59 protein-coding genes and 1 riboswitch (2 of these 60 only partly in view) are annotated in these 57,251 nt (G+C 74.6%); of the genes, 48 read left to right on the forward strand and 11 right to left on the reverse strand.

Translation table 11 applies throughout. The annotated features are described in order from the left end of the window. The 12 genes from ruvX to Q0858_RS19815 all read left to right on the forward strand — a co-directional run. Positions 1-147, forward strand: the 3' end of a protein-coding gene (ruvX, locus tag Q0858_RS19760) for a Holliday junction resolvase RuvX (protein ID WP_299058074.1). Its footprint begins 387 nt before the window's first position; 147 of the gene's 534 nt are visible here — the last part of the coding sequence; the start codon falls outside the window, past its left edge; it ends in the stop codon at positions 145-147. Next, the gene (gene mltG / locus Q0858_RS19765) at positions 144-1,460 is read left to right on the forward strand and encodes an endolytic transglycosylase MltG (RefSeq protein WP_299058075.1); all 1,317 of its coding nucleotides are present in this window, start codon (positions 144-146) and stop codon (positions 1,458-1,460) included. Before ruvX ends, mltG begins: the two co-directional genes overlap by 4 nt. Positions 1,461-1,470: 10 nt before the next feature. Beyond that, on the forward strand, positions 1,471-2,307 hold the full coding sequence (locus tag Q0858_RS19770) for a shikimate dehydrogenase (protein WP_299058076.1): 837 nt from the start codon (positions 1,471-1,473) through the stop codon (positions 2,305-2,307). 1 nt (position 2,308) lies between these two features. Then, positions 2,309-3,031 carry an A24 family peptidase gene (locus Q0858_RS19775; RefSeq protein ID WP_299058077.1) on the forward strand — a complete coding sequence of 241 codons (723 nt, stop codon included), beginning with the start codon at positions 2,309-2,311 and terminating at the stop codon, positions 3,029-3,031. A gap of 13 nt (positions 3,032-3,044) precedes the next feature. Further along, complete coding sequence (gene aroC, locus Q0858_RS19780) at positions 3,045-4,232, forward strand: chorismate synthase (protein WP_299058078.1); 1,188 nt, start codon at positions 3,045-3,047, stop codon at positions 4,230-4,232. Continuing rightward, entirely contained in the window at positions 4,229-4,744 is a 516-nt protein-coding gene (locus Q0858_RS19785; protein ID WP_366916029.1) for a shikimate kinase, read from the forward strand. Before aroC ends, Q0858_RS19785 begins: the two co-directional genes overlap by 4 nt. Beyond that, a complete protein-coding gene (aroB, locus tag Q0858_RS19790; RefSeq protein WP_299058079.1) occupies positions 4,741-5,844 on the forward strand; it encodes a 3-dehydroquinate synthase in 1,104 nt (367 codons plus the stop codon). The genes Q0858_RS19785 and aroB overlap by 4 nt, the downstream gene beginning before the upstream one ends. After that, entirely contained in the window at positions 5,841-6,266 is a 426-nt protein-coding gene (locus Q0858_RS19795; RefSeq protein ID WP_299058080.1) for a type II 3-dehydroquinate dehydratase, read from the forward strand. Before aroB ends, Q0858_RS19795 begins: the two co-directional genes overlap by 4 nt. Positions 6,267-6,342: 76 nt before the next feature. Continuing rightward, complete coding sequence (locus Q0858_RS19800; protein WP_299058081.1) at positions 6,343-6,516, forward strand: CsbD family protein; 174 nt, start codon at positions 6,343-6,345, stop codon at positions 6,514-6,516. 54 nt (positions 6,517-6,570) lie between these two features. Further along, entirely contained in the window at positions 6,571-7,134 is a 564-nt protein-coding gene (gene efp, locus Q0858_RS19805) for an elongation factor P (protein WP_240236690.1), read from the forward strand. Between the two features lie 3 nt (positions 7,135-7,137). Next, positions 7,138-7,662: a transcription antitermination factor NusB gene (gene nusB, locus Q0858_RS19810; RefSeq protein WP_366916030.1), complete on the forward strand. Its 525-nt coding sequence runs from the start codon at positions 7,138-7,140 to the stop codon at positions 7,660-7,662. A gap of 30 nt (positions 7,663-7,692) precedes the next feature. Next, the gene (locus Q0858_RS19815) at positions 7,693-9,240 is read left to right on the forward strand and encodes a hypothetical protein (RefSeq protein WP_299058082.1); all 1,548 of its coding nucleotides are present in this window, start codon (positions 7,693-7,695) and stop codon (positions 9,238-9,240) included. A 561-nt stretch (positions 9,241-9,801) separates the two neighbouring features. Here Q0858_RS19815 and Q0858_RS19820 read toward each other — a convergent pair. Further along, positions 9,802-10,602, reverse strand: coding sequence for a tryptophan 2,3-dioxygenase family protein (locus Q0858_RS19820; protein ID WP_299058083.1), 801 nt, complete (start codon positions 10,600-10,602; stop codon positions 9,802-9,804). A 56-nt stretch (positions 10,603-10,658) separates the two neighbouring features. On the opposite strand from Q0858_RS19820, the gene Q0858_RS19825 reads away from it, so the two are divergent. The 5 genes from Q0858_RS19825 to Q0858_RS19845 all read left to right on the forward strand — a co-directional run bounded on the left by Q0858_RS19825 (position 10,659) and on the right by Q0858_RS19845 (position 15,721). After that, the gene (locus tag Q0858_RS19825) at positions 10,659-12,056 is read left to right on the forward strand and encodes an NAD(P)/FAD-dependent oxidoreductase (RefSeq protein WP_299058084.1); all 1,398 of its coding nucleotides are present in this window, start codon (positions 10,659-10,661) and stop codon (positions 12,054-12,056) included. Next, positions 12,053-12,874 (forward strand): DUF1206 domain-containing protein, encoded by an 822-nt coding sequence (locus Q0858_RS19830; protein WP_299058085.1) that lies wholly within the window; start codon positions 12,053-12,055, stop codon positions 12,872-12,874. Before Q0858_RS19825 ends, Q0858_RS19830 begins: the two co-directional genes overlap by 4 nt. A gap of 62 nt (positions 12,875-12,936) precedes the next feature. Continuing rightward, a complete protein-coding gene (pyrR, locus tag Q0858_RS19835; protein WP_299058086.1) occupies positions 12,937-13,503 on the forward strand; it encodes a bifunctional pyr operon transcriptional regulator/uracil phosphoribosyltransferase PyrR in 567 nt (188 codons plus the stop codon). Next, a complete protein-coding gene (locus tag Q0858_RS19840; RefSeq protein WP_299058087.1) occupies positions 13,500-14,429 on the forward strand; it encodes an aspartate carbamoyltransferase catalytic subunit in 930 nt (309 codons plus the stop codon). The genes pyrR and Q0858_RS19840 overlap by 4 nt, the downstream gene beginning before the upstream one ends. After that, complete coding sequence (locus Q0858_RS19845; RefSeq protein ID WP_299058088.1) at positions 14,426-15,721, forward strand: dihydroorotase; 1,296 nt, start codon at positions 14,426-14,428, stop codon at positions 15,719-15,721. The genes Q0858_RS19840 and Q0858_RS19845 overlap by 4 nt, the downstream gene beginning before the upstream one ends. 34 nt (positions 15,722-15,755) lie before the next feature. On the opposite strand, the gene Q0858_RS19850 is transcribed toward Q0858_RS19845, so the two are convergent. Next, positions 15,756-16,763 (reverse strand): metallophosphoesterase, encoded by a 1,008-nt coding sequence (locus Q0858_RS19850; protein ID WP_299058089.1) that lies wholly within the window; start codon positions 16,761-16,763, stop codon positions 15,756-15,758. A gap of 434 nt (positions 16,764-17,197) precedes the next feature. Here Q0858_RS19850 and Q0858_RS19855 point away from each other — a divergent pair, with 434 nt between their 5' ends. Continuing rightward, positions 17,198-18,181: a sulfotransferase gene (locus Q0858_RS19855; protein WP_299058090.1), complete on the forward strand. Its 984-nt coding sequence runs from the start codon at positions 17,198-17,200 to the stop codon at positions 18,179-18,181. On the opposite strand, the gene Q0858_RS19860 is transcribed toward Q0858_RS19855, so the two are convergent. Beyond that, positions 18,168-19,079 carry a hypothetical protein gene (locus Q0858_RS19860; protein WP_299058091.1) on the reverse strand — a complete coding sequence of 304 codons (912 nt, stop codon included), beginning with the start codon at positions 19,077-19,079 and terminating at the stop codon, positions 18,168-18,170. The two genes, Q0858_RS19855 and Q0858_RS19860, sit on opposite strands and share 14 nt — an antisense overlap. A 111-nt stretch (positions 19,080-19,190) precedes the next feature. On the opposite strand from Q0858_RS19860, the gene carA reads away from it, so the two are divergent. Beyond that, positions 19,191-20,312: a glutamine-hydrolyzing carbamoyl-phosphate synthase small subunit gene (gene carA / locus Q0858_RS19865; RefSeq protein WP_299058092.1), complete on the forward strand. Its 1,122-nt coding sequence runs from the start codon at positions 19,191-19,193 to the stop codon at positions 20,310-20,312. Then, positions 20,312-23,674, forward strand: a complete 3,363-nt coding sequence (gene carB / locus Q0858_RS19870) for a carbamoyl-phosphate synthase large subunit (RefSeq protein WP_299058093.1) — start codon at positions 20,312-20,314, stop codon at positions 23,672-23,674. The genes carA and carB overlap by 1 nt, the downstream gene beginning before the upstream one ends. A gap of 97 nt (positions 23,675-23,771) precedes the next feature. On the opposite strand, the gene Q0858_RS19875 is transcribed toward carB, so the two are convergent. Beyond that, positions 23,772-24,743: a hypothetical protein gene (locus Q0858_RS19875; protein ID WP_299058094.1), complete on the reverse strand. Its 972-nt coding sequence runs from the start codon at positions 24,741-24,743 to the stop codon at positions 23,772-23,774. 247 nt (positions 24,744-24,990) lie between these two features. Beyond that, positions 24,991-26,154 (reverse strand): MFS transporter, encoded by a 1,164-nt coding sequence (locus tag Q0858_RS19880; protein WP_299058095.1) that lies wholly within the window; start codon positions 26,152-26,154, stop codon positions 24,991-24,993. A 94-nt stretch (positions 26,155-26,248) separates the two neighbouring features. Between Q0858_RS19880 and Q0858_RS19885 the strand changes: the two genes are divergently transcribed. The 10 genes from Q0858_RS19885 (at position 26,249) to metK (ending at position 34,381) form a co-directional block, all read left to right on the forward strand. Further along, a complete protein-coding gene (locus tag Q0858_RS19885) occupies positions 26,249-27,310 on the forward strand; it encodes a quinone-dependent dihydroorotate dehydrogenase (RefSeq protein ID WP_299058096.1) in 1,062 nt (353 codons plus the stop codon). Then, positions 27,307-28,191: a hypothetical protein gene (locus Q0858_RS19890; protein WP_299058097.1), complete on the forward strand. Its 885-nt coding sequence runs from the start codon at positions 27,307-27,309 to the stop codon at positions 28,189-28,191. Before Q0858_RS19885 ends, Q0858_RS19890 begins: the two co-directional genes overlap by 4 nt. Continuing rightward, on the forward strand, positions 28,191-29,090 hold the full coding sequence (locus Q0858_RS19895; protein WP_299058098.1) for a nitronate monooxygenase: 900 nt from the start codon (positions 28,191-28,193) through the stop codon (positions 29,088-29,090). Before Q0858_RS19890 ends, Q0858_RS19895 begins: the two co-directional genes overlap by 1 nt. Next, complete coding sequence (gene pyrF, locus Q0858_RS19900; RefSeq protein ID WP_299058099.1) at positions 29,087-29,935, forward strand: orotidine-5'-phosphate decarboxylase; 849 nt, start codon at positions 29,087-29,089, stop codon at positions 29,933-29,935. The genes Q0858_RS19895 and pyrF overlap by 4 nt, the downstream gene beginning before the upstream one ends. Next, the gene (locus Q0858_RS19905; protein ID WP_299058100.1) at positions 29,932-30,375 is read left to right on the forward strand and encodes a hypothetical protein; all 444 of its coding nucleotides are present in this window, start codon (positions 29,932-29,934) and stop codon (positions 30,373-30,375) included. Before pyrF ends, Q0858_RS19905 begins: the two co-directional genes overlap by 4 nt. A gap of 110 nt (positions 30,376-30,485) precedes the next feature. After that, positions 30,486-30,812, forward strand: coding sequence for an integration host factor, actinobacterial type (gene mihF / locus Q0858_RS19910; RefSeq protein WP_299058101.1), 327 nt, complete (start codon positions 30,486-30,488; stop codon positions 30,810-30,812). Beyond that, entirely contained in the window at positions 30,809-31,426 is a 618-nt protein-coding gene (gene gmk / locus Q0858_RS19915) for a guanylate kinase (protein ID WP_299058102.1), read from the forward strand. Before mihF ends, gmk begins: the two co-directional genes overlap by 4 nt. Before the next feature lie 52 nt (positions 31,427-31,478). Further along, complete coding sequence (gene rpoZ / locus Q0858_RS19920; protein ID WP_299058103.1) at positions 31,479-31,808, forward strand: DNA-directed RNA polymerase subunit omega; 330 nt, start codon at positions 31,479-31,481, stop codon at positions 31,806-31,808. After that, complete coding sequence (gene coaBC / locus Q0858_RS19925) at positions 31,805-33,067, forward strand: bifunctional phosphopantothenoylcysteine decarboxylase/phosphopantothenate--cysteine ligase CoaBC (RefSeq protein WP_299058104.1); 1,263 nt, start codon at positions 31,805-31,807, stop codon at positions 33,065-33,067. The genes rpoZ and coaBC overlap by 4 nt, the downstream gene beginning before the upstream one ends. Positions 33,068-33,190: 123 nt before the next feature. After that, positions 33,191-34,381: a methionine adenosyltransferase gene (metK, locus tag Q0858_RS19930; RefSeq protein ID WP_299058105.1), complete on the forward strand. Its 1,191-nt coding sequence runs from the start codon at positions 33,191-33,193 to the stop codon at positions 34,379-34,381. Between the two features lie 34 nt (positions 34,382-34,415). Here the strand turns inward: metK and Q0858_RS19935 are convergent, their stop codons facing one another. Beyond that, positions 34,416-35,744, reverse strand: a complete 1,329-nt coding sequence (locus Q0858_RS19935; RefSeq protein WP_366916031.1) for a HEPN domain-containing protein — start codon at positions 35,742-35,744, stop codon at positions 34,416-34,418. Positions 35,745-35,830: 86 nt separating this feature from the next. Here Q0858_RS19935 and Q0858_RS19940 point away from each other — a divergent pair, with 86 nt between their 5' ends. The 4 genes from Q0858_RS19940 to Q0858_RS19955 all read left to right on the forward strand — a co-directional run bounded on the left by Q0858_RS19940 (position 35,831) and on the right by Q0858_RS19955 (position 40,781). Then, on the forward strand, positions 35,831-37,939 hold the full coding sequence (locus Q0858_RS19940; RefSeq protein WP_299058107.1) for a primosomal protein N': 2,109 nt from the start codon (positions 35,831-35,833) through the stop codon (positions 37,937-37,939). 63 nt (positions 37,940-38,002) lie between these two features. After that, entirely contained in the window at positions 38,003-38,548 is a 546-nt protein-coding gene (gene def, locus Q0858_RS19945) for a peptide deformylase (RefSeq protein WP_299058108.1), read from the forward strand. Beyond that, positions 38,545-39,477, forward strand: coding sequence for a methionyl-tRNA formyltransferase (gene fmt, locus Q0858_RS19950; RefSeq protein WP_299058109.1), 933 nt, complete (start codon positions 38,545-38,547; stop codon positions 39,475-39,477). The genes def and fmt overlap by 4 nt, the downstream gene beginning before the upstream one ends. Further along, complete coding sequence (locus Q0858_RS19955) at positions 39,474-40,781, forward strand: transcription antitermination factor NusB (RefSeq protein ID WP_299058110.1); 1,308 nt, start codon at positions 39,474-39,476, stop codon at positions 40,779-40,781. The genes fmt and Q0858_RS19955 overlap by 4 nt, the downstream gene beginning before the upstream one ends. Positions 40,782-41,142: 361 nt before the next feature. Here Q0858_RS19955 and Q0858_RS19960 read toward each other — a convergent pair whose 3' ends face one another. After that, complete coding sequence (locus Q0858_RS19960) at positions 41,143-41,883, reverse strand: AAA family ATPase (RefSeq protein WP_299058111.1); 741 nt, start codon at positions 41,881-41,883, stop codon at positions 41,143-41,145. Between the two features lie 32 nt (positions 41,884-41,915). Between Q0858_RS19960 and ligD the strand changes: the two genes are divergently transcribed. From ligD to Q0858_RS20030, 14 genes are all read left to right on the forward strand, one after another. Next, positions 41,916-42,875: a non-homologous end-joining DNA ligase gene (gene ligD / locus Q0858_RS19965; RefSeq protein WP_299058112.1), complete on the forward strand. Its 960-nt coding sequence runs from the start codon at positions 41,916-41,918 to the stop codon at positions 42,873-42,875. Between the two features lie 13 nt (positions 42,876-42,888). Beyond that, positions 42,889-43,320, forward strand: coding sequence for a hypothetical protein (locus Q0858_RS19970; RefSeq protein WP_299058113.1), 432 nt, complete (start codon positions 42,889-42,891; stop codon positions 43,318-43,320). A gap of 10 nt (positions 43,321-43,330) precedes the next feature. After that, on the forward strand, positions 43,331-44,347 hold the full coding sequence (locus Q0858_RS19975; RefSeq protein ID WP_299058114.1) for a zinc-binding dehydrogenase: 1,017 nt from the start codon (positions 43,331-43,333) through the stop codon (positions 44,345-44,347). Positions 44,348-44,367: 20 nt separating this feature from the next. Beyond that, positions 44,368-45,045, forward strand: a complete 678-nt coding sequence (rpe, locus tag Q0858_RS19980) for a ribulose-phosphate 3-epimerase (protein WP_299058115.1) — start codon at positions 44,368-44,370, stop codon at positions 45,043-45,045. Continuing rightward, positions 45,042-47,897, forward strand: a complete 2,856-nt coding sequence (locus tag Q0858_RS19985; protein WP_299058116.1) for a DEAD/DEAH box helicase family protein — start codon at positions 45,042-45,044, stop codon at positions 47,895-47,897. Before rpe ends, Q0858_RS19985 begins: the two co-directional genes overlap by 4 nt. Positions 47,898-48,000: 103 nt before the next feature. After that, a riboswitch (FMN riboswitch) is annotated at positions 48,001-48,130 on the forward strand. A gap of 85 nt (positions 48,131-48,215) precedes the next feature. Continuing rightward, the gene (locus tag Q0858_RS19990) at positions 48,216-48,827 is read left to right on the forward strand and encodes a riboflavin synthase (protein WP_299058117.1); all 612 of its coding nucleotides are present in this window, start codon (positions 48,216-48,218) and stop codon (positions 48,825-48,827) included. Continuing rightward, a complete protein-coding gene (locus Q0858_RS19995) occupies positions 48,824-49,534 on the forward strand; it encodes a nicotinamide mononucleotide transporter family protein (RefSeq protein ID WP_299058118.1) in 711 nt (236 codons plus the stop codon). Before Q0858_RS19990 ends, Q0858_RS19995 begins: the two co-directional genes overlap by 4 nt. Further along, complete coding sequence (locus Q0858_RS20000; protein ID WP_299058119.1) at positions 49,531-50,793, forward strand: bifunctional 3,4-dihydroxy-2-butanone-4-phosphate synthase/GTP cyclohydrolase II; 1,263 nt, start codon at positions 49,531-49,533, stop codon at positions 50,791-50,793. Before Q0858_RS19995 ends, Q0858_RS20000 begins: the two co-directional genes overlap by 4 nt. Beyond that, positions 50,790-51,257 carry a 6,7-dimethyl-8-ribityllumazine synthase gene (gene ribH / locus Q0858_RS20005; RefSeq protein ID WP_299058120.1) on the forward strand — a complete coding sequence of 156 codons (468 nt, stop codon included), beginning with the start codon at positions 50,790-50,792 and terminating at the stop codon, positions 51,255-51,257. Before Q0858_RS20000 ends, ribH begins: the two co-directional genes overlap by 4 nt. 156 nt (positions 51,258-51,413) lie before the next feature. After that, positions 51,414-51,890, forward strand: a complete 477-nt coding sequence (locus Q0858_RS20010) for a hypothetical protein (protein WP_299058121.1) — start codon at positions 51,414-51,416, stop codon at positions 51,888-51,890. After that, positions 51,887-52,219: a transcriptional regulator gene (locus tag Q0858_RS20015; protein ID WP_299058122.1), complete on the forward strand. Its 333-nt coding sequence runs from the start codon at positions 51,887-51,889 to the stop codon at positions 52,217-52,219. The genes Q0858_RS20010 and Q0858_RS20015 overlap by 4 nt, the downstream gene beginning before the upstream one ends. Before the next feature lie 487 nt (positions 52,220-52,706). Continuing rightward, entirely contained in the window at positions 52,707-52,970 is a 264-nt protein-coding gene (locus Q0858_RS20020) for a phosphoribosyl-ATP diphosphatase (protein WP_299058123.1), read from the forward strand. Positions 52,971-52,978: 8 nt separating this feature from the next. After that, on the forward strand, positions 52,979-53,836 hold the full coding sequence (gene hisG, locus Q0858_RS20025) for an ATP phosphoribosyltransferase (protein WP_299058124.1): 858 nt from the start codon (positions 52,979-52,981) through the stop codon (positions 53,834-53,836). Further along, entirely contained in the window at positions 53,820-54,272 is a 453-nt protein-coding gene (locus Q0858_RS20030) for a PH domain-containing protein (RefSeq protein WP_299058125.1), read from the forward strand. Before hisG ends, Q0858_RS20030 begins: the two co-directional genes overlap by 17 nt. A gap of 22 nt (positions 54,273-54,294) precedes the next feature. On the opposite strand, the gene Q0858_RS20035 is transcribed toward Q0858_RS20030, so the two are convergent. The 4 genes from Q0858_RS20035 to Q0858_RS20050 form a co-directional block, all read right to left on the reverse strand. Beyond that, the gene (locus Q0858_RS20035; RefSeq protein ID WP_299058126.1) at positions 54,295-54,816 is read right to left on the reverse strand and encodes a 4-amino-4-deoxy-L-arabinose transferase; all 522 of its coding nucleotides are present in this window, start codon (positions 54,814-54,816) and stop codon (positions 54,295-54,297) included. 20 nt (positions 54,817-54,836) lie between these two features. Further along, positions 54,837-56,057 carry an alanine racemase gene (locus Q0858_RS20040; RefSeq protein WP_299058127.1) on the reverse strand — a complete coding sequence of 407 codons (1,221 nt, stop codon included), beginning with the start codon at positions 56,055-56,057 and terminating at the stop codon, positions 54,837-54,839. Between the two features lie 6 nt (positions 56,058-56,063). Continuing rightward, the gene (locus Q0858_RS20045) at positions 56,064-56,555 is read right to left on the reverse strand and encodes a hypothetical protein (RefSeq protein WP_299058128.1); all 492 of its coding nucleotides are present in this window, start codon (positions 56,553-56,555) and stop codon (positions 56,064-56,066) included. Between the two features lie 61 nt (positions 56,556-56,616). Further along, on the reverse strand, positions 56,617-57,251 hold the 3' portion of the coding sequence (locus Q0858_RS20050; protein ID WP_299058129.1) for an ABC transporter substrate-binding protein. Its footprint extends 421 nt past the window's final position; only the last 635 of its 1,056 coding nucleotides appear in the window; its start codon lies beyond the right edge, outside the window; it ends in the stop codon at positions 56,617-56,619.

Raw genomic sequence — 57,251 nt, forward strand, 5'->3', positions numbered from 1 at the left:
CTGCAGCACGCCCTGGACACCGAGCGCAGCACGGGGGCTGCGCCCGGAGAGGTCGTCAGGGCGGGCCGATCCACGACCCAGCCCGAGACACCGCCCGAGACACACCCCGCGACGGACCACCGTCCGTCCGCAGGAGGAGAGGCATGAGCGAACCGGGGAACCCCCGCCCCCACGGCGAGCCGTCGTACGACGACCAGTCGTCCGACCAGCACGCGTACGACGAGGTCCACGACCCTGCGTACGACGACGCGGCGTACGACGAGCACGCGTACGAGGAGCACCCGTACGAGGAGCACGCGTACGACGAGGTCCACGACGACCACGACTCCGACGTGCTCACCGCGGTCCGCCGCCCCGGCAGCCGGCGCGCCAAGCGCAAGCGGCCCCCCGGTGTCGGCTGCCTGGTCGCGGTGGTCGTGCTGGCGCTGGTGGTCGGTGGCCTCTACCTGGCCGTGTCCCGCGGGATCGGCGCCCTGGAGTCGCGGTTCGGCGACGGACCCGACGACTACCCCGGCCCGGGCTCGGGTCGCGTCGCCTTCGAGGTGCAGCAGGGCGACAGCGCCACCGACATCGCCGCCGGGCTGGTGGCCGAGGACGTCGTGGCCTCCGCCGAGGCGTTCACGAACGCCGCCGCCGCGGACGACCGGTCCACCGCCATCCAGGTCGGCATGTACGACCTGCGCCGCGAGATGAGCGCGCAGGACGCGCTCGAGGTCCTCGTCGACCCCGCCAACCTGGTCAGCGGTGGGGGGGTGACCGTGCCGGAGGGCCTGCGGGTCGAGGAGATCGTCGACGTCCTCAGCGAGGGCACCGGGGTCCCCGTGCGTCGCTTCGAGCAGGCGCTGGCGGACCCCGACGCACTCGGGCTGCCGTCGTACGCCGACGGCGACCCGGAGGGCTACCTCTTCCCGGCGACCTACGACTTCGGCAAGGGCGACTCGCCGCGCAGCATGCTGCGCGCGATGGTCGCCCGGTGGCAGCAGTCCGCGGACTCCGCGGACCTCGAGGGCCGTGCCGCCCAGCTCGGCTACACGCCGGGCGAGGTGATGACGGTGGCGAGCCTCGTCGAGGCCGAGGCCAGCCGACCCGAGGACCGGGCCCGCGTCGCGCGGGTCATCTACAACCGCCTCGAGGGCGACGAGACCGACGGGCTGCTGCAGCTCGACGCGACCGTCAACTACGCCTCCGGGGAGGACCTCGGTGCCCGCACGAGCTCCGAGGACCGCCAGATCCAGTCGCCTTACAACACCTACCTGGTGCCCGGCCTGCCGCCGACCCCGATCGAGGCCCCCGGCGACGCCGCCATCGAGGCGGCCGCGAACCCCTCGGACGGCGACTGGTTCTACTACGTGACGGTCGACCTGGCGACGGGGGAGACGAAGTTCGCCGAGACGTTCGCCGAGCACGAGCAGAACGTCGCGGAGCTGAACGAGTACTGCACCACCTCCGACGCGTGCTGAGCGACGTGCCGTGAGTCGCGAGCCGGTCCGCTGCGGGGTCGTCGGCGACCCCGTGGCGCACTCGCTGTCGCCGGTGCTGCACGCCGCGGCGTACGACGTCCTGGGCCTGGACGGCCGCTACACCGCCCACCGGGTCCCCGCGGGCGGGCTGGCGGACTTCGTGGCCGGCCTCGACGCCGGGTGGCGCGGCCTGTCCGTCACGATGCCGCTGAAGCGGGAGGCCCTCGCGCTGGCGGACGACGTGGACGACGCCGCCCGGCGCGCGGGCGGTGCGAACACGCTCGTCCTCGACACGGGTGGAGCGGTGCACGGCCACAACACCGACGTCCCCGGCGCCGTCGCGGCGCTCGCGGAGCGCGACGTGCTCCCCCGGGAGGTCACGGTGCTCGGGGGTGGCGCCACCGCTGCGTCGCTCGCCCTCGCCGCCGTGGACCGGGGGGCCACCTCGGTCCGGTTCTGCGTGCGCGACCCCGCCCGCGCGGAGGAGGCCGCGGCCGCCGTCCGTGCCCACCCCGCCGCGCCGCAGGTCGGGATCGACCTCCTCGAGCCCGCCACCGTGGCCGGCGACCTCGTCGTGTCGACCGTGCCGGCCGCCGCGCAGACCGAGGAGCTCGTCGCCGCCTGCGTCACCGCAGCCGGGCCCGACGGCGCGGTCTTCGAGGCCCTCTACGACCCCTGGCCGACCCCGCTGGCGCGCGCCGCCGAGGCCACCGGCACCCCCCTGGTGGGTGGCCTCGACCTGCTGGTGCACCAGGCGGCCCTGCAGCTCGCCCTGTTCACGGGCCACCCCGGCCCGCTGGCCGCGATGCGTGAGGCGGGGCGGGCAGCCCTGGCGGCACGGACCTGACGTGGACGCCGGCCTCGTCGTGCTCGTCGTCGGCTGTGCCGCGCTGTGCGGCCTCGCGACGCTGCCGGCGGCGTCCGTCGTCGCCCGCCTGCCCGAGCCCGCGGGGCCGCCCGCTCGGCGTGAGGACGAGGCTGCCAAGCCGACGTACGCCGAGATCGGCTCCGCCCGCGGCCTGAGGCTGGGCGCGGTGGTCGTGGCGGCGGCGCTCGGGGCGCTCTTCGCCGCCGTCGTCGGCGCGAGCTGGTCGCTGGTCCTGCTCCTGGTGCTCGTGCCGCCCGGCGTCGTCCTCGCGTACGTCGACCTGCGCACCCGGATGCTGCCCAACCGCCTCGTCTTCCCGGCGTACGCCGTCCTGGTGCCGCTCGCCCTGCTGTCCCGCCCGGTCACCGGGGACTGGGACGGCGTCGTCGGCGCGGCGCTGGGCTGGGGCGTCGGGGGCGGGTTCTTCCTGCTCGTCTGGCTGCTCTCCCCGGCCTCGATGGGGTACGGCGACGTGCGGCTCGCCGGCCTGATCGGCATCGTCCTGGGCCACCTGGGGTGGGCGAGCGCCCTGGTCGGGCTGTGGTCCGGCCTCGTCCTCGGGGGCGTCGGCGGCCTCCTGCTCCGGTCGCTCGACCGTCGGCGCAGCCGCGCCTACCCGCTGGGACCCTTCCTGCTGCTGGGCGTCGTCGTCGGCGTCCTGCTCGGCCCGGCAGCGGGGTCCTGGGCCCTGATGCGCCCGTGACAGACTCGCCCCCATGCTGCGCTGGCTCACCGCGGGGGAGTCCCACGGCCCGTCCCTGGTCGCGATCCTGGAGGGACTGCCCGCCGGCGTCCCCGTGACCACCGCCGACGTCGCGTCGGCGCTGGCCCGTCGCCGCCTCGGGTACGGCCGCGGTGCCCGGATGAAGTTCGAGGCCGACGAGGTCACCCTCGTGGGCGGCGTCCGCCACGGGCTGACCCAGGGCGGCCCCGTCGCGATCGGGGTCGGCAACACCGAGTGGCCCAAGTGGGAGCGGGTGATGTCGGCCGACCCGGTCGACGCCGACGAGCTCGCCGCCCTGGCCCGCAACGCCCCGCTGACCCGCCCCCGGCCCGGCCACGCCGACCTGGTGGGCATGCAGAAGTACGACTTCGACGAGGCCCGCCCCGTCCTCGAGCGCGCCTCGGCGCGGGAGACCGCGGCCCGCGTCGCGCTCGGCCAGGTGGCCGCCAGCTTCCTCGAGCACGCGCTCGGCGCCCACGTCCTCTCCCACGTCGTCGAGCTCGGCGGCGTCGGCGCCCCGGCGGGCGTCGTCCCGCAGCCCGGCGACGTCGAGCGCCTGGACGCCGACCCGGTGCGCTGCCTCGACCCCGAGGCCTCGGCCGCGATGGTCGCCCGCGTCGACGAGGCCCACAAGGACGGCGACACCCTCGGCGGTGTCGTCGAGGTCGTCGTCCACGGCCTCCCGCCGGGCCTCGGCTCCCACGTCCACTGGGACCGGCGCCTCGACTCCCGCCTCGCGGGCGCGCTCATGGGCATCCAGGCGATCAAGGGCGTCGAGGTCGGCGACGGCTTCGCGCTCGCCGCGACCCCCGGCTCGCTGGCCCACGACGAGATCGTCCACGCCGACGGCCCCGACGGACCCCTGGCCCGCGCCACCGGCCGCGCCGGCGGCACCGAGGGCGGCATGACCACCGGCGAGGTGCTGCGCGTCCGCGCCGCGATGAAGCCGATCGCCACCGTGCCCCGCGCCCTGCGCACCGTCGACGTCGCCACCGGCGAGGAGACCGTCGCCCACCACCAGCGCTCCGACGTCTGCGCGGTCCCGGCCGCCGGGATCGTCGCCGAGGCCATGGTCGCGCTCGTGGTCGCCGACGCGGCGCTGGAGAAGTTCGGCGGTGACTCCCTCGGCGAGACCCGCCGCAACGCCGAGTCCTACCTGGCCGCGCTGAGGTACCGGTGAGCCGCCCGCGCGTCGTCCTCGTCGGCCCGATGGGCGCCGGCAAGAGCACCGTCGGCCCCCTGCTCGCCGAGGGCTGGGGCGTCGGCTTCCGCGACACCGACGCCGACGTCGAGGCGACGGCCGGGACGACGGTCGCCGAGCTGTTCGTCGACTCCGGCGAGGCCCACTTCCGCGCGCTCGAGCAGGAGGCGGTCGCGACCGCCCTCGCCGAGCACGACGGCGTCCTCGCCCTCGGGGGCGGCGCGGTGATGGACCCGCTCACCCGGGAGCGGCTCGCCGGGCACACCGTGGTGTTCCTCCGGGTCGGGCTGTCGCAGGCGTCCTCACGCGTGGGCCTGAACTCGTCCCGGCCCCTGCTGCTCGGCAACGTGCGCAGCCGCCTCAAGACGATCCTCGACGAGCGCGCCACGGTGTACACCGAGGTCTCCTCCGTCGTCGTCGACACCGACGACCTCGAGCCCGCTGCCGTCGCCGAGGCGGTGCGCGCCGCCGTCGAGGACGTCCGCGCGTGAGCCCCGAGCGGGTCCGCGTCGCCACCGCCGCGCCGTACGACGTCCTGGTCGGCCGTGACCTGCTCGGCGACGTGCCGGCGCTGCTGGCCGACGTCGTGCCCGGCGTACGACGGGTGGCGCTGGTCCACCCCCAGCCGCTGGCCGCGCACGCCGAGCGCCTCGCCGCGTCGCTGACGGGCCCCGAGGTCCTGCTGCTGGCGATCCCGGACGGCGAGACCGCGAAGACCGTCGCCACCGCGGAATGGTGCTGGGAGCGGCTGGGAGCGGCCGGCTTCACCCGCAGCGACGCCGTCCTGACGCTCGGCGGGGGAGCCACCACCGACCTCGGCGGCTTCGTCGCCGCCTGCTGGTTGCGCGGGGTCGCCGTCGTCCACGTGCCGACCACGCTGCTCGGCATGGTCGACGCCGCCGTCGGCGGCAAGACCGGGGTGAACACCGGGGCCGGGAAGAACCTCGTCGGGGCCTTCCACGAGCCGGCCGCCGTGGTCTGCGACCTCGACCTGCTGACCACCCTGCCGCGCGCGGAGCTCGTCGCCGGGATGGCCGAGGTGCTCAAGTGCGGCTTCGTCGCCGACCCGGGCGTGCTCGACCTCGCCGAGGCCGACCCGGGTGCGGCGCTCGACCCCGCCGGCGACGTGATCGCCGAGCTCGTCCTGCGCGCCGTGCGGGTCAAGGCCCACGTCGTCGCCGGCGACCTCCGCGAGACCGGCGGAACCGGCGGACACCCCGGCCGGGAGGCCCTCAACTACGGCCACACCCTCGCCCACGCCGTCGAGCGCACCTCCGACTACGCGGTCCGCCACGGCGAGGCCGTCGCGCTCGGCTCGGTGTGGGTCGCGGAGGTCGCCCGGCGCTCCGGCGTGCTCGCCGACGACGTCGCCGACCGCCACGCCGCGGTGTTCTCGGCGCTCGGCCTGCCCACGACGTACGACGCCGCCGCGTTCGACGACCTGCTCGCCGTGATGCGCGTCGACAAGAAGGCCCGGGGCGCGAGCCTGCGGCTGGTGGTCCTCGACGCCCTCGGGTCGCCCCGGATCCTCACCGACCCCGACCCGGCCGTCATGGCCGACGCCTACGCCGCCCTGGGAGGCCCCCGATGAAGGTGCTCGTGCTGAACGGACCCAACCTCGGTCGCCTCGGTCGACGACAGCCGGAGATCTACGGCTCCACGACCCACGACGAGCTCGCCGCCCAGTGCGTCGCCTGGGGCCGCGAGCACGGCCAGGAGGTCGAGGTCCGGCAGACCAACCACGAGGGCCAGATGCTCGACTGGCTGAACGCCGCCGCGGACGAGGCGACCCCCGTCGTCCTCAACGCGGCTGCGTGGACGCACTACTCCTACGCGCTCTACGACGCGTGCGCCCAGCTCGAGGCGCCCCTCGTCGAGGTGCACATCTCGGAGCCCAAGGACCGTCCGGAGGAGTTCCGGCACACCTCGCTGGTGACGCCGTACGCCGCCACGGTCATCGCCGGCCGCGGCGTCGACGGCTACCGCGACGCCCTCGCCTTCCTCGCGGGCTGACGCACGCGCCGCGCGTCGCTAGGTTCGTCGCACCCGCGGGGCCCCGCGGGAGCGACCGAACCGCAGGGAGACGCACGTGGGTGACGAGCAGAAGGCCGAGAACACCAAGGACAAGCTGGCCGGCAAGGCCAAGGAGGCCGTGGGGAAGGTGACCGGTGACGAGTCGCTGGAGCGCCAGGGCAAGAACGACCAGTCGAAGGCCAACCTGAAGGACGCCGGCGAGAAGGTCAAGGACGCCTTCAAGCGCTGAGCCGGCCCAGGGCCGATTCCGTCGCCGTGCCCCGGCCTACCTAGACTCCGGGGCATGGCGACGACGAACGACCTCAAGAACGGCATGGTCCTGCGGCTCGACGGTCAGCTCTGGCAGGTCATGTGGTTCCAGCACCACAAGCCCGGCAAGGGCGGCGCCGTGGTGCGCTCGAAGATCCGCAACATCGAGTCCGGCAAGACGGTGGACCGCACCTTCAACGCCGACGTCAAGGTCGAGGTCGCGAACGTCGACAAGCGGACGATGCAGTACCTCTACAACGACGGCACGTCGTACGTCTTCATGGACACCGGCACCTACGAGCAGCTCGAGGTCTCGCCGGAGATCGTCGGCGACGCGAAGAACTTCCTGCTCGAGAACGGCGAGGCCATCGTCGCCACCAACGACGGACGCGTGCTCTACATCGAGCTGCCCGCCTCGGTCGAGCTCGAGATCACCTACACCGAGCCGGGCCTGCAGGGCGACCGCTCGACCGGCGGCACCAAGCCCGCGACGCTCGAGACCGGTCACTCCATCAACGTGCCGCTGTTCATCTCGGCCGGGGAGCGGGTCAAGGTCGACACCCGTGACTCCTCCTACCTCGGCCGCGTGAGCTCCTAGTCGATGGCGACCCGGACCACCGCGCGCTCCAAGGCGCGCAAGAGGGCGCTCGACGTCCTGTTCGCCGCGGAGCTGCGCAGCGAGACCCCGCTCGAGACCCTCGGTCACTTCGTCACCGACGGCAATGCGCCGACGAACCCCTACAGCGAGACCCTCGTCCGCGGCGTCGTGGAGATGCAGGCCCGCATCGACGAGCTCCTCACCCGGCACAGCCGCGGCTGGTCGCTCGCGCGGATGCCCGCGGTCGACCGCAACGTCCTGCGCCTCGCGGTCTACGAGCTGATCGCCGTGGACGACGTCCCCGACGCGGTCGCCCTCTCCGAGGCGGTCGCCCTGGTGCGCGACCTCTCCACCGACGAGTCGCCGCCGTTCGTGAACGGCGTGCTCGCGTCGGTCGCGGAGGAGCTGGCGGCCGTGGGCGGGACGTCGGCGGGGACGACCGACGACGAGCCCGGCGACGCTCCCGGTGACGCTCCCGGTGACACGGACTCGCCGGTTGTGCCCGAGGCCGGGGCGCCGAACGACTAGCGTGCACCCGGCGGACGAACGAGACGGTACGTGAGCACGAGGGGGACCCCGATGTCGCAGGACGAGCCCGGTGGGCCGACGGGTGCGCCGGCCCACGACCCGGCACACGAGCCCGACACCAGCGAGCGCCTCTACACGACCGGCGAGCTGGCCGAGTACGGCGCGCGCCTCGACAGCGCCGCCCCGGAGTCGGCCCGGCCGGTGACGGGCGACCCCCTGACCGACCCGATGGTCGGCGGCTCCCCGACGCCCGACCGCTCCGCGCCCGTCCCTGACCCCGCGGCGCCCGTGGTTCCCGCCGTCCCCCCGGTCGCCGACGACCACACCCGTCCCGCCGGCCGGCCGGTCCCCACCCAGGAGACCCAGCCGGCGCAGCGCGACCAGCCGTGGCCGTCGCAGCAGGCGCCGAGCCAGCCGCAGCAGGCCCCGCAGCAGCAGGCCCCGCAGCAGCAGGGCTCACAGCAGCAGCAGCAGGCCCAGCAGGACCGGCCGGCCTGGGGGCCGCCGCAGGGCCAGCGGCAGGCGCCGTACCAGCAGCAGCACCCCCAGCAGCAGCATCCGCAGCAGCAGGGGTGGGACCCGCGGCAGGGTCAGCAGCAGGGCCAGCCCGGTGAGCAGGGCGAGGAGGGGGAGCCGCGGCGGTTCATGACCGCCACCGACTTCCTCGACCGGCGGGCCGACGTCGTCGAGTACGGACCCGCGACCTGGGGCTGGCGCGGTCGTGTCGCCCGCTGGACCGGCGGCATGATCACGCCGCAGATGAGCGCGGCCGAGATGGTCCACGAGGACTACCGGCGCGTCATCCAGAAGGACTTCGACGGCCCGCGCACGATCGCGTTCCTCAACCCGAAGGGCGGCGCCGCGAAGACGACCGGCGTCCTCGCCGCCGGGTTCACGTTCGGCACCGTGCGCGGTGGCGCCGTGGTCGCCTGGGACAACAACGAGACCCGCGGCACCCTCGGCATCCGCGCGATGCGCAGCACGCACCGCAACACCACCCGCGAGCTGCTCGAGGACCTGGAGAAGTTCAGCGACGTCTACCAGTCCCGGATCGGCGACCTCGGCGCGTTCGTCCGCGCCCAGGGCGACGCGCACTTCGACGTCCTCGCCTCCGACGAGCGCCCGGACGTCACGGGCACCATCCGCGCGAAGGACTTCACCGCGGTCCACCAGCTGCTGGAGCGCTTCTACCGGATCATCCTGGTCGACACCGGCAACAACATGCGGGCCGAGAACTGGTTGGCGGCCGCCGAGGCCGCCGACCTGCTCGTGGTGACCAGCACGGTCCGCGAGGACACCGGCTACAGCGGCCTGTGGATGCTCGACGCCCTGCAGGACGCCGGCTACCAGGACCTGAAGCACCGCACGATCACGGTGCTCTCGGACCCGAGCCCCAACGTCGACACCACCCTCGCCCACGACCTGATGCAGGTCTACGAGCAGCGCACCCGCGAGGTCTTCCGCGTGCCGTACGACGCCTCGCTGGTGTCGGGCTCCGAGGTCCCCTACGCCCAGCTCTCCCGTGGCACCCGCGACTCCTGGCTCCGCGCCTGCGCCGGGATGGCCTCCGCCCTCTGAGGTCGGCCCGCCCGCCTCGAACGTGTGGTCTCCGACTCACCTCGTGAGTCGGAGACGACACGCTGCTGCTCGGAGCACCTCGACCTCCGGTGGGCCCGGAGATCGAGGTGCGAGTGTCGCGCAGCGCCCTTCGACAGGCTCAGGAACCGGCCACGAGACCCGGTGAGGCGCACGGGAGCGTCGGCCCCGGGTGGTCGGGCCCGCCGTGACTCTGCCTTGTGCCGTGGATCGGACCGTGATGGTGCGTGCGATCCGCGGCACAAGGCGACGCCCGGCCGGTGGGTCGGCTTGGTCTCGACGGCCGCTCCCTCGCCAGGGCTCGGTCGCTGCTCGACCTCCGGGTGGTGGCGGTCGCTCGTCGCCCGTCGGAGCCGGTGGGCCCGGAGATCGAGGTGCGAGCGTCGCGCAGCGACCGAGCCACGAGATCCGGTGGGACGTAGGCGGTCGGGTGGAGGGGTCTCGTGGCTCCTCGCCAGGGCTCGGAGCACCTCGACCTCCGGTGGCGGTCAAGGCTCGGAGCACCTCGACCTCCGGTGGTGGCGGTCGGGACCGCCGCGCGCCTCACAGGGTGCTGCGGACCTCCCAGAGGAGGGGGTAGTAGCGGAGGTCGAGGCGGCCGCGGAGGTACGCCGCGCCGCTGGAGCCGCCGGTGCCGGACTTGGCGCCGATCATCCGCTCGACCATGACGACGTGGCGGGCGCGCCAGCTGGCGGCGAGCTCGTCGTGCTGCAGCAGCGCCTCGGAGAGCGCCCAGGCGGCGGCGTACCGGCTGCGGTCGTGGGCCAGGGTGCGGATCGAGGCCAGGACGGACTCGTCGTCGTCCGCCGGCAGGTCGGCCGCGCGGAGGACGTCGAGGAACGCGTCCCACAGGGTGGGCTCCGTCAGGCGCCGCTCGAGGCGCGCCTCCTCCTCGGCGGTCAGGCCGCGGAACCGGCGGAGGTAGCCGGGGTCCTGGGCGCCGGAGAGGAACTCGAGCTCGCGGAACTGCACCGACTGGAAGCCGCTGGCCGGGGCCAGGCGCTGGCGGAACGTCGCGAAGTCCTGCGGGGTCATCGTCTCCAGGACGTCGACCTGCTGCACCAGCACCCGCTCGATGACGTGCGCCCGGCCCAGGAGGTGCTGGGCCCGCCAGAGCTCGCCCGACGTCATCGCGGTCCGCACGGCCTCCAGCTCGTGGAGCAGCTGCTGGAACCAGAGCTCGTAGACCTGGTGGATCGTGATGAACAGCAGCTCGTCGTGGGCCGGCGGGTCCGACTCGAGGTGCTGGGCGTCGAGGAGGTCGGTCAGGCGCAGGTAGCTGCCGTACGTCAGCTGCGCGCCCTGCTCGCCGAAGGAGACGAACGAATCGGTCACCGGGTCCACGGGCACCACCCAACCAGAGGGCGGCATGCTGAGCCCATGACGCAGGAGGAGACCCGATGACGCAGCAGGACCCGCAGGACGTGACCCAGGTGGACCTGGTGGTGCTCGGCGCCGGACCCGGCGGTGAGTCGCTCGCCTCCGGCGCCGCGGCGGCCGGTCTCGCGGTGGTCGTCGTCGACCGTCACCTCGTGGGTGGCGAGTGCCCGTACTACGGCTGCATCCCCTCCAAGATGATGATCCGCGCCGGCGACGCGCTGGCGGAGGCCGGGCGTGTGTCGCAGCTCGCGGGCGAGGTCTCGGTGAGCCCGTCCTGGGCGCCCGTGCACGCGCGGATCCGCGACGAGGCGACCACGAACTGGGACGACACCGTCGCCGTCGACCGCCTGAAGGACGCCGGCGTGACGGTGCACCACGGCATCGGCCGGCTCACCGGGACGGGCACCGTCTCGGTCGAGCTGCCCGACGGCTCCGCCGGCCCCGTGTACGACGCCCGCCGCGGCGTCGTCCTCAACGTCGGGACCCGTCCCGCAGCCCCACCCGTCGACGGCCTCGCGGACACGCCGTACTGGACCAACCGGGACGCCGTCCGCACCGACTCCGTGCCCGGCAGCCTCGTCGTCCTCGGCGGCGGCCCGATCGGCTGCGAGCTCGCGCAGACCTTCGCGCGCTTCGGCAGCCGCGTGACCGTCGTCCAGCACGGCGACCGGCTCCTCGGCGGCGACGAGCCGGAGGCCGGCGCGCTGCTGGAGGAGGTCTTCGTCGCCGAGGGCATCCGGGTGATGACCGGCGCCGAGCTGACCCGGGCGTCGTACGCCGACGGCACCTTCACCCTGACCCTGGACGACGGCGAGGAGCTGGTCGCCGACCAGCTGCTCGTGGCCGCCGGTCGCACCCCGAACCTCGACGACGTCGGCCTCGAGACCGTCGGGCTCGACCCGTCGGCCCGGACCGTCGAGACCGACCAGCGCCTGCGGGCCGGGGAGCGGCTCTGGGCGATCGGCGACATCACCGGCAGGGGCGCGTTCACGCACATGTCGATGTACCAGGCCGCCGTCGCCCTCGCGGACATCACGGGCACCGAGCACCACCCGGCCGAGTACCACGCCGTGCCGCACACGACCTTCACCGACCCGGAGGTCGGCGGGGTGGGCCTCACCGAGCAGGCCGCTCGCGACGCGGGGCTGTCCGTCCGCGTCGGCAGCACCCCGCTCGAGGCGTCGTCCCGCGGTTTCACGCACGGGCCGGGCGCGAAGGGCGTCATCAAGCTCGTCGAGGACGCCGACCGCGGCGTGCTCGTCGGCGCGACCGCCGCCGGCCCGGCCGGGGGCGAGATCCTCGGCCTGCTGGCCCTCGCGGTGCACGCCCAGGTGCCCACGGCGACGCTGCGCTCGATGATCTACGCCTACCCGACCTTCCACCGCGCCATCGAGACCGCCCTGTCCGAGCTCGCATGACCGACGCCGCCGAGACCGCGCGGGCGACGGCACGCCAGGCCCACGACAGCGCCTGGATGGACCGTGCCGCGCGACTCGGACTCGTCCTGTACGGCGTCGTCCACCTCGTCATCGCGACCCTCGCCGTCCAGCTCGCCCTGGGCGACCGGTCCGAGGCGCCCAGCGGGTCCGGCGCGATGGCGGCCGTCGCCGAGCAGCCCTTCGGCAAGGCGGCCCTGTGGTTCATCGCCTTCGGCATGCTGCTGCTGGTGGTGTGGGCCGCCGCCGACCTGGTCGCCGGCCACCGGGGTGAGGACGGCTTCGAGCTGGCCAAGCACCGACTCATCGACGTGGGCAAGGCGTCGGGGTGGGTCGTCCTCGGGATCGCGGCGGTCAGCAAGGCGACCGGGACCGCCGGCGGCGGGGGAGGCGAGGAGGCCCTGACAGCGCGCCTGATGAACCTCCCGGGCGGCCAGCTGCTCGTCGGCGTCGTGGCGCTCGTGATCCTCGCGGTGGGCGCGGTGCACATCCGCAAGGGCCTCAGCGGCAAGCACGCCGAGAAGCTGGCCACCGAGGGCCGCAGCGGCGAGGCCGGACGTGCCTACGTGCTGATCGGCAAGGTCGGCTACGTGGGCAAGGGCGTCGCCATCGTCCTCGTCGGCATCCTCTTCGCGATCGCGGCGGTCACCCACAAGTCGGGGTCCTCCGGGGGGCTCGACGACGGGTTGTCGTCGCTGCTGGACCTGCCGTTCGGGCCGTGGCTGCTGCTCGTCGTCGCCCTGGGCATCGGCTGCTTCGGGCTCTTCTGCTTCGCGCGGGCCCGTCACCTCACGCGATAGGGTCGCCGGGCACAGACGTCCTTTAAGTCACCGTCCCGTGAGGCGGGGAAGGAGGTCGGGGTTTGTCCTCCTCCGATCGTGGGGCCCCCACCGAGCTCGACGAGCACGGCCGCGCCGTCATGGACGCGCGCGACGTCTCCCGGGCGCTCAGTCGGATCGCGCACGAGATCCTCGAGCGCAACCGCGGCGCGACCGACCTGGTGCTGCTGGGCCTGCCGACCCGCGGGGTCCCGCTCGCCCGCCGCATCGCCCAGCGCATCGAGGCCGTCGAGGGCGCCCCGGTGGCCACCGGCTCCCTCGACGTGACGCTCTACCGCGACGACCTGCGCCGCCAGCCCACCCGCGGGGTGCATCACACCGAGGTCCCGCCCGGGGGCGTCGACGGCAAGGTCGTGGTGCTCGTGGACGACGTCCTGTTCTCGGGGCGGACCGTCCGCGCCGCCCTCGACGCGCTGGCCGACCTCGGCCGGCCGGCCGCCGTACGGCTGGCGGTGCTGGTCGACCGGGGCCACCGTGAGCTGCCGATCCGGGCCGACCACGTCGGCAAGAACCTCCCCAGCGCGCTCGCCGAGCGGGTGGGCTGCCGCCTGGAGGAGACCGACGGCCGGGACGAGGTGCTGATCGGATGAGGAAGCACCTGCTCGAGGTCGACGACCTCACCCCGGACGACGTCGACACGCTCTTCGCGACCGCGGCCGAGATGCACGACGTGCAGCGGCGCGCGGTGAAGAAGCTCCCCGCCCTGCGCGGGCGCACCGTCATCAACCTGTTCTTCGAGGACTCCACCCGCACCCGCTCCAGCTTCGAGATCGCGGGCAAGTGGCTCTCGGCGGACACCATCAACATCACCGGCAAGGGGTCGTCGGCGTCGAAGGGCGAGAGCCTGCGCGACACCGTGCTGACCATCGCCGCGATGGGCGTCGACGCGCTCGTCGTCCGCCACGGGGCCAGCGGCGCCGCTCGACGGATCAGCGAGTGGGTCGACGCCTCGGTCATCAACGCCGGCGACGGCACCCACGAGCACCCCACGCAGGCGCTGCTCGACGCCTACACGCTGACCCGCCGGCTCGGCGAGCTCGGCGACCGGCACGTCGTCCTCGTCGGGGACCTCACCCACAGCCGGGTGTTCCGGAGCAACGTCCGGCTGCTGCGCATGCTCGGCGCGCGCGTCACGGTCGTCGCACCGCCGACGCTCATGCCCTCGGGGGTCGACGCGTGGTCGGCCCGCGACGGCTTCGCGACGTCCTGGGACCTCGACGCGGTGCTCCCGACCGCGGACGCGGTGATGATGCTGCGCGTCCAGCGGGAGCGGATGACCGGTGGCTTCTTCCCGACCGCGCGGGAGTACACGGTCGGCTACGGCCTGACCCGCGACCGCCTCGCGCTGCTGGGCGACACCGTGCCGGTGCTGCACCCCGGCCCCATGAACCGGGGCCTCGAGATCGCCGCGGACGCCGCGGACGCCGCCCAGTCGCTGGTCCTCGACCAGGTCTCGGCGGGCGTCGCCGTCCGCATGTCCGTGCTGTACCACCTGCTCGCCGGGGAGACCGCATGAGCCACGAGACGCCCACCGCCCCGCTGCTGGTCCGGGGCGCGACCCTGCCCGACGGCACCCGCGCCGACCTGCTCCTCGCCGACGGCGTCGTCACCGAGGTCGGCCCCGGGCTGGATGCCGGCTCCGCCGAGGTGCTGGACGCCGACGGCCTCGTCGCGCTGCCCGGTCTCGTCGACCTCCACACCCACCTGCGTGAACCCGGCCGGGAGGACGCCGAGACCGTCGCCACCGGGTCGCGGGCTGCCGCCGCTGGCGGGTTCACGGCCGTCCTGGCGATGGCGAACACCTCGCCGGTCACCGACACCGCCGAGGCCGCCGAGCGCGTGCTCGACCTCGGGCGGGCCGCCGGCCTGGTCGACGTGCAGCCGGTCGGCGCCGTCACCCACGGCCTCGAGGGTCAGCAGCTCGCCGAGCTCGGCCTCATGGCGCGCTCGCGCGCCGGGGTGCGGGTCTTCTCGGACGACGGCCGCTGCGTTGCCGACGCCCGGGTGATGCGGCGGGCGCTGGAGTACGTCAAGGCGTTCGGCGGCGTCGTCGCCCAGCACGCCCAGGACCCCACCCTCGCCGGGCCGGACGCGTGCTGCCACGAGGGGGAGACGTCCGGTCGCCTGGGGCTGCCCGGGTGGCCCGGCGTCGCCGAGGAGACCATCGTCGCCCGCGACGTGATGCTCGCCCGTCACACCGGCTCGCGCGTCCACGTCTGCCACGTCTCCAGCGCCGGCACCGTGGAGGTGCTGCGGTGGGCCAAGGCGCAGGGACTCCCGGTGACCGCCGAGGTGACGCCGCACCACCTGCTGCTCACCACCGACGAGGTCGCCGGCTACGACCCGACGTACAAGGTGAACCCGCCGCTGCGCCCCGCCGAGGACGTCGCCGCGCTGCGCGCCGCCCTCGCCGACGGGACGATCGACGCGGTCGCCACCGACCACGCCCCGCACGCCCGGCACGACAAGGAGCACGCCTTCACCGACGCCGCCTTCGGGATGGTGGGGCTCGAGACCGCGCTCGCCGTCGTCTCGGCGGTGATGGTCGCCGACGGCCCGTTCGGCTGGGACGACGTCGCCCGCGTGATGAGCGCGAACCCCGCCCGGATCGCCGGGCTGGCCGGGCAGGGCCGGCCGCTGGCGGTCGGGGAGCCGGCCAACCTGGCGCTCGTCGATCCCGCGGCCCGGGTCACGGTCGACCGGGACGCCACCCACTCGCTGTCGCGCAACAACCCCTGGCACGGCCGGGAGCTCGTGGGTCAGGTGCGGGCGACGGTCCTGCGCGGAGCTGTCACCCACCGCGCCTAGCGGGAGCGCCGTGCCCGCACGGGTCGGGGACGGGTCAGGGCCGGACGAACCCCATCCCGGTGACCGTGGCGTCGTACCGGGTCAGGTGGGCGCCGTTGGACGGCGTGAAGATCCGCGTGGTCAGTGAGTTCGCGGTCGGGTCGACGGTGAGCAGCCGGACCGGGTTGGTGTCGGGGGAGTGGAACGCGCCGAGGAACGACGCGACCTTGTTGCCCTTCACGCCGGTGTCGGTCCGGTACGCCGCGGCGCCGGTGTGGCCGGAGAGCACGACCTTGATGTTGGCGTACTGCGACACCAGCTGCTGCCAGAGCTGCTGCGGGCTCGTCGCGCCGTACTCGGCGGAGGAGGCGATCCGTCCGTTCTCGTCGAGGTAGCTGTGGGTGGCGATGACGATGTTGCGACGCGGGTGGTGGGCGGCGACCGACTTCGCCCACTCGACGACGGCGGCGCGGGGCCACGGCTCGAGGCTCAGCACCATCCAGCGCAGGCCGCCGGCCTCGAAGTTCCGGTAGGCGTTCGCGATCCTGTCCGCCTCGAACCGGCCGGCGAAGCTGCGGGCGAAGGCAGCGTCGGTCTCGTCGGTGCGGCGCAGCAGGGAGGCGTCGTTGCAGGCCGAGCCGAAGCGCCGGGTGCACTCGGGGTTCTGCGTGTAGGGCAGGGAGCCGTAGCCGCCCTGACCGTTCCACCCGTGGCGGCGGCTGTCGTGGTTGCCCAGCGCCAGCTGCCACGGCACGCCCGCCGCTCCCAGGACGTCCATCGCCGAGCGGGCGCGGCTCAGCTGCTCGCCCGCGGCCCATCCCCAGTCGGTGACGTCGCCGGTGTGGACGACGAAGCGCAGGTCGTCACCGGTCGCGCGCCCCGCCAGCCAGCGCGTGCGCTGGGCGAAGCGGTCGTCGCCGGAGCGGGACACCTCGTTCTGGGTGTCAGGGATGACGCCGATCGTGAAGCGTGGGTCGGTGTCGTCCGCGGACGCCGCGGCGGCGGAACCGAGCAGGGCGGACAGGCCGAGGGACAGGACGAGAAGCAACCGGGGGAGGAGCACGGATCGATCTTGGCACCCTCCGCCGACGCTGGGGGTGTCGGCGGTCTCGACGACGCGCGCTCGCTGCGCTCGCCTGCTGCTCGACCACCTGGGTCGCCGCCGGAGATCGAGGTGCGAGGCCGGCCACGGCCGAGCCACGAGATCCCTGCACCCGACCGCGGGGGCTGAGGTGGGTCGCCGTACGCCGGTCTCGACGACGCGCGCTCGCTGCGCTCGCGGGCTGCTCGACCACCTGGGGCGACGCGCGCTCGCTGCGCTCGCGTGCTGTTCGACCACCCGGGGCGCGGCCGGAGATCGAGGTGCGAGGCCGGCCACGGCCGAGCCACGAGATCCCTGCACCTGGCCGCGGAGGCTGAGGTGGGTCGCCGTACGCCGGTCCTGACGACGCGCGCTCGCTATGGCAACTATGTCGAGTGAGCCGCTAGAGTTTTGTCATGGCACGACGTCGCGGTCCCGACTTCTTCCTGATCGGCGCACCGAAGGCGGGGACCAGCGCCCTGCACAAGGCGCTGGAGCAGCACCCCGGTCTGTTCCTGTCGCGGCCGAAGGAGCCGAAGTACTACATGTGCGGCGACTCGCCGCCGCCGGCGTACAAGGGCCCGGGCGACGCGCACAGCAACCAGGAGTGGGTCTGGCAGCGGGAGCGCTACCTCGCGCTGTTCGACGACGCGCCCGAGACGGCCCTGCGGGGCGAGAGCACGCCGTTCTACCTCTACAACCGCGACGCGCGGCGGCGGATCGCCGCCGACAACCCCGACGCGAAGCTGATCGCCGTCCTGCGCGACCCCGTGGACCGGGCCTACTCGAACTGGATGCACCTGTGGATGGACGGCCTCGAGCCGCGGTGCGACATCGTCGAGGCCGTCCAGCACGAGAAGTGGCGCATCGACCAGGGGTGGGCGCCGTTCTGGCACTACTCCTCGCTCGGCATGTACGGGCGGCAGGTCGCTGACCTGTACGACCACGTCCCGGCGTCCCAGGTGCTGCTCCTGCGCTACAAGGAGCTGGTCGACTCCCCGGGCGCGACGTTGCAGCGCGTCTTCGACTTCCTCGGCGTCCCGCAGGTCGAGATCGAGACCATCCCGGCCGACAACTCACGGCCTTTCGTCGAGGACGGCCTGCGCACGAAGCTGCTCGGGCCCGTCATCCGGGCCGGGGCCTGGGCCGGGCAGTTCGCGCCCCCGCAGGCGTGGCGCCGCGCGAGCAGCCCCCTGATCCGTCAGCTGCAGCGCAGCGGCCAGGGCGGGCGGCCGAGCCTGACCCCGGAGCAGCGGTTCACCCTGCTCGAGCCGCACCGCGAGGACATCGCCCGGCTGTCGGAGCTGACCGGCCAGGACTTCTCCGAGTGGCTGCAGCACCGCGACGGCGGATCGTTCGCGACGCGTGCGGGGCGCGAGGACGCGCTCACCAGCCGCTGAGGAGCCCCGTCACCAGGTCGTGCGCCCCGTCGGGGCGGGCGATCTCGGCGTAGCAACGCAGCCGGCCGTCGGGCAGCCGCACGGTGGCCGCGTAGCGCCACGCGCCGTCGGAGTCCCGTGAGGCGAGCGGCTCGGTGGTGCGGCTCGTCAGGACCGAGGCCGGGCCGGCGCCGGGCTCGCCGACCGCGACCCCGCACCGCTCGTGCCAGTTGTCCTCCTTACGGGGGCGACCGTCGTACAGGACGACGAGGGGGTCGAGCGAGACCACCGCGGTGACCCGCGCACCCCGGGCGTCCCACATGCCGGGACGGGGCGCGAGGACCGTGCCGTGCCGTGTCCACGAGAGCCCGTCGGTGCTCGAGTGGTACGACGTCGTCATCCGGTCCTCCTCACCCGCCTCGTCGAGCGGGTGGTCGCAGGACCACAGGTGCCAGCCGCCGTCGGGGTCGACGTGGACCACGGGGTCCTTGACCCCGACGGTGTCGTCGCCCGGCAGGACGAGGGTGCGTCGTCCGCGGGGGAGGTCCTCGACGGTGTCGGCGTCGAGCGCCTCGACCCACCAGTGCTTGGAGTCCGGGGTCGCGCAGGACAGGTAGAGCCGCCACCCGCCGTCCGGGCGGCGCAGCACCACGGGGCGCTCGAAGGACTCCGCGCCGAACTCGTCGCGCTCGACCTCGCAGACGGTCTCGAAGGAGATCCCGTCGACCGAGGCGGCGACGACCACGGCGACGCCGCGGCCCTCGGTGAGCGGGCGCCGGACGCGGTAGGTGAGGTAGGTCACGCCCTCGACGAGCACCGCCGACGCGGCCCCGCTCCAGTTGCCCGGGCCGGCGTCGGGCGCCGGCACCACCACGCGGGGCTCGTCGAGGAAGGGCAGGCCCAGGTCGAGGACGGTCATGGTCGAAGTCTAGTGAAACGGTCAGGAATGCGGGCGTCGGCGCGCTGCTAGAGTCACCGCGACCGACATCCTTTAACTGGCCGTCCCGTGAGGCGGAGAAGGAGGTACGGCGTGGTCCCGCCTGCGATCCTCGTGCTCGAGGACGGACGTACGTTCACCGGGGAGTCCTACGGCGCCGAGGGGGAGACCTTCGGCGAGGCCGTGTTCTCGACCGGCATGACCGGTTACCAGGAGACGCTCACCGACCCGAGCTACCACCGGCAGGTCGTCGTCATGACGGCCCCGCACGTGGGCAACACCGGCGTCAACGACGACGACCCGGAGTCGCGTCGCATCTGGGTCGCGGGGTACGTCGTCCGCGACCCCGCCCGGCGGCACTCGTCGTGGCGCGCCACCGGCTCGCTGGACGACGCGCTGCGCGACCAGGGCGTCGTCGGCATCTCCGGCGTCGACACGCGCGCGCTGACCCGCCACCTGCGCGAGCGGGGCGCGATGCGCGTCGGGATCTCCACGACGACCACCGACCCGGCCGCGCTGCTGGAGCGGGTCCGCTCCGCACCGGCCATGGCCGGGGCCGAGCTGGCGGGGGAGGTCAGCACCGCCGAGCCGTACGTCGTCCCCGCCGAGGGCACCACCCGCCTCCGCGTGGCGGCGCTCGACCTCGGCATCAAGGCCAACACCCCGCGCATGCTCGCCGCTCGCGGCGTCGAGGTCCACGTGCTGCCCGCGACCTCGTCGCTCGACGACGTCCGTGCCCTCTCCCCGGACGGGCTGTTCTACTCCAACGGTCCCGGCGACCCGGCGGCCACGACCGACCAGGTCGCGCTGCTGCAGGGGGCCCTCGGCGAGGGCTTGCCGTACTTCGGGATCTGCTTCGGCAACCAGCTGTTCGGCCGGGCGCTCGGGTTCGGCACCTACAAGCTCACCTACGGCCACCGTGGCATCAACCAGCCGGTGATGGACCGCACCACGGGCCGTGTCGAGGTCACCGCCCACAACCACGGCTTCGCCGTCGACGCCCCGCTGGACGCCGTCACCACGACGCCGTACGGCGCGGCGAGCGTGAGCCACGTCTGCCTCAACGACGACGTCGTCGAGGGCCTCGAGCTGCGCGACGACTCCGAGCGGCTGCGGGCCTTCTCCGTGCAGTACCACCCGGAGGCCGCGGCCGGGCCGCACGACGCGGCGTACCTCTTCGACCGGTTCTGCGACCTCATGGAAGGACGCCACTGATGGCCAAGCGCGACGACATCTCCAGCGTCCTCGTCATCGGCTCCGGCCCGATCGTCATCGGCCAGGCCTGCGAGTTCGACTACTCGGGCACGCAGGCGTGCCGGGTGCTGAAGGAGGAGGGCATCCGGGTCGTCCTGGTGAACTCCAACCCGGCGACGATCATGACCGACCCCGAGTTCGCCGACGCGACGTACGTCGAGCCGATCACCCCGGCGTACGTCGAGCAGGTGATCGCCCGTGAGCGCCCCGACGCGCTCCTGGCCACGCTCGGCGGGCAGACCGCGCTCAACTGCGCGATGAGCCTCGCCGCGGAGGGGATCCTCGAGAAGTACGGCGTCGAGCTCATCGGCGCCTCGATCGAGGCGATCGAGAAAGGCGAGAACCGCGAGACGTTCAAGCGGATCGTCGAGGACCTGCCGGCCGAGTGGGCCGCCGAGGTGGCCCGCAGCGCGATCTGCCACTCGATGGAGGACTGCCTCGCCGGGGTCGAGGACCTCGGCTACCCGGTCGTCGTCCGCCCCAGCTTCACGATGGGCGGCGCCGGCTCCGGGCTGGCGTTCGACGAGGCCGACCTGCGGCGCATCGCCGGCGCGGGCCTCGCGGCCAGCCCGACCACCGAGGTGCTCCTGGAGGAGTCGATCCTCGGCTGGAAGGAGTACGAGCTGGAGGTGATGCGCGACAAGGCCGACAACGTCGTCATCGTCTGCTCGATCGAGAACGTCGACCCCATGGGCGTCCACACCGGCGACTCGATCACCGTCGCCCCGGCGATGACGCTGACCGACCGCGAGTACCAGCGGCTGCGCGACATCTCCATCGGCGTCATCCGCGAGGTCGGCGTCGACACCGGCGGCTGCAACATCCAGTTCGCCGTCCACCCCGACAACGGCCGCATCGTCGTCATCGAGATGAACCCGCGGGTCTCGCGGTCATCTGCGCTGGCCAGCAAGGCGACCGGGTTCCCGATCGCGAAGATCGCCGCGAAGGTCGCGATCGGCTACACGCTCGACGAGATCGGCAACGACATCACCACCCGCCCCGACGGGCAGAGCACCCCGGCGAGCTTCGAGCCGACGCTGGACTACGTCGTGGTGAAGGTGCCGCGGTTCGCCTTCGAGAAGTTCCCGGGCGCGGACCCGGCGCTGACGACCCACATGAAGTCGGTCGGCGAGGCGATGGCCATCGGCCGCAACTTCACCGAGGCGCTGCAGAAGGCGCTGCGCAGCCTGGAGCGGCCCGACGCGGTCTTCGACTGGTCGAAGGAGTGGGTCGACCTCTCCAAGTCCGAGCTGCTGGAGGCGATCAGCGTCCCGCACGACGGGCGGCTGAAGCTGGTCATGGACGCCCTGCGCGCCGGGGCGACGCTCGAGGAGGTCTTCGACGCCACCTCGATCGACCCGTGGTTCCTCGACCAGCTCGTGCTGATCAACGAAATCGCCGTGGAGGTCACCTCCGCCGACGAGCTCACGCCCGGGCTGCTGCGCAAGGCGAAGCGGCACGGCTTCTCCGACGCCCAGATCGGCAAGATCCGCGGCTACACCCCGGACGTCGTCCGCGGCGTGCGGCACGCGCTCGGCATCCGGCCGGTCTTCAAGACCGTCGACACCTGCGCCGCCGAGTTCGCGGCGGCGACGCCGTACCACTACTCGTCGTACGACGAGGAGACCGAGGTGCTGCCCCGCGAGAAGCCCGCGGTGGTCATCCTCGGCTCCGGGCCGAACCGGATCGGGCAGGGCATCGAGTTCGACTACTCCTGCGTGCACGCCTCGCTGGCGCTGTCGGACCCCGCCGTCCCCGGCGGCGGCTACGAGACCGTGATGGTCAACTGCAACCCCGAGACCGTCTCGACCGACTACGACACCTCGGACCGGCTGTACTTCGAGCCGCTCACCCTGGAGGACGTGCTCGAGGTCATCGCCGCCGAGCAGGCCGCCGGCCCCGTCGCGGGCGTCATCTGCCAGCTCGGCGGGCAGACCCCGCTCGGGCTCGCGCAGGGCCTCGCCGCGGCCGGCGTCCCCATCGTCGGGACGTCGCCGGACGCCATCGACCTCGCCGAGGACCGCGGCGCCTTCGGCCGCGTGCTCGCCGAGGCCGGCCTGGTCGCGCCGCAGCACGGCACCGCCACGTCGTTCGAGGAGGCCCGGCGGATCGCCTCGTCGATCGGCTACCCGGTGCTGGTGCGGCCGTCGTACGTGCTGGGCGGGCGGGGCATGGAGATCGTGTACGGCGAGGACGCCCTGCGCGCCTACCTCACCAAGTACGTCGCCGCCGGGCTGATCGGGCCCACCGCGCCGGTGCTGGTCGACCGCTTCGTCGACGACGCCGTCGAGGTCGACGTCGACGCGATCTACGACGGCCACGAGCTGTTCCTCGGCGGCGTGATGGAGCACATCGAGGAGGCCGGGATCCACTCCGGGGACTCCTCCTGCGCGCTGCCGCCGATCACGCTGGGGGAGCGGGAGGTCGAGCGGATCCGCGAGGCCACCGAGGCGATCGCGCGGGGCGTCGGCGTCCGCGGGCTGCTGAACATCCAGTTCGCGCTGGGCTCGGACATCCTCTACGTCCTCGAGGCCAACCCGCGCGCGTCGCGGACCGTGCCCTTCACCTCGAAGGCGACGGGGACGCCGCTGGCACGGGCCGCGGCCCGGGTGATGCTGGGGGAGTCGGTCGCGGACCTGCGCGCCGTCGGTCTCCTCCCGGCGACCGGGGACGGCGGCACGCTGCCCCCCGACCAGCCGATCGCGGTCAAGGAGGCCGTGATGCCGTTCAACCGGTTCCGCACCCCGGACGGCTCCCAGATCGACACCGTCCTCGGCCCCGAGATGAAGTCGACCGGCGAGGTGATGGGCGTCGACGCCGACTTCGGCACGGCGTTCGCGAAGGCGCAGACCGCCGCGTTCGGCCCGCTGCCGACGTCGGGGCGGGTGTTCGTGTCGATGGCCAACCGGGACAAGCGCTCGATGATCTTCCCGGTCAAGGTGCTCGCCGACATGGGCTTCGAGATCCTCGCCACCGAGGGCACCGCCGAGGTGCTGCGCCGCAACGGCGTCGCGGCGACCGTCGTCCGCAAGCACCACGAGGGCGAGGGCCCGCACGGCGAGCCGACGACCGTGCAGATGATCACCTCGGGCCAGGTGCAGCTGATCATCAACACGCCGTACGGCTCGGCGCAGGCGCGCGCCGGCACCGAGAACGCCCGCCTCGACGGCTACGAGATCCGCACCGCCGCCGTGATGTCGAACGTCCCCTGCCTCACCACCGTCCAGGGCCTCGGCGCCGCCGTCCAGGGCATCGAGGCCGCCCTGCGCGGCGACATCGGCGTCGAGTCCCTCCAGGGCTGGGCCAAGCGCTTGGGTCGGTAGGGCCGAGTCGGCGCGTTCTCACGGCGGTGTGGCGCCGAGTCGGCGCGTTCTCACGGCGGGTGGGCGTCGAGTCGGCGGGTTCTCACGACGGGACGCCTCACCACCGGAGACGGGTGCCGAGACGACCGAGCGCCTCGGCGTGGCCGCCACGGAGGAGGGCGTCGACGTCCTGGTGATGTCCGAAGACGTTCTCCTTCCGCGCCGCGACGATGGTCCAGTCGCGCTCCCGGCACAGGTACGACCTCCGGTCCCTGTCGTGCTCCAGCTGCTCGGGCGAGGAGTGCCACTCCTCCCCGTCGTACTCGGCGGCGAAGCGGATCTCCTCGTGGCCGAGGTCGAGTCGGGCGAGCAGCCGACCGAGCTCGCGGACCTCGACCTGAGGGACGGGGCGGCCGAGCCCGGTCTCGAGCCACCGCAGGCGCAGGACGGACTCACCCGGTGACTCCGAGCGCGGGTCGACGAGCGGGGCGATCGCGCGCAGGGTCGTGACCCACCGCATGCCGGCGAAGCGTGGGACCTCGGCCAGCAGCTCGTCGAGGCCGAAATGACCGAGTCGCGCCGTGGCGTCCATCGCCGAGATCGCCATGTCGGTGGAGCGGACCCGGCCCAGGTCGAGTGCGGTGCGCAGCGGTGTGGTGACGCGGAGGCCGTGGACCTCGGACGTGTCACGGTCCAGCAGGTTGCGCTCACCGCTGTCGGCGAGCGCCCGGCGGATCCGTCCGTGCCCTGACGGGCGGAACAGGGAGATCGGCCGCAGAGCCAGGTGCTCACCCGGAGCGAGCGCCATCTCCGCGCCGCGCAACCACGCCGCGTGGCGGTCGCACACGATCGCGTCCTCCGGTACGACGAGTCCGAGCGCCTGGGCCCGGATGCGCAGCGAATCACCGGCCTGCACCGCCACGTACGCGCCCTGGACAGGCCGTCTCAGCAAGGACTGGCGCACCAGCCTCGTCAGCATGTTCGCGGTGACGCCCTCGGCCGCTGCCTCGGTGACGCTGAACGGACGGTCGAGCGGGAGCGGGAAGGAGTCGTCCAGGAGGGCCAGGGGTGGTGTCGTCGCGAGCGTCATGTCCCCATGGAGGCACCGCGATGGAGCAACGTGGTCCCGGCGAGCGTCGTCCTGTGCACAACCAGGCACGCCCGGCGCCGGTGGAGGAGATGCGGCTGCGAGAACGCGCCGACTCAGCGCTCTCCGCGCGTGAGAACGCGCCCACTCAGCGCTCTCCGCGCGTGAGAAGGGGCCGACTCACCGCTGTTCGCGCGTGAGAACGCGCCGACTCAGCGCTCTCCGGGCGTGAGAACGCGCCGACTCGGCGTCAGCGGGCGGGGTGGCCGGCGGCGAGCTGGGTGGTGCGGAGGCCCGCCAGGGCGAGGGCGACGACGGCGAGGACGACGGGGGGCGCGACGACGCCGGCGTACGGCGTGAGGACGGTCAGCAGCAGCGGCAGCCCGAAGCCGACGTAGGTGACGACGTAGAAGAACCCGGTGAGCACGCCACGGCGGGCGGGTGGGGCAAGGGACTCGACGTCGAGCAGGCCCTCACGCAGGCAGAGGCCGTAGGCGACGCCCATGACGACGCACGCGAGCACGAACAGCGGCAGGCCGACCGAGGCGCCGCCGAGAGCCAGGAGCCCGAAGCCGAGCGCGGAGAACAGCAGTCCCACGACCCCGGCGCGCGGACCCCAGCCGCGGTGTCGGGCCAGCGTCTGGACCGCGATGCCGCTGCCCAGCGACAGGATCGCCGAGACGCCCATGAGTAGTGGGCCGTCGAGGCCGGCCGGCAGGCGCGGGGTCAGCGTCACGAGGACGACGGTCGCGCTCGCGAAGACCACGATCGCGACCGGCATCGACCAGGCCAGGGTGACGGCCACGCCGCGGTGGGGGTCCACGGCGGCCGGCGGTGGGTCGTCGGCGGTACGGCGGACCGGCCGCGGGGTGGCCGGCACGCTCCACCGCAGCGCCGCCGCGACCGCGGCCAGCGACAGCAGCAGCGACAGCACGAACGGCACCTGGAGGGGGAAGGGCAGGAACTGTGCCACCACCCCGGAGGTGAGCGGCCCGAACCCGAAGCCGGCGGTGAGGAACACCCCGGCCAGCACGGTGCCGCGGGTGCCGCCGAGGTCCCCGGCCCAGGCGGTGCCCGCGCCGGTCGTGAGGCCGGCGCCGAGGCCCACCACGAAGCGCCCGAGCAGCAGCCCGGCGGGCTCGTGCCACGACAGCAGGACGACGGTCCCGCACGCGGCGAGCAACGCCCCCGGCAGGACGACGGCCGGCCGCCCCACCCGGTCGGACAGACCGCCGCCGAGGAACAGCCCGGGCACCAGCCCCACGGCGTACAGACCGAAGACGGCGTCGATCAGCGCCACCGACAGGCCCTCGCGGCCCGTGAGGACGGGGATCGTCGCCGAGAAGTGGTTCGCGGCCCAGCCCGTCGCCAGCAGGACGCCCAGCACGCCGGCCAGGGCACGGGAGTCGCGCACGCGCGGCATCCTCGCACCTGCGCTGCTGTTAGATTCACCCGCAGCCCGCCGAGCGGCGCGGCTCCCGGGGTACGTCGCGAGGAGGGCCGGAGGCGTGAGCACCTACCGACGCCTCTTCGACGTCGTCGCCACCCGGGTGGACGCCGAGCGGGCGCACCGGGTCGGCTTCGCCGCCGTCCGCGCCGCCCGCCCCGTCCTCACCCGGACGGCGGGACCCCGTCCCGTGCCCGGCGCCGGTCCGGTCACCGCGATGGGCCTGACGTTCGCGCACCCCCTCGGGCTGGCCGCGGGCTTCGACAAGAACGCCGTCGGCGTCGACGCGCTCGCCGGTCTCGGCTTCTCCCACGTCGAGGTCGGCACCGTCACCGGCCGTCCTCAGCCCGGGAACCCCCGCCCGCGCCTGTTCCGCCTCCCGGCCGACCGCGCTGTGGTGAACCGCATGGGCTTCAACAACGCCGGCGCCGAGGCCGTCGCCTCCCGCCTCGCCCTGCGGGCGGCGCGGGCCGCCCACACCGGGCGCGCCACCGACGTCGTCCTCGGCGTGAACATCGGCAAGTCCCGGGTCGTCCCCGACTCCGACGCCGTCGCCGACCACGTGCTGAGCGCCGGGCTCCTCGCGCCGTACGCCGACTACCTCGTCGTCAACGTCAGCTCGCCCAACACCCCGGGCCTGCGCGACCTGCAGAACGTCGAGCGTCTCGAGCCCATCCTCACCGCGGTACGACGGCGCGCCGACGCCGCGACCCCGCTCCGCACGAGCCCGCTCCCGCTGCTGGTGAAGATCGCGCCCGACCTGGCGGACGACGACGTCCTCGCCGTCGCCGACCTCGCCGTGGCGCAGGGCCTGGACGGGATCGTCGCGACCAACACGACCATCTCCCGCGACGGCCTGCTCAGCCCGCCGCAGGCGGTGGCCGCCGCCGGGGCCGGCGGGCTGTCCGGGGCACCGCTGGCCACTCGCTCCCGCGAGGTGCTCCGCCTGCTGCGCCGCCGCGTCGGCGACCGCCTCACCCTGGTGTCGGTCGGCGGCCTGACCGACGCCGCCGACGCCTCCGAGCGCCTCCGGGACGGCGCGACGCTGCTGCAGACCTACACCGGCTTCGTCTACGAGGGCCCCTCCTTCGTGCGACGCACCGTGGCGGGGATCGTCCCGTGACCACGCCCACCGCCGAGGCCCCGACCGGCCCGCGCCACGTCACCGGCGAGATCCTCACCACCAAGAAGGTGGGCGCCTACCAGCACCTCACGCTGGCCGTGCCCGACGTCGCCGAGCGCGCCCGCCCCGGCACCTTCGTCGCGCTGCCCGCCGGCGAGGGCCGGATGGGGCGCCGTGCGTTCTGGATCCGCGGCGTCCGCACGGTCGGCGGGTTCGGCAGTGCGGTCGAGGTCGTCGTCGACCCGACCGGACCGGGCAGCCGCTGGCTCGCCGCGCAGCCCGCCGGCACCCGGCTGGAGGTCACCGGCCCGCTGGGACGCCCGTTCTCCCTGCCCCGCGACCCCGTCTCGTGCGTGCTCGTCGGCGAGGGCTACTCCGCCGCCTGCCTCTTCCCGCTCGCGTCCCGGCTCAAGGAGCGCGGCTGCACCGTCGTCATCCTGCTCGCCGCCGCCGACGAGTCGCGCCTGCTCGCCGCCCTGGAGGCCCGTCGTACGGCGCGGTCGGTCACCGTCGTGACCGGCGACGGCTCCGTCGGCCGCTCCGGTGCGGGTGCCCCGCTGGCCGACCTGGTCGCCGCCGCCCTCCCCGAGGTCCTGCAGCGCGCCGCCGCCGACGTCGTGTACGCCGCCGCGCCCGCCGCGACCCTGGCCCGGGTGGCCCGCGCGGCCGAGGACGTCGGCGCCTGGAGCCAGACCGCCCTCGAGCAGCCCGGGCCCTGCCTCACCGGCCTGTGCCAGGGCTGCGCCGTGCCGGTCGTCGGCGAGGACCGGCTGGTCCGCATGGTCCGCGGCTGCACCGAGGGTCCCGTGCTGCGCGGCGACCGCGTCCGGTGGGACGACCTCGGCGGCGTGCCCGCCCCCGTCGACCAGGGAGCGCTCTGATGGGGCGCCACGTCGCGACGACCACGCATCCGGGGCCCGTCCTGGTCGCGGCCGGCTGCGGCGGCACCGGCCGCGAGCTCGCGTCGTACGGCGACCTGTCCGCGCTCGGCGGCTTCGTCACCCGCACCATCACCCTGCGACCCCGCCCCGGCGGCCCGCAGCCGCGGGTCGTGGAGTCGCCGTCCGGGCTGCTGCACGCCGTCGGCCTGCAGAACCCCGGCCTCGACCGCTTCCTCGCCACCGAGCTGCCCTGGCTGGTCCGCGCCGGCGCCCGGGTCGTGGTGTCGATCGCGGGGGAGACCGTCGCCGAGCACGCCGAGCTCGCCCGCCGCGTGGGCCAGTCGCCGGGGGTCGCCGCCCTGGAGGTCGACCTCGCCGAGCCCGACCCGACCGACTGGGGCCTGGTCGAGACCCGGGAGCCGATGGCCTCCGGTCTCGTCGCCACCCGCATCGTCGCCACCTGCCGCCGCGAGCTGCCCCGCGACGTCCCGGTCCTGGCGAAGGTCCGCCTGGACCCGCTGCGCGTGCTCGACCAGGCACTCGGCCTGGCCGAGGCCGGCGCCGACGGTCTCGTCGTCGGGCACTCCCTGCCCGCCCTGATGCCCGACGGGCGCCACGCCGGCCTCAGCGGGCCGTCGCTCTTCGCCGTGGCCCGTCGCTGCGTCGCCGAGGTCCACGCGGGCCTGCCGACCCTGCCCGTGATCGGCTGCGGGGGCGTGGCCACCGCCGAGGACGCGCGCGCCATGCTCGCCGCCGGGGCGGTCTCCGTGCAGGTCGGGTCCGCGATGCTCACCGACCCGACCACCGCCCACCGGATCAGCGCCGAGCTCGCCGCGGACGCCGCGGCCGCCGCGGAGTCCACCGGCGCCGGGACCCGGGTCGGCGAGGCACTGGCGTGACCCCCTTCGGCCCCCGTCTCCACGCCGCCCTCGCCGACCGCGGCCGGATGTGCGTCGGCATCGACCCCCACCCCGGCCTCCTCGCCGCCTGGGGCCTGCCCGACGACGTCACCGGGCTCGAGCGCTTCGCCCGCGACGCGGTCGCCGTCCTCGGCCCGCTGTCCCCGGTCCTCAAGCCGCAGGCCGCCTTCTTTGAGCGCTTCGGCAGCGCCGGCGTCGCCGTCCTCGCCCGCACGCTCGCCGACGTCCGGGCGACCGGCGCGCTCGCCCTGCTGGACGCCAAGCGCGGCGACATCGGCTCCACCTCCGCGGCGTACGCCGACGGGCTGCTCGACCCCGCCAGCGACCTCGCCGGCGACGCGGTCACCCTCAGCCCCTACCTCGGCCTCGGGTCCCTCGACCCGTTCGTCACGGCCGCCCGCGCCCACGGCGGCGGCCTGTTCGTCCTCGCGCTGACCTCGAACCCGGAGGGCGCCGCGGTGCAGCACGCCCGCAGCGAGGACGGACGGAGCGTCGCCCAGGGCGTGCTCGAGGGCCTGCGCGCGCTGAACCGCGAGGAGGGCGCCGGGCCGCTGGGCTCGTTCGGTGCCGTCGTCGGGGCCACCGCGACCCTGCCCGACGGCACGGACGCGAGCCTCCTCGACATCGGCGGGCCGCTCCTGCTGCCCGGCGTCGGTGCCCAGGGCGCCGGCGTGGACGACGTACGTCGCCTCGTGGGCGAGGCGGCGCCCGCCGCGCTGCCGAGCACCTCCCGCGAGGTCCTCGGCGCCGGACCCGACCCCGCCGCGCTCGCGGACGCCTGCCGCGCCGCCCAGGCGCAGGCAGCGGTGCTGGGCGGGCCGTGAGCGCCCGCACGGCCCTGCTCGCCCCCCTCGTCCTCGTGGCCGGCCTGACGGTGGGCTGCGGGGACCAGACCGACCGGTACTGCGACGCCGTCACCGACAACCAGGACCGCCTCGGCGAGATCGCCGGCTCCGGCGACGCGCTCGCGCTCTTCGAGGCGCGCGACGTCTACCGCGACCTGGCCGAGGAGGCCCCCGACGACATCGCGGACGACTGGGACCTCGTCCTCGACCGGATCGACGTCCTCGAGGACACCCTCGACGAGGCGGACGTCGACCCCGCGACGTACGACCCCCGCGACCCGCCGTCCGGGCTCTCGTCGCAGGAGCGGGCCCGCATCCGCCAGGCCGCCGACGACCTCGCCGCTCCCGAGGCGGTGCGCGCGATGGACGACGTCGAGCAGCAGGCCCTCGACGTCTGCGGCACGCCGCTGCGGGTGTGAGCCGCCCGCGGAACCCCACGAGCACACCTGTGCCCCCGATTGCCGGGGGCCGTGGGCATCTGACAGATTGACCCGACCGGCCCAGCCGTCGACGACGAGGACTCCTTTCCGTGGCACTGCCCCCCCTGACGCCCGAGCAACGCCAGGCCGCTCTGGACAAGGCCGCGGCATCCCGCAGAGAGCGCGCCGAGGTCAAGAACCGCCTCAAGCACGGCGGCGGCTCGCTGGTCGAGGTGCTGGCGGAGGGCGAGCGCAACGAGGTCGTCGGGAAGATGAAGGTCGTCGACCTCCTGCAGTCCGTCCCGGGCTTCGGCAAGGTCCGCGCCCGTCAGACGATGGAGCGGCTCGGCATCGCGGAGTCCCGTCGCGTGCGCGGGCTCGGCGCGAAGCAGCTGGCGGCCCTGCGCCACGAGTTCGGTCCGCGCGACGGCGCGTGAACGACTCCCCGAGCAGCCCCCCGAGCGACTCCCCGGACGTCCCCGGGACGTCCCGGCTCGTCGTCCTGGCCGGCCCCACCGCGGTCGGCAAGGGCACGGTCGCCGCCGCGGTCCGCGCCGACCACCCGGAGGTCTGGCTGTCGGTCTCCGCGACGACCCGACCGCCGCGCCCCGGTGAGGTGGACGGCGTCCACTACCGGTTCGTGACCCCCGAGCGGTTCGACGCCATGGTCGCCGAGGGCGAGCTGCTCGAGTGGGCGGTCGTCCACGGCACCCACCGCTACGGCACACCCCGCGCCCCGGTCGAGGCCGCCCTCGCCGAGGGACGACCCGCCCTGCTCGAGATCGACCTCCAGGGGGCCCGCCAGGTGCGGGCGACCATGCCCGAGGCGCTGTTCGTGTTCCTGAGCCCGCCGACGTGGGACGAGCTCGTGCGCCGGCTGGTCGGGCGCGGCACCGAGACCGAGGCCGAGCGGGAGCGTCGCCTCGCCACCGCGCGCACGGAGCTGGCCGCCGAGGCGGAGTTCGACGTCACCGTCGTCAACCACGAAGTTCGTGCCGCCGCGCAGGAGTTGGTAACGTTGCTGACGTCCGTGTCCGGCCGTCGCCGCTGAAGCGCACGTCCGTCGACACCCCGGTTACTCCGAGCACCAGCGAGGTCCACCTGTGTCTGCCCCTCCCATCGACGCCCAGGGCGTGACCAACCCGTCCATCGACGACCTGCTGACGAAGACCGACAGCAAGTACCAGCTCGTGCTCTACAGCGCCAAGCGCGCCCGCCAGATCAACGCGTACTACTCCCAGCTCGGCGAGGGCCTGCTCGAGTACGTCGGCCCGCTGGTCGACACGCACGTGCAGGAGAAGCCGCTGTCGATCGCGCTCCGCGAGATCAACGACGACCTGCTCACCTGCGAGGAGGCCGACCCGGCCGAGCTGGCTGCCGAGGAGGCCGCCATGCAGGCCGCCACGGAGGCCGGTCCCGCGTTCGAGGAGTGACCGGCTCCCACGTCGGATCCCACGGCGGCCCGCGGGTCGTCCTTGGCGTCGCCGGCGGCATCGCGGCCTACAAGGCCTGCGAGCTGCTGCGCGGCCTCACCGAGTCCGGGCACGCCGTGACCGTCGTCCCGACCGCCAGCGCGCTGGAGTTCGTGGGTGCGCCCACGTGGGCCGCCCTGTCGGGCCGGCCGGTGGTGGCCGACGTCTGGTCGGCGGTCCACGAGGTGCCCCACGTGCGGATCGGCCGTGAGGCCGAGCTGCTCGTCGTCGCGCCCGCCACCGCGGACCTGCTGGCCAAGGCCGCCCACGGGCTGGCCGACGACCTGCTGACCAACACCCTGCTCACCGCGCGCTGCCCGGTGCTGATGGCCCCGGCGATGCACACCGAGATGTGGGAGCACCCCGCCACCCGCGCCAACGTCGCCACGCTGCGTGAGCGCGGTGTCCACGTGCTCGACCCCGACTCCGGGCGCCTGACCGGCGCGGACACCGGCCGCGGCCGCCTGCCGCACCCCGACGCGATCCTCGAGGCCGCCCGCGACCTCCTGCTGCGCGGCGAGCGGGGCACCGACCTCGCCGGTCGGCACGTGGTGGTGTCCGCCGGCGGCACCCGTGAGGCGCTCGACCCGGTGCGCTTCCTCGGCAACCGCTCCTCGGGCCGTCAGGGTCAGGCGCTCGCCGTCGCCGCGCTGGGGCGCGGCGCCCGCGTCACGCTCGTGCGCGCCCACGTCGACCGGCCGACCCCCGCCGGGGTCGAGGTCGTCGAGGTCGACTCGACCTCCGACCTGCGCGACGCCGTCCTCGCCGCGGCCGCCGACGCCGACGCCGTGGTCATGGCGGCCGCGCCCGCGGACTTCACCCCCGCCTCGGCGAGCGCGACGAAGATCAAGAAGACCGACGACGCGAGCGTCCCGTCGCTCGACCTCGTGCAGACGCCCGACGTCCTCCGCGAGCTCGGGGCGACGCGACCCGGCGGCCGCGGCCAGGTGGTCGTGGGCTTCGCCGCCGAGACCGGCGGCGACGGCCACGACGTGCTGGACCTCGCGCTGGACAAGTTGCGCCGCAAGGGCTGCGACCTGCTCGTGCTCAACGACGTCGGCGAGGGCCGGGTGTTCGGCCGCCCCGACACCGAGGCGGTCGTCCTGGCCGCGGACGGCGCCGAGCCGGCGCCGGTGCCGGCGGGCGTGAAGGGTGCGCTCGCGCACGTCGTGTGGGACGAGGTCGTCCGACGTCTCCCCGTCGACCGACCGGCGTCCTGACCCGCCCCACGGGGTGCGGGACCAGCATCCGTGCGGTTTCCACCGATCACCACCGTCCTGGTTAGGGTTGCCGCGACGTGGACCCGGTGGGTCCGCCCCACCCGAGCGAGCAGGAGCTGAGCCGTGCCAGGACGCCTCTTCACGTCCGAGTCGGTGACCGAGGGTCACCCCGACAAGATCGCCGACCAGATCAGCGACACCGTCCTGGACTACCTCCTGGCGCACGACCCGGGCAGCCGGGTCGCGGTCGAGACGCTGCTGACCACCGGCCTCGTCGTCGTCGCCGGCGAGGTCGGCACCACGGCGTACGCGCCCGTCGCCGAGCTCGTCCGCAAGAAGATCCTCGAGATCGGCTACGACTCCTCCGAGAAGGGCTTCGACGGCGCCAGCTGCGGCGTCCAGGTCGCCATCGGCGGCCAGTCGGCCGACATCGCCCAGGGCGTTGACACCGGCCACGAGTCCCGCACCGGCTCCGTCGACGCGCTCGACAAGCAGGGCGCGGGCGACCAGGGCCTGATGTTCGGCTACGCCTGCGACGACACCCCCGAGCTGATGCCGCTGCCGATCACGCTCGCGCAGCGGCTGGCGCAGCGCCTCACCGAGGTCCGCAAGGACGGCACGCTGCCCTACCTGCGCCCGGACGGGAAGACCCAGGTCACCATCGAGTACGACGCCGAGGGCCGCCCGGTCCGCGTCGACACCGTGGTGCTGTCGACGCAGCACGCCGAGGAGGTCGACCTCGACACCCTCGAGAAGGACGTCAAGACGCACGTCATCGACCCGGTGCTCGAGTCGTTCGACATCCCCTCCGCCGACTACCGCCTCCTGGTGAACCCGACCGGACGCTTCGTCGTCGGCGGCCCCATGGGCGACGCCGGCCTCACGGGCCGCAAGATCATCGTCGACACGTACGGCGGCATGGCCCGCCACGGTGGCGGCGCCTTCTCGGGCAAGGACCCGAGCAAGGTCGACCGCTCCGCGGCGTACGCGATGCGCTGGGTGGCGAAGAACGTGGTCGCCGCGGGCCTGGCGAAGCGCTGCGAGGCGCAGGTCGCCTACGCCATCGGCAAGGCCGCCCCGGTGGGCGTCTTCATCGAGACCTTCGGCACCGGTGTCGTCAGCGACGAGCAGATCCAGGACGCGGTGCTCGAGGTCTTCGACCTGCGCCCCTCCGCGATCGTGCGCGACCTCGACCTGCTGCGCCCGATCTACGCCGCCACCGCGGCGTACGGCCACTTCGGCCGCGAGCTGCCCGACTTCACCTGGGAGCGCACCGACCGCGCCGACGCACTGAAGGCAGCTGCGGGCGTCTGAGGGCCGCCTCGGATACCCGCAGGGGCTTGTGGAGTCAGGTGACCTCGCCGTAGGGGTGTCGCTGACGGTCGCGCGAGAGACGCTCTCGCACGTCATCTGGCCCCACCCCAAGTTCCAGGGCCACCCAGGCACGGGTCGCAAGGACGCACTGTCGCCAGGCGTTGAGTACGTCAATCGAGTCCGGCTTGGCTCGATTGACGTGCTTGACTCCGTTGTAAGTGCGGGTAGTCAGTTCGACCCAGTTGGTGACGTCGAACGGCAGGACGGTGTCGACGTCTTCGGCGATTCGGTTTAGCCGCTGCTCAAGCGAGGTGTCCTTCGCACTCCGTCTCGTCATCCCGTCGCGTATGAAGAGCAGGTAGCCCAGCGCTTCAACCCCGGGGCCAACTTGAGCGAGGCGAGTCGAGTGCGTGGCTGGTCCGAGTTCTATGCTGCTTACTACCGGATCAAGAGCGCGCGAATACTGCTCTCGTAGTTGGATCCACCGCTGAACACCATGAACGCCGAGATCGGCAAAGCGGATCAGATGCGCCCGGTAGTCGGAGGGTGGTGACTGCGATACCCCGTTCGGCACCACCACCTCCCTCCACTTCTCACCGGCGCTCTCAGCGTTAGGTGACGTGACGGGGTCGTCCCGTCTCATGGCCTTGATGACGACACAACTCTCGTGACGCCACCGAGAGAGCACGAGTAGATCGCGAAGGGCCATGTGAAGATCAGCGTGGTCGCGCCAATCCCTCTCGCCGGTCGAACGGGTGCAACTTTCCAGCGTGTCGAGCAGCACGTACCTGTCCGGATCTTCGGTCCTGACCTCCCACCCGGGTTGTAGTGAGAGATCCAACCCGTTGAACTCACCCAGATGCACGGGCGCAGGGTCCACGCTTCTGACCTCGGCCCCGCCACCGACCTCGCTAGGAGTTCGGAAGTCCCAGGAAGTGACACCAAGCCACTCACGCAGCCCAGAGATGTGAGCCTTAAGACCGTCCGGGCTGCCGAAGTTGAGGTCTTCACCTACACCAATGACGGCCGCGCGCGCCCAGATGCGGCCTCTCCCGGGTCCGAGCATGTTTGCGTGATAGCCACGCGCGTAGCACCGAACGAGGAGAACAGCACCCTGCGAGTCGACAAAGAGCACCCGGTTTGGGGCATCGATCGGCACGTCATCCAGGTCGTGCGCGGGATCGGCGAGGTATGCGTCTTCGCCTAGGAACCATCGCGCGTAAGGGCTTGACGGTTCGGACCAGGTCAAAGTGACAGAGATTCCGTCTGCCGAATGTTCTAGGAGAACTTGTCGGGCTGGGGTGCTGGCGTGGAAATCGTAGAAGTCGCCGACTCGCTGCGTGCCCAGGCTGAGTCCATTCATTCGACCCCAGGCTAGTTCGAACGTGCCGACCGGGCTTGTGGATGGCCGCGGGCGGCCTGTCGGCGCCCGCTGCCAGGATCGGTGACGTGACCCACCGCGTGCCCGACGAGGGCCCCGAGGAGCAGCAGGACGCCGGCCAGCCGGCCCTGCTGCCCGCGGTGGTGCGCTCGCAGGCGCGTGCGGCGCGGAAGAAGGCGGAGGCGCGCGAGAAGCGGCCGCCGAAGCCGGTGGCCGAGGTCGAGCCGGTGGCGTCCGTCCTGGTGGACGTCCCGCTGGCCCACCTCGACCGGCCCTTCGACTACCTGGTGCCGGCGGACGCCGCGGAGACCGCCCGGCCCGGGGTGCGGGTCAAGGTGCGCTTCGCGGGGCAGGACGTCGACGGCTTCGTCGTCGCCCGTAAGGACGCCAGCGAGCACGGCGGCACCCTGCGCCCGCTGCGTCGCGTGGTCAGCGCGGAGCCGGTGCTGCACCCCGAGGTCGTAGAGCTCACCGCCACCCTCGCCCACCGGTACGCCGGCACCCGCGGCGACGTCCTGCGCCTCGCCGTGCCCCCGCGCCACGCGACCGTCGAGAAGGAGCAGACGCCCGAGGCGCCACCGCCGCCCGCGGCCGGCCCGAGCCTGGACGCCGCCCGCTCGGCCTGGGCCGACCACGACCCGGCAGCGGCGTTCCTCGGTCACCTCGCCGACCCGTCCGGCGGCCCGGCCCCCCGGGCTGTGGTCACGGTCGCCCCCGGCGCCGACTGGACCTCGATGCTCGCCACCGCGGCGGCCGTCGCCGACGCCGCGGGTCGTGGCGCGCTGCTGTGCGTGCCCGACGGCCGCGACGTCGACCGGGTCTCCGCCGCGCTGACGAGGGCGCTGGGGGAGGGGCGCCACGTCGCCCTGCGCGCCGACGCCGGGCCCTCGCGCCGCTACCGCGACTTCCTCGCCGTCTCCCGCGGCGCCGTGCGGGTCGTGGTCGGCACCCGCGCCGCGGCGCTGGCCCCGGTCGCCGACCTGGGGCTCGTGGTCATCTGGGACGACGGTGACGACCTGTACTCCGAGCCGCGGGCGCCGTACCCCCACGCCCGGGAGACGCTGCTGCTCCGCGCGGCCCAGCAGGACACGGCGGTGCTGGTCGCCGGGTTCGCCCGGACGGTCGAGGGGGCCCAGCTCGTCCGCAGCGGCTGGGCCCACGCGATCGCCCCGACCCGGGAGACGCTGCGCGAGCGCGTCACGGTGCGCCTCGCCGGAGCCGACGACCGCGAAGTCGCCCGCGACCCGGCGGGCCGGGGAGCCCGCTTCCCCACCGCGGCCCGCGACCTCGTGCGCGACGCCCTCACCGGACCCGCGCCGGGCCCCGTCCTGGTGCAGGTCCCGCGGGCGGGCTACGCGCCGAGCCTGGCGTGCGACACCTGCCGCACCCCGGCGCGCTGCCCGCGCTGCGCGGGGCCGCTGGCCGTCACCACCGCCGGCGGCGTGCCGACCTGCCGCTGGTGCGGGCACGCCGACGAGCACCACCGGTGCGCCGTGTGCGGGGCGACCGGCCTGCGAGCCCCGGTCCGGGGCTCGCAGCGCACCGTGGAGGAGCTCGGCCGGGCCCTGCCCGGGGCGCGGCTGCGGTCGTCGACGGGGGAGCAGGTGCTCGTCACCGTCCCCGACGAGCCGGCGGTCGTCGTCGCCACCCCCGGCGCCGAGCCCGTGGTGGAGGGCGCCGGGTACGCCGCCGTCGTGCTGCTGGACACCTGGCTCACCCTCGGCCGGATCGACCTGCGCAGCGACGAGGAGGCCCTGCGCCGGTGGCTGGGCGCCGCGGGGCTCGTCCGTCCCGGCGGGACGGTCGTGGCCGTCGGCGGTGACCCCACCCACCCCGCCCTGCAGGCGCTCGTCCGCTGGGACCCCGCCGGCTTCGCCGACCGCGAGACCGCGGCGCGGGCCGAGGCCGGGCTGCCGCCCGCCACCCGCATCGCCTCCCTGACCGCGCCCGCGGACGTCCTCGAGGAGGTGCTCGCCCAGCTCGACCCGCCGCCGCTGGTCACCGTCCTCGGGCCGGTGCCCGCGGGCCCCGCCGACACCGACGACCAGCGCCTCGTCCTGCGGGTGCCCCGCGCGGACGGGTCGACGCTGTCGACGGTCCTCGGCGACCTGCAGCGGACCCGCTCGGCGCGCAAGCAGCCGCCGGTGCGGGTGCAGGTCGACCCACCCGGCCTGTAGCGCCGGGACTCCCTAGACTCGACCGTCGTCCTGCAACCAGCAGACCACCCGAGAGGAGCGCCGGTGGCCGTCCGGCCCGTCCGCCTGTTCGGTGACCCGATCCTGCGCCGCCGCGCCGTCGAGGTCACCGACTTCGACGCCGAGCTGCGCCGGCTCGTCGCCGACCTCACCGACACCATGCTCGACGCCCCCGGCGCCGGCCTCGCCGCGCCGCAGGTCGGCGTCGGCCTCCGGGTGTTCACCTGGTCGGTGCACGGGGAGGTCGGCCACCTCGTCAACCCGGTGCTCGAGCTGTCCGACGAGCAGCAGGAGGGCCTCGAGGGCTGCCTGTCGCTGCCCGAGCTCACCGCCGAGTGCCGCCGGGCGATGAGCGTGGTCGCCCACGGGCAGGACATGCACGGCGAGCCCGTCACGGTCCACGGCTCCGAGCTGCTGGCCCGGGCGATCCAGCACGAGACCGACCACCTCGACGGCGTCCTGTTCATCGACCGGCTGGAGACCGAGGAGCGCCGACGCGTCATGGCGGAGGTGCGTGCGGCCGACTGGTTCGGCGCCGAGCAGCCGCGGGTGAAGGTGTCCCCGCACGTGACCGGCGGGCTGGGCCTGTGAGGGTCGTCTTCGCGGGCACCCCGGAGGTCGCGGTCCCCGCACTGCGCGCCGTCGCTGCCTCGGGCCACGAGCTGGTGGGCGTCGTCACCCGGCCCGACGCCCGGGCGGGGCGGGGCCGCTCGCTGGCCGCCAGCCCGGTCGCCGAGGTCGCCGCCGAGCTGGGGGTGCCCGTTCTCAAGCCCGGCCACCCCCGCGAGCCGGACTTCCAGGAGGCCCTGCGCGCCCTGGCCCCCGACTGCTGCCCCGTCGTCGCGTACGGCGCGCTGCTGCCCCGCTCCGCGCTCGACATCCCGCCCCACGGGTGGGTCAACCTGCACTTCTCATTGCTGCCGGCCTGGCGGGGCGCCGCGCCGGTGCAGCACGCCGTCCGGGCGGGCGACGAGATCACCGGTGCCACCACCTTCCGGATCGTGGAGGCGATGGACGCTGGCCCGACGTACGGCGTGATGACGGAGCGGGTCCGCCCCACCGACACCGCCGGCGACCTGCTCGAGCGCCTCGCCGTCGCCGGGTCCGACCTGCTCGTGGCCACCCTCGACGGCATCGAGGACGGCTCGCTGGAGGCCCGCGAGCAGCCGGACGACGGGGTCTCCTACGCCCCGAAGGTCGAGGTGGCCGACGCCCGCGTCGACTGGGCCGAGCCCGCGGTCGCCGTGGACCGCCGCATCCGGTCCTGCACGCCGGCCCCCGGCGCGTGGACGTCGTACGTCGACGACCGGGTCAAGCTCGGCCCCGTCTCCCTCGACGTGCCCGACGACCTGGGGCGCCCCGAGCCCGGGGCGCTCGCGGTCCGCAAGGACGCCGTGTACGTCGGCACCGCGACCACCCCGGTCCGTCTCGGCGAGGTGAAGCCCCCCGGCAAGCGCATGATGCCCGCCGCCGACTGGGCGCGCGGCGCGCGGCTGGCCGACGCCGAGCGGCTCGGATGAGCCGGCCCGACCCCGCGCGGCTCGCCGCGTACGAGGTGCTCAAGGCGGTCCGCGTCGACGACGCCTACGCCAACCTCGTCCTGCCCCGCCTCCTGCGCGAGCACGGGCTGAGCGGCCGCGACGCCGGGTTCACCACCGAGCTCACCTCGGGGACGCTGAGGGGCCGCGGCACGTACGACGCCGTGCTCGACGCCTGCACCGACAAGCCGCTCGCGTCCACGCCGGCCAAGGTGCTCGACGCCCTGCGGCTCGGCGCCCACCAGCTGCTCGCGATGCGCGTCCCCGCCCACGCGGCGATCTCGACCACCGTGGACCTCGTGCGCGACCGCGCCGGCGCGGGGGCCGGCGGGTTCGCCAACGCCGTCCTGCGGCGCGTCTCGCAGCGGGACCTCCCGGCCTGGCTCGACCACCTCGACCCCGCGGGCGACGACCTGTCCCTGCGCCACAGCCACCCCGCATGGGTCGTCGACCGTCTTCGCGAGGCCCTCGCCGCCGACGGTGCCGCCGACGGTGCCGCCGACGAGCTGCCCGCCCTGCTCGCCGCCGACAACGCCCCGCCCGCGGTCACCCTGGTCGCGCGGCCCGGGCGGATCACCCGGGACGCGCTGCTCGCGCAGGTCGAGGGGACCCCGACCGCGCGCTCGCCGTACGGCGTGGTGCTGGCCGGGGGCGACCCGGGCGCGGTCCCGGCCGTCCGCGACGGCCTCGCCGGTGTGCAGGACGAGGGCTCGCAGCTGGTCGCGATCGCGCTGGCCGAGGCGCCCCTCGAGGGCGCGGACGAGAGCTGGCTCGACCTGTGCGCCGGTCCCGGAGGCAAGGCCGCCCTGCTCGCCGGGCTCGCCGCCGACCGCGGCGCCCACCTCGTGGCCAACGAGGTCGCCCCCCACCGCGCCGACCTGGTCCGCCGCTCCCTGCGGGGGATGCCGGGCGAGCCGGAGGTGACCGTCGCCGACGGCCGGGACGGCCCCTGGGCGCCCGGCTCGTTCGACCGCGTCCTGCTCGACGCCCCGTGCACCGGCCTCGGTGCCCTGCGCCGGCGTCCCGAGGCGCGCTGGCGTCGTACGGCGGGCGACCTCGACAGCCTCGTGCCCCTCCAACGGGCGCTGCTCGCCTCGGCCCTGCGGTTCGTCCGTCCCGGCGGCGTCGTGCTCTACGCGACCTGCTCCCCGGTGCTCGCCGAGACCCGCGAGGTCGTGGCGGCGTCCGCCGACGCCGACGGCGTCTCGCTGGAGCACACGGAGCAGCTCTGGCCCCACCGCGACGGCACCGACGCCATGTTCACCGCCCTCCTGCGCCGCACCTGAGCGACGGCGGACCCCTCCGTGGGTGGTCACGGGACGTCAGGTGGTCGAGCAGCCGACGAGCGCAGCGAGGCCGCGTTGTCGAGACCGGGCGCGACAGGGGGTCTCGACGACGCGCGCTCGCAGGGCTCGCGTGCTGCTCGACCAGCGGCGGCGGGGTCAGGTGGTCGAGCAGCCGACGAGCGCAGCGAGTCCGCGTCGTCGAGACCCGTGCGAACGGGGGGTCTCGACGACGCGCGCTCGCCAGGGCTCGCGGGCTGCTCGACCAGCTGGGGTGGGTGCGCTCGCCGGAGCTCGCGTGCTGTTCGACCACCTGGGGTGGGTGCGCTCGCCGGGGCTCGCGTGCCGCTCGACCGGCCGACGCCTACTGGTCCAGCACGTGCCGCAGGTAGCGCATCGGGGCGTCGAGGTAGGCCTTCCAGTGCCGCACCAGCTCGAGGTCCTCCCACGCGGCCTCGCGCAGGCCCCACTCGCCGACCTCGAGCAGGCGCACGCCGGGCATGGCGGCGAGCACGGGGGAGTGGGTGGCGCAGACCGCCTGCCCGCCGTCCGCCACCAGGTCGGCGAGCGCCCCGACCAGGCCGAGCGTCGACGAGAACGACAGGGCGGCCTCCGGCTCGTCGAGGCAGTAGAAGCCGGGGGAGTCGAACCGGGTCCGCAGCACCGCCAGGAACGACTCGCCGTGGCTCATCTCGTGGTAGCGCGGCTCCCGCGACCGCGAGTGGTCGAGCGGCGGGTGGTCCTCCAGGAACGTGTACCAGGAGTGCATCGTCTCGGCCCGCAGGAAGAAGCCGTAGCGGCCCGTCCCCAGCCCCCGCTCCACCCGCAGCGCGCGACCCAGCGGAGACTCCGAGCGGCGCGTGCTGTGGTGCCCGTACGGCGTCCCGCCCTCCGGCGAGAGCCCGAACGCCTCGGCGAGCCCCTCGACCAGCGTCGACTTGCCCGAGCCGTTCTCGCCGACCAGCATCGTCACGCCCTTCGCGGGGGTGAACCCCTCCCGCAGCACCTGCGCGACGGCGGGCACGGTCGCGGGCCACTCCTCGCGGTCGATCCCGTCGTCGTCGCGCACCGCGAAGCGGCGCACCGGCGGCTGGTCGAAGTCCACGCCCGACAACCTAGAGGCCGTAGGTTGATCCGGTGGCGAGCAGCAGTCCGGCGACCGAGGTGGAGGTCGACGACCGGGTGGTCCGCGTCTCCAACCCCGACCGCGTCTACTTCCCCGAGACCGGTGCGACGAAGCTGGACCTCGTCGAGTACTACCTCGCCGTCGGCCCCGGCATCGTCAACGCGCTGTGGGAACGGCCCTGCATGCTGCACCGCTTCCCGACCGGGCTGTCGGGCGACAAGGTGCACCAGAAGCGGCTCCCCAAGGGCGCGCCGGACTGGGTCGAGACCGTCCGCCTGCACTTCCCGCGGTGGAACCGCACCGCCGACGAGCTGTGCGTCACCGAGCTCGCCAGCGTGATCTGGGCGGTGCAGATGTCGACGGTCGAGTTCCACCCGTGGAACAGCCGCCGCGGCCACGTCGAGGAGCCCGACGAGTGGCGCATCGATCTCGACCCGGGCCCGGACTGCGACTGGGCGACCGTGCAGCGCACCACCGCCGTCGTGCACGAGGTGCTCGACGAGCTCGGCGCCGTCGGGTCCCCCAAGACGAGCGGCGGTCGGGGTCTCCACGTCTACGTCCGCATCGCGCCGCGCCCCTTCGCCGACGTACGGCGGGCCGCGCTGGCGTTCGCCCGCGAGGTCGAGCGCCGCTCCGACGAGGTGACCACCGCCTGGTGGCGCAAGGACCGCGACCCCGCCGACCTCTTCGTCGACTACAACCAGAACGCCCGCGACCACACCATCGCCGCGGCGTACTCGGTGCGCGGGACGCCGCGGGGCACCGTGTCGACGCCCGTGCGGTGGGACGAGGTGGACGACGTCGAGCCCGACGACTTCACGATCGCGACCGTCCCCGCCCGCTTCGCGGACCTCGGCGACCTGCACGCCGGCATCGACGACGCGGTCTTCGACATCGCCTCGCTGCTGGAGTGGGCCGACCGCGACGAGCGCCGGGGCGCCGAGCCGCCGCCGGACCCGGAGGACGGATGAGAGGGCTCCGCCGATGAGAGGCAGCTGGGACGACCTCGCCCGCCGGCTGACCAGCGCGATGCTGTCGCTGGACGTGTACGACGTCGTGATCGTCGGCGACGAGACGGGTCCCCGCAGACGGCCGTTCTTCGGGTTCGGGCCCCTGCCGCCGGTCCCGGCCCGCCGGTGGGTCTCGGTGACCGCGGCGCAGTCGGTGCTGATCGGCGAGGTCGTCGGAGCCCGGTCCTGGGGCGGCGAGTGGGACCTGGCCCCCGAGACCGTCGACGCGCTCCTGGCGCAGGGCTGGGAGAAGCCCTGGTCCACCGACAGCACCACCCTGTGGCGCGAGGCTCCGCTGCAGTCGGCGCCGCGGATGGCCCGCGCCCTGGTGCGGGCGCTGCAGGCCATGGGGTGCGAGATGGAGACCCTCGAGGTCACCCGCACCCGCGAGGAACCCGAACCGTGAGAGGACGACCGTGAGAGCAGCGCTGCTGCACGGAGCGCACGACCTGCGCGCCGCCGAGGTGCCCGACCCCGAGCCCGCCGACGGCGAGACGCTCGTCGCCGTGGAGGCGCTGGGCATCTGCGGCAGCGACCTCCACTGGTACGACGAGGGCCGCATCGGCAGTGCCGTCCTGTCGCAGCCCGTCGTCCCCGGCCACGAGATCGGCGGCCGCGCGCTGACCGGCCCGTACGCCGGGCAGGTGGTCGCCCTCGACCCCGCGGCCAGCTGCGGCGCCTGCGCGCTGTGCCACGCCGGCAAGCACAACCTGTGCCGCGCCATCCGCTTCGCCGGCGACGGCACTGCTCCGGGCGGCCTCGCCGAGCGCCTCGCCTGGCCCACAGCGCTCCTCTTCCCCATGCCCGAGGGCAGCACCGCCGTCGACGCCGCCCTGCTCGAGCCCCTCGGGGTCGCGACGTACGCCGTCCAGCTGGTCGGGGTGCCGGTCGGCGAGACCGTCGCCGTGGTCGGCCTCGGCCCCATCGGCCAGCTGGTCTGCCGCCTGGCCCGCGCCGCCGGCGCCGCCCGCGTGGTCGGCGTCGACCCGCTGGCGCACCGCCGCGAGGCCGCGCTCGACGGTCCCGGTGCGGTCGACGCGGTCCTCGACGCCCCGGACGCCCGCGACGAGGACACCTGGCGCGAGGTCGCCCCCGACGGCGTCCCGGTCGTGTACGACGCTTGCGGGTCGCCCGACGCGCTCACCGAGGCGCTGACCGCGGTCGCGCCCGACGGCGACGTCGTCCTTGCGGGCATCCCCGACGGCAACGTCACGACCTTCCCGGCCGACCTCGCCCGCCGCAAGGGGGTGCGGTTCACCACCGTGCGGCGGATGCGGGACAGCTACCCGGCCGCCCTGCGGCTGCTCGCCTCCGGACGCCTGAGCCTCGACGGGCTCGTCGACCGCACCTGGGGCCTGGACGACGCCACGGCCGCGTTCGACCACGCGCTCGCCCGGCAGGGGCTCAAGACCGTGATCGAGCCCCACCGCTAGGTCCCCGCTAGGTTCGGCGCGTGGGCATCCAGATCACGCCGAGCATCCTGAACGCCGACTTCTCCCGGCTGGGTGAGGAGGTCGCCCGCATCCCGGGCGCCGACCTCGTCCACGTCGACGTCATGGACAACCACTTCGTCCCCAACCTCACGTTCGGCCCGACGATGGTCGAGGCCCTCGCACGGGTGAGCGCCGTGCCGCTCGACGCGCACCTGATGATCGCCGACGTCGACCGCCACGCCGTCACGTACGTCGAGGCGGGCTGCGCCTCGGTCACCTTCCACGTCGAGGCCGCCGCCGCCCCGGTGCGCCTCGCCCGCGAGATCCGCTCCGCCGGCGCCCGCGCGAGCATGGCGCTGCGCCCCGCCACCCCGATCGAGCCGTACGCCGACCTGCTGGGCGAGCTCGACATGCTCCTGCTGATGACCGTGGAGCCCGGCTTCGGCGGCCAGCCGTTCCTCGACCTCGTCCTGCCGAAGATCCGCCGCGCCCGCGCCCTCGTCGACGCCCACGGCGGCGAGGTCCGACTCCAGGTCGACGGCGGCGTCTCGCCGGACACCATCGGTCGCTGCGCCGAGGCCGGCGCCGACACCTTCGTCGCCGGGAGCGCCGTCTACTCCGCCGACGACCCCGACGCGATGGTCGCCGAGCTGCGGCGCCTCGCGGAGCAGCACTCCGAGGCCGCCGCGCCCCGGTGAGCGACGCCCAGCCCGACGGGCCCGCCGAGCCCGCCTCGTCGGCCGCGAGGCTCGCCGCCACCCGGTCCCCGCACGCTCTGCGCCGCCACCAGGCCGAGGCGCTGGAGGCCCTCGCGGCGACGCGGGCCGCCGGCCGCACGCGCGCCTGGGTGGCCCTGCCCCCGGGCGCCGGGAAGACGCTGGTGGGGCTCGAGACCGTCCGCCGCGAGCAGCGACCGGCCCTCGTGCTCTGCCCCAACACCGCCGTCCAGGGCCAGTGGGTCCGTGCCTGGGGCGCGATGCGCGACGCCGACGGCGGGGCCACCGCCGCGACCGTCTCCACCGAGCGTGACCTGGCCGCCGACCTCACGGTCCTGACGTACCAGGCACTCGCCGTCTTCCGCAGCGAGCAGGAGGAGGACACCGGCGAGGAGGAGAGCGAGGACCCGGGGGTCCTCGACCGGCTGCACCCGAACGGCCGGGCCCTCGTCGAACGCCTGCGGGGTCTCGGACCGGTGACCCTCGTCCTCGACGAGTGCCACCACCTCGTCGAGACCTGGGGCCGGCTGCTGGCCGAGGTCCTCGACCTGCTGCCGGACGCCGTCGTCCTCGGTCTCACCGCCACCCCGCCCACGGCGGTCCGGGGTGCCCAGGCCGCCCTCGTCGACGAGCTGTTCGGCGACATCGCGTACGCCGTCTCCGTCCCGGCCGTGGTCCGCGAGGGCCACCTCGCCCCGTTCACCGACCTGGTGTGGCTGACGACCCCGACGGCCGAGGAGTCGGAGTGGCTCGCCGGGAGCCGCCTGCGGTTCACCGAGCTGGTCACGGCGCTGACCGACCCCTCCTTCGGCTCGACGCCGTTCCTGACGTGGGTCGACCGGCGCTTCGCCGGTGACCTGCCGTTCGACCGGGTCGCCGCGTCGGCCCCGGCGCTGGGCGACGCCGCCCTGAGGCTGCGGCACGCCGGCCTGCTGCGTCTGCGGGACACCGACCACGTGCACAGCGCCGAGCGGCACCGGCGGGCCCCCGACGCGGAGGACTGGGGCCTCCTCGTCGACGACTGGTACGACGGCTGCCTGCTCGAGGGCACCGACCCCGCCGACGAGCAGGTGCGCGAGGCCCTGCGGCGCGCCCTGCCGGCGGTCGGCTGGCAGGTCACCCGCCGCGGGCTGCGTCGGGGCCGCTCGCCGGTCGACCGGGTGCTGGCCCGCAGCGCGGCGAAGTCGCGCGCCCTGGTCGAGATCGTCTCCGCCGAGCACCGCGCCCTCGGCGAGCGGCTGCGAATGCTCGTCGTCTGCGACCACGAGCGCGCCACGGCGACCGTGCCCGCCGACCTGCACGGCGTGGTCTCGGTGCGGGCCGGCTCGGCCCGGCTGGCCCTGGCCGACCTCCTGGCCGACCCCGTGACGGCCGCGCTGGACCCGGTGCTCGTGACCGGGCGCACCGTCGCCGCGGCGCCGGCGACGCTCGAGCGGCTGCGGGCCCGGGTGCGGGCCGACCGGGGGGTCGACCTGGTCGTCGGGCCACCCGACGACGACGGCGCCGCCGAGCTCGCCGGCGCCTGGACGAGCCGCACCTGGGTCCGGGCCGTCAGCGACCTCCTGGCCGACGGCGGCTGTCGGGTCCTCGTCGGCACCCGCGCGCTGCTCGGGGAGGGCTGGGACGCGCCGGCGCTCACCGGCCTGGTCGACCTCGGTACGGCCACGACCGCCACCAGCGTCGTCCAGACGCGCGGTCGGTCGCTGCGGCTCGACCCGGCTGACCCCGACAAGGTCGCGGTCAACTGGACGGTCTGCGCCGTCGCCCCCGACCACCCGCGGGGCGGCTCGGACTGGCAGCGGACCGTCGCCAAGCACCAGGGCTACCTCGGCGTCGACGCGACCGGCGAGGTCGTCGACGGCGTGGCGCACATCCACCCGTCGTTCTCGCCGTGGTCCCCGCCGGACGCGGTCACCTTCGACGCCGTCAACGCCTCGATGCTCCTGCGCGCCGAGCGGCGTCACGCCGTCGCGGAGGCCTGGGCCGTCGGGTCGCCGTACGACGACGTGCTGCGGGTGACCGCCCGGGTCACCCCGTCCGCCACCCTGAGCCCCGTGCGGACGCCCGCGGAGGGTGGGCTCGCGGAGGCGGTCGGAGCGGGGGATCCCCCCGACGCCGTCGTCGGCCCGGACGGCGTCGAGACCCGCGGCGCGACGTGGCCCGCCGGCGTGCCCCGGGCCCTGACGTGGGTCGTGCTCGCGCTGACCCTCACCCAGGTGGCGCTCTCCTGGGTGACCACCGCCCTGGGCCTGCTCGTGCTTGTCGGGCTCGTGGCCCACGACCGTCACGTCGTACGACGCCGGCGGGAGGTCGCCGTCCGCGCCCTGCGCCCGCCGGACCTGCTCCAGGTGGCCGCCGCGGTCGCCGACGGCCTGCGCGACGCCGGCCTGGCCTCGGCGGGCTCCGAGGCGGTCCGGTGGCGGCCGGACGCCGACGGGGCGGTCCGGGTCCGTCTCGACGTCGACGGCCGCGGGCCCGACGCCGTCGGGGAGAGCGAGCGGTTCGCCGAGGCCCTCGCCGAGGTCACCGGCGCCGTCGAGCAGCCCCGCTACCTCGTGCCCCGGTACACCGCTCCGGTGCCGACCGACCGGGAGCTGCGGCGAGCGAGGACCCTCGGTGCGCTCCGGCCCGCGGGGGAGACGTGGCACGCCGTCCCCACCGTCCTCGGCGTACGACGGGAGCGTGCCGACGCGTTCGCCGCCGCCTGGGACCGCTGGGTCGGCGGTCGGCCCGCCGTCCTCACGGCCGACCCGCGCGGGGCGGGCGCCCTCGCCGCCGCCCGCGGCGCCGACCCCCTGGCGGACGGCGCCGCGTTGCGGACCTCCTGGCACTGACACCGGTAGGTCCCGCCGGGGGACCCCTCGGCCGGACCGCGTGGGACGGTCCCGGGAACAAACCTCGGCTCTGGCATATTGAGCCACCAGACGAGCAACACGCTCGCGTGCTCTGGGGTCGGTGAAAGTCCGAGCCGGCGGTGACAGTCCGCGACCCGGCCACATCCAGTGGCCGGTTGACCAGGTGGGATTCCTGGACCGACGGTGAGAGTCCGGATGGGAAGTGCACGCAGGCAGGTGACCGCGCCCACGGTGCGGCCGCCGACCGCCAACGTCCCACCCCGGAGCCTCCGTCCACAGCAGGGGAAGGCTCAGCAGATGTTCACCGGGATCGTCGAGGAGCTCGGCACCGTCCGCGCCGTCGAGCGCGGCGCGGAGTCCGCACGGCTCACGGTGGCCGCGTCCACCGTCCTGGCCGACGCCGCCGGCGGCGACTCGATCGCCGTCAACGGCTGCTGCCTCACCGTCGCCGCGCAGGGTGACGGCACGTTCACCGCCGACGTCATGCTCGCCACGCTGGACCGCACCTCGCTGGGCGCGCTCGAGGCCGGGTCCCCGGTCAACCTGGAGCGCGCCGCCACCCTCTCGACCCGCCTCGGCGGGCACCTCGTGCAGGGCCACGTCGACGGCGTCGGCACCGTCGTGTCCCGCGAGCCGGGGGAGAACTGGGACGTCGTCACCGTCGACCTCCCCGACGCCGCGATGGGCCGCTACCTCGTCGACCAGGGGTCGGTGGCGGTGGACGGCGTGAGCCTCACCGTGCTGCGCACCACGCCCACCGGGTTCGCCGTCAGCCTCATCCCCGAGACGCTCGCACGCACCACGCTCGGTCACCGGCGGCCCGGCGACAGCGTCAACCTCGAGGTCGACGTCCTCGCCAAGCACGTGGAGAAGCTGCTGGGCCACCGGGCGACGGAGGCGGCGCGATGATCGAGACCGCCGTCCAGTGGCTCCTGCACGGCGTCATCCCGGTCGCCGGGGGAGCGCTCGCCGTCCGCGAGGTCGTCGGCAACCTGTTCGGGCTGGGCAGCGCTGTGCTCGGCATGCGCCGCACCGTCTGGGCCTGGCCCGTCGGTCTCGTCGGCAACGTCCTGTTGTTCACCGTCTTCGTCACCGGCGAGCTCGGCGGCCACACCGCCGGCGAGCCGCTGTGGGGCCAGGCGGGGCGCCAGCTGATGTTCATCGCGGTCGGCGTGTACGGGTTCTGGCGCTGGTCGCGCCACGGCGACGCCGCGGACGCCGCGGACGGCGGGGCGCTGACGCCCCGGTGGGCCACCGCCACCGAGCGGCTCACCCTGCTGGGCCTGGCCGCGGTCGGGTACGCCGCCGCGTACGGCCTGCTCCTGCTCATCGGCTCCTGGGGCCCCGTCACCGAGGCCTGGATCCTCGCCGGGTCGCTGCTCGCGACGTGGGGGATGGCCCGCGGGTACGTCGAGTTCTGGCTGGTGTGGATCGCCGTCGACGTGGTCGGGGTGACCACCCTGGTGCAGGCGGGCTACTACCCGACCGCCTTCATGTACCTGTTCTACGGCGGCTTCTGCGTGGTCGGCTTCGTGGCCTGGCTCCGCGCGTCCCGTCGCCTGCCGGCCCCGCACGGGACGGCGCCCCTCGAGAAGAGCCCGGAGGTCCCCGCATGAGCGTCCGCCTGGACGACGTCGAGCACGCCATCGCCGAGGTGGCCGCGGGTCGCGCCGTGGTCGTCGTCGACGACGAGGACCGCGAGAACGAGGGCGACCTCGTCTTCGCGGCGTCCAAGGCGACGCCGGAGCTGATGGCGTTCACCGTGCGCCACTCCAGCGGCGTGATCTGCGTGCCGATGGAGGCACGCACGCTGGACCGGCTCGAGATCCCGCTGATGACGCCGCACAACCGGGACCCGCTGCGGACGGCGTACACGATCACGGTCGACGCCCGCGACGGCGTGACCACCGGGATCTCGGCCGCGGACCGGGCGCACACCGCCCGGACGCTCGCCGACTCCGCGACCGAGCCGTGGGAGCTCACGCGGCCCGGCCACGTCTTCCCGCTGCGCTACCGCGAGGGCGGCGTCCTGGTGCGCCGTGGCCACACGGAGGCCTCCGTCGACCTGGCCCGCCTGGCCGGGCTGACGCCCGCCGGCGTGCTGGTCGAGATCGTCAACGACGACGGCACGATGAAGCGCGGGCCGGAGCTGCGGGAGTTCGCCGACGCCCACGGCCTGGCGATGATCTCGATCGAGCAGCTGGTCCGCTACCGGCGCCGTACCGAGCGCCACGCCCAGCGGGTGGCGACCACCCGTCTGCCCACGCGGTTCGGCGACTTCACGGCGTACGGCTACCGCGTGGACCTCGACGACTCCGAGCACGTGGCGCTGGTCCACGGCGACCTCGACGCGGCCGGTGACGAGCCCGTGCTCGTCCGGGTGCACTCCGAGTGCCTCACCGGCGACGTGTTCGGCTCCGACCGCTGCGACTGCGGGCCCCAGCTCGACGAGGCGATGGAGCGGATCGTCGCCGAGGGGCGCGGCGTCGTCGTCTACCTGCGCGGTCACGAGGGCCGCGGGATCGGCCTCGTCGCGAAGCTGCAGGCCTACCAGCTCCAGGACGGCGGACGCGACACCGTCGACGCCAACCTCGACCTCGGCCTGCCCGCCGACGCCCGCCACTACGGCACGGCGACCCAGATCCTCAAGGATCTGGGCGTGGGGTCCGTGCGCCTGATGACCAACAACCCGGACAAGACCGAGTCCCTCACCGAGTACGGCGTGCCCGTCGCCGAGACCGTGCCGCTCACCCCGCGGCCCAACGGCCACAACCTCGCCTACCTGGTGACCAAGCGCGACCGGATGGGCCACGTGCTGCCCGGCCTGCCCGACCTCGACGATCTCGCGCACGACCTGGAGGAGACACCCCGATGAGTGGCCACGGAGCCCCCGACGCGACGACCTTCGACGCGAGCGACCTGCGGGTCGCCGTCGTCGCCGCGAGCTGGCACACCGAGGTGATGGACGGGTTGCTCGCCGGCGCCCACCGGGCCCTGGAGCAGCACGGCGTCACCGACGTGACCGTTGTCCGCGTGCCGGGGACCTTCGAGCTCCCCGTCGCCGCGGCCGCCCTCGCCTCCCGCGGGTACGACGCGCTGGTGGCGCTCGGCGTCGTCGTCCGGGGTGGCACGCCCCACTTCGACTACGTCTGCTCGGCCGCCACCGACGGCCTGACCCGCGTCGCCGTCGACCACGTCGTCCCGGTCGGGTTCGGCGTGCTGACCTGCGACACCGACGAGCAGGCGCTGGACCGGGCCGGGCTGCCCGGCAGCAGTGAGGACAAGGGCCACGAGGCCGTCAGCGCAGCCCTCGCGACCGCCCGCGCGCTGCGGGTCTGACCACGCCGAGTCGGCAGGAGTGTGCGTCCGTAGGGCGCCGAGTCGGCAGGAGTGTGCGTCCGCAGGGCGTCGAGTCGGCAGAAGTGTGCGCCGGGCGCGGTTGTCGCCACTCGGCGCCATTGACTTGCATTCTCGGCAAGTCATAGTGTTGCCGACATGGCAATCGAATCGACGGGCCCCGTGACCCCAGACGCCGAGGAGGCGCGAGCCGCCCTGAGCGGGCTGGACGGCGACAGTGCCCGCTTGGCCGAGCGCGTCGTGACGCCGTGGTGGTACCACCCCGTCCTCGGCGCGGTGGTGGCCGGTGTCGCGCTGTCGTCGACCCTCCCGCCGTCCGCCACCGCGGCCGTCATCGCTCTGTGCGTGGTCGTCCTGTTCCTGCTCCCCGTCGCGTACCGGCGGCGCTACGGCGTGTGGGTCAGCGAGCCCGCGGGCCCCCGCAGCCGCCGCGTGCACACGGTGCTCCTGGCGATCATCTTGGCCTGCGTCGTCGGTGGCTTCCTGCTCGGCATGCTCGGTGTGGTCTGGGCGCTGGTGCCCGCGGGCGTGCTGTTCGTCGCCGTCGTCCTCCTAGGTCGCCGCTACGACGTCGCCCTGCGCGCGGACCTCGCCGGCCCCGGGCGCCGCCCGTGACCCGGCCCGTCGAGCCGGCCTTCGACGAGGTCGTCCACTCCGCCGTCCGGCTGCGCATCTGCGGGGTGCTGAGGCGGGTCTCGGAGGTCGAGTTCGCCCTCGTCCGCGACACCCTCGGCCTGACCGACGCCCACCTGTCCAAGAACCTCAAGGTCCTCGCCGACCGCGGGTACGTGACGCTGCGCAAGGAGGGCTCGCCGGGCCGCGGCGACGCGCGACGCCTCACCTTCGTGGGCCTCACCCCGGCGGGGTCGACCGCCGTCGAGGCCCACCTCGCCGCCCTGGCCGAGATCGCCGGGGACGCCGAGTCGTCCCGAACGCACGCCTGAGAAGCGCCGAGTCGGCCCGAACGCGCGCCTGCGGGGCGCCGAGTCGTCCCGAACGCACGCCTGCGAGGCGCCGAGTCGGCCCGAACGCGCGCCTGCGGGGCGCCGAGTCGGCCCGAACGCACGCCTGCGGGGCGCCGAGTCGGCCCGAACGTGGGACCCGTCGCGTTCCCGGCGATTTCGAGGACGGGCAATCGAGTTGTCGAGAGTCTCGTCGGCAGAGTGTTCGGGCCGACTCGACGCCGTACGGCGGTACGTCCGGGCCGACTCGACGCCGTACGGCGGTGCGTTCGGGCCGACTCGGGCTCGTACGGCGGTGCGTTCGGGCCGACTCGGGGTCGTACGGCGGTGTGTTCGGGCCGACTCGGGGTCGTACGGCGGTGCGTTCGGGCCGACTCGGGCTCGTACGGCGGTGTGTTCGGGCCGACTCGGCGACGGGGGCGGTGACCACCTCACGCCTCCCGCCGGGGCGCGCCTAGGCTGGTGCCTCGTGAAGACCTTCGAGGAGCTGTGGTCGGAGCTGTCGGCCAAGGCCGTCGAGCGGCCGGCCGGCTCGGGCACCGTGGCCGCCCTGGACGCCGGCGTGCACGCCATCGGCAAGAAGCTGGTCGAGGAGGCCGCCGAGTCCTGGATGGCCGCCGAGCACGAGGGCCCCGAGCGGGCGGCCGAGGAGATCAGCCAGCTGCTCTACCACGCCCAGGTGATGATGCTCGCCGTCGGCATCGGCCCCGACGACGTCTACGCCCACCTGTGAGCGCGCCGGTGACGACTCCGCTGCTGCGCATCGCCGTCCCCAACAAGGGGGCGCTGTCGGAGGCCGCGTCGGCGATCCTCCGCGAGTCGGGCTACCGCCAGCGCCGCGACACCAAGGAGCTCGCGCTCACCGACCACGAGAACGGCGTGGAGTTCTTCTACCTCCGCCCCCGCGACATCGCCCTGTACGTCGGGGAGGGCACCCTCGACCTCGGCATCACCGGCCGCGACCTGCTGCTCGACTCGGGCGCGGAGGCCGACGAGGTCATGGACCTCGGCTTCGGCGGCTCCCGCTTCCACTTCGCCGCCCGCCCGGGCCACTACCGGAGCTGGGCCGACCTCGCCGGCGCCCGCATCGCCACCTCGTACGTCGGGATCGTGACGTCGTTCCTCGAGCGCGAGGGCATCACGGCGAGCGTCACCCGGCTCGACGGCGCCGTCGAGACCAGCATCCAGCTCGGCGTCGCGGACGTGGTCGCGGACGTCGTCGAGACCGGCAGCACCCTGCGCGCCGCGGGCCTCGAGGTCTTCGGTGACCCGGTGATGACGTCCCGGGCCGTGCTCGTCACCCGCCGCGGCGGCGGCCTGCCCGCGGGCTACGAGGTCTTCCGCCGCCGGGTCGACGGCGTCCTGCTGGCCCGCAGCTACGTGATGATGGACTACGACATCGCCCGCGAGCACCTCGAGCCCGCCACGGCGCTGACCCCCGGCATCGAGGGTCCGACCATCTCGCCGCTGCAGCGCGAGGGCTGGGTCGCCGTCCGCGCGATGGTGCCCCGCGCGGGGGCGCAGCGCCTCATGGACGAGCTGTACGGCGTCGGCGCCCGCGGCATCCTGCTGACGGACATCCATGCCTGCCGCATCTGACGCGGGGTCGGGCGCCGGCCTGCCGCGGACCTTCCGCCCGCTCGCGACGCGGATGGCGGCGACGCTGTTCGGCGGGATGCTGCTCGTGATCTCCCTGGCCGCGTGGTTCCTGCTGGCCGCCGAGATCCGCGACCGGTTCACACCGTTCCAGATCGGCACGATGGTCTTCTTCGGCCTGCTGCTCTTCTCGGTCTGGTGGGGCCTCGTCCGGTCGCGGATCACCGCCACGACCGACAAGCTCGTCGTGGTGAACGGCTTCCGGCGCCACGACTACGACTGGGCCCAGGTGCTCGCCGTCCGGCTGCCCTCCGGTGCGCCGTGGGCCTCGCTCGACCTCGCCGACGGCACGACGGCGACGGCGCTGGGCATCCAGTCCTCCGACGGCGACCGCGCCCGCGCCCACCTCCGCGAGCTCCGCGCGCTCATCGACCGCTGATCGACCGCTGAGGGACGCCGGGTCAGCCGAGGACGAGGTCGGCTGAGTCGCGGGTGCCCTGCGTCCGGTGGTGGGCGTCCTCGTCCGCGGCCCAGGCGTCGAGGTGGGGCGCGACGGCGGCGCCGTCCCGCGCCAGCACGCGGGCGCGTCGTACGGCGGCCGGCGCGGTCAGCCACACCAGGACGGTCACGAGCCGCGAGTGGGCGGCGGCCCACGAGCCGACGCCCTCCACGACCAGCAGCGGTGTCGGCTCCACCGTGACCGTCCCGGCCCAGTCGGAGGCGTGCCAGTCCCACCGGCGGTAGGTCCCGGCCCCGCCCGCGGCGAGGGGGAGCAGCAGCGAGTCCAGCTGGGGGCCGACGTGCGCGAGGCCGGACCACCCGGCGTACAGGTCGTCGGCGTGCACCACCCGGCAGCCGGCGGGACCGGCGAGCGCCGCGATCTCGGCGGCCAGGGTCGTCTTGCCGCCGCCGGCCGGACCGTCGAGGCAGACCAGCCGCCCGGCGCCCAGGGTCGGCGGTCGCGACCGCGCGAGGTCGAGCACGTCGCGCGCCGAGCCGGGGCTCAGAAGACCTGTCCCAGGCCGCGGTACGTCGGGGCCTCCTCGACCACGTCGGCGCCGCGCAGCAGCAGCGCCCGGTCGACGTGCTCCATCAGCTCCCCGGCCTTGGCGTGCCGGAACCACACGGTGTCCCCGACGGCGAGGTCGGCGGCGCCGGGCCCGACCAGCGGGGTCTGGACCTCCCCGGCACCCTCCGTGGACGTCAGCTCCAGGCCGGACGGCGCCCACGGGGTCGGCAGGCGGTCGGCGCCGGCGGCGCCCGAGGCGACGTACCCGCCGCCGTGGACGGTCACCGTGGTGGCGTCGGGCCGCCGGGTCACCGGCAGGCCCAGGTACGCCGCGGGCAGCGGCTCGAAGGCGCGGTAGTGGTCGAACAGGCGCGGGGCCAGCAGCCCGGAGCCCGCGGCGACCTCGGTGACGACCGGGTCGGCCGCAGCCGCCTCGACGGACCCGGTGCCGCCGGCGTTCCACAGCTCCAGGCCGGCGCCGACGCGGGTCAGGGCGACGGCGAGCCGGCGCCGACGGCGCCGCAGCTGGGCGAGGTTCGCCGCCTGCAGGCGCCGCAGCACCGTGGTGCGGACACCCTGACCGGGCACGGCGTCGCCGAGGCCCGCGACCAGACCCTCGTACGTCATGGCGCCCACGAGGTCCACGCCGTCGCGGTCGAGCGCGGCCCGCGCCAGGCCGACGACGTCCGCTGTCGAGCGCAGCGGGGAGCGGCGGGGGCCCAGCGTGCGGGGCCCGGCCTGCAGGGCGGCGTCCACGTCCAGGGCGACCCGGACCGTGGCGGGGGCGTCGGCCGCGGCGCGGGCGCGGGCGACGAGGTCGAGGTGGGCCACGTCGTCGATTATCAGGGTGATGGCCGCGGCAGCCGCGGGATCGGCCGCGAGCGCGGCGAGCGCCGGCTCGTCGACGGTGGGGTACGCGACCAGCAGGTCGTCACTCACGCCGGTGGCGTGCAGCCACAGCGCCTCGCGCAGCGTGTAGGAGAGGACACCCGCGAACCCGTCGCGGGCGAGCACCCGGCGCAGCAGCGCCGGCACGCGGACCGACTTCGACGCCACCCGGATCGGCACGCCGCCGGCCCGTCGCTCGAGGTCGGCGGCGTTGGCGTCGAACGCGGACAGGTCGACCACGACGACGGGACGCTGCGCCCCGCGCTCGCCGTACGCCGCGAGCACCCGGTCGAGCCGGGCCGCGAGCAGGTCCCGGTCCTCAGGCACGAGGACCTACTCGATGCCGCGCCGGCGGAGGATGGCCTCGATGTCGTCCATGCCCTCGTCAGCGGGCTGGGCCGGCCGCTGGGCGGGCTGCCTGCCGCGCTGCCGGGACGGGGCGGCGGGGGCCTGGCCCGGGCCGACGGCGGCGCGGTCGGAGCCGGCCCCGGCGGCGGCCGGGTCCGGGCGGTGGGCCGTGATGCCCCGGCCGCGGGCCATCATCGACCCGCCGAGCAGGAACAGCACGACGCCGACGACGCCGAGGGCGACCCCGGACCACACGACCGGCGAGAACACCAGGCGCACGGCCCAGGAGCCGATCTCCTGACCGATGCGCACCACCAGCGGCAGGGCGTCGGTGAGGTAGAGCGCGGGGACCAGCAGGGTGACGCCCAGGGCCCGCAGGGCGGGGGCGGTGCCGCGGCGCTTGTACGCCAGGAAGGTCACCGCCAGGCCCACCACCGTGAGCACGAGGGTCAGGGCCAGCCACGTCGCGTCGTCCACGCCGTCAGCCTCCCACAGCGCCGTCCGGCCGACCCTGCCCTCGTGCGTGCCCCACCGGACCTCAGCGGGCGTTGTCCGCCGTCTCCTCGACGAGCGGGGCGAGCTGCTCGTCGTACCGGCCGTCGAAGTAGTCGGCCACGTCGACCGCCTCGGGCAGCAGGTCGGCGTCGGTGAAGGTGTCGGAGATCTCCTGCTCGGAGTCGACGACCTCGCCGTCGACGGGCAGGACGGTCAGCGGCCGCTTCTTCGCGGCGGCCAGCGTCACGTCGGGGGACAGACCCGTCTGCTCGGCCCAGACCTCGGACCACTCCTGCTGGTTGTCCGAGGCCCACACCTGCGCACGGGTGATCCGCTGCACGTAGTCCTCGACCGCCGCCTCGGTGGCCGCGTCGTCGAGGGCGACGTCGGAGGCGACCTGGAAGTTCATGCCGTTGACGACGTCCTCGCCGTCGGCCAGGACGCGGGCGTCCTCCTCGATGACGGCCTGCGAGACGTAGGGCTCCCACACGACCCAGGCGTCGATGAAGCCCTGGCTGAAGGCGGCGAGACCGTCGGCGGGCTGCAGGTTGCGCTGCTCGACCTCCTCCAGGTCGACGCCGGCCTCGCGCAGCTGCGCGAGGAGGTTGTAGTTGGCCGAGCTGCCCTCCGCCACGGCGACGGTCTTGCCGGCGAGGTCCTCGACGGACTGCAGGTCGG

This window comes from uncultured Nocardioides sp. (genome assembly GCF_947489365.1).
Lineage (GTDB): Bacteria > Actinomycetota > Actinomycetes > Propionibacteriales > Nocardioidaceae > Nocardioides.

Coding starts and splice junctions, on each gene's coding strand:
- mltG (WP_299058075.1), top strand. CDS start 144: ATGAGCGAACCGGGGAACCCCCGCCCCCACGGCGAGCCGTCGTACGAC.
- aroC (WP_299058078.1), top strand. CDS start 3,045: ATGCTGCGCTGGCTCACCGCGGGGGAGTCCCACGGCCCGTCCCTGGTC.
- Q0858_RS19795 (WP_299058080.1), top strand. CDS start 5,841: ATGAAGGTGCTCGTGCTGAACGGACCCAACCTCGGTCGCCTCGGTCGA.
- efp (WP_240236690.1), top strand. CDS start 6,571: ATGGCGACGACGAACGACCTCAAGAACGGCATGGTCCTGCGGCTCGAC.
- nusB (WP_366916030.1), top strand. CDS start 7,138: ATGGCGACCCGGACCACCGCGCGCTCCAAGGCGCGCAAGAGGGCGCTC.
- Q0858_RS19825 (WP_299058084.1), top strand. CDS start 10,659: ATGACGCAGCAGGACCCGCAGGACGTGACCCAGGTGGACCTGGTGGTG.
- Q0858_RS19830 (WP_299058085.1), top strand. CDS start 12,053: ATGACCGACGCCGCCGAGACCGCGCGGGCGACGGCACGCCAGGCCCAC.
- Q0858_RS19840 (WP_299058087.1), top strand. CDS start 13,500: ATGAGGAAGCACCTGCTCGAGGTCGACGACCTCACCCCGGACGACGTC.
- Q0858_RS19845 (WP_299058088.1), top strand. CDS start 14,426: ATGAGCCACGAGACGCCCACCGCCCCGCTGCTGGTCCGGGGCGCGACC.
- Q0858_RS19855 (WP_299058090.1), top strand. CDS start 17,198: ATGGCACGACGTCGCGGTCCCGACTTCTTCCTGATCGGCGCACCGAAG.
- Q0858_RS19860 (WP_299058091.1), bottom strand. CDS start 19,079: ATGACCGTCCTCGACCTGGGCCTGCCCTTCCTCGACGAGCCCCGCGTG.
- carB (WP_299058093.1), top strand. CDS start 20,312: ATGGCCAAGCGCGACGACATCTCCAGCGTCCTCGTCATCGGCTCCGGC.
- Q0858_RS19875 (WP_299058094.1), bottom strand. CDS start 24,743: ATGACGCTCGCGACGACACCACCCCTGGCCCTCCTGGACGACTCCTTC.
- Q0858_RS19895 (WP_299058098.1), top strand. CDS start 28,191: ATGGGGCGCCACGTCGCGACGACCACGCATCCGGGGCCCGTCCTGGTC.
- Q0858_RS19935 (WP_366916031.1), bottom strand. CDS start 35,744: ATGAATGGACTCAGCCTGGGCACGCAGCGAGTCGGCGACTTCTACGAT.
- Q0858_RS19955 (WP_299058110.1), top strand. CDS start 39,474: ATGAGCCGGCCCGACCCCGCGCGGCTCGCCGCGTACGAGGTGCTCAAG.
- Q0858_RS19970 (WP_299058113.1), top strand. CDS start 42,889: ATGAGAGGCAGCTGGGACGACCTCGCCCGCCGGCTGACCAGCGCGATG.
- Q0858_RS19990 (WP_299058117.1), top strand. CDS start 48,216: ATGTTCACCGGGATCGTCGAGGAGCTCGGCACCGTCCGCGCCGTCGAG.
- Q0858_RS19995 (WP_299058118.1), top strand. CDS start 48,824: ATGATCGAGACCGCCGTCCAGTGGCTCCTGCACGGCGTCATCCCGGTC.
- Q0858_RS20000 (WP_299058119.1), top strand. CDS start 49,531: ATGAGCGTCCGCCTGGACGACGTCGAGCACGCCATCGCCGAGGTGGCC.
- ribH (WP_299058120.1), top strand. CDS start 50,790: ATGAGTGGCCACGGAGCCCCCGACGCGACGACCTTCGACGCGAGCGAC.
- Q0858_RS20010 (WP_299058121.1), top strand. CDS start 51,414: ATGGCAATCGAATCGACGGGCCCCGTGACCCCAGACGCCGAGGAGGCG.
- Q0858_RS20030 (WP_299058125.1), top strand. CDS start 53,820: ATGCCTGCCGCATCTGACGCGGGGTCGGGCGCCGGCCTGCCGCGGACC.